Below are 48,229 nucleotides of genomic sequence, written 5' to 3' on the forward strand. Positions count from 1 at the left end.
TAGGTCGATCACGGTCATCGAGATCGAGCGTATTAATGAAATTACGAAAGATCGAGAGAGAGTCTTCGTTAAGTTCTGGCTCGTTTTCAGTGCTGGTTTCTTCGGTTACTGGTTCACCTGATGGTGGTGGAGATGTCGCCGTCTCACCAGCTTGTTCTTCTTCGTCAAACAGAACACCGGCCTGCTCCAAGACGTGGTCGGCAACAAAGATCGGAGCCTGTACGCGCTCAGCGAGCGCGATAGCGTCGCTTGGCCGCGCATCCAGTTCAATCGTTCGTCCAGCCTGATCGATCAGGATGCGTGCGAAGAAGGTATTATCGCGAATATCATTGATATAGATTTGACGGACAAATCCGTCAAGCTCACCGATGGCAGCCTTGAGCAGATCGTGGGTCATTGGTCGTTGTGGTTCGTGACCCTGAATAGCCATCGCAATGGCATCGGCTTCAAACTGGCCGATCCAGATTGGCAGATAGCGATTCCCTTCAGTTTCGCGGAGGACGACGACCCGGCTCTGCGTCAATAGGCTGACACGGATACTATCGACGACGACTCGTATCATTAGCCGGCCTTTCATAGAACGCCCAGCACCGGTGATACAAGAGAGATACCGGATTGGGCAACGGAAAATTCTGCTACTATATCTTAGCATGCAATGAAAGATGCCGTCAAGATTGACAAAGCACCATATTGCGTGTATCCTCTGTCCGAAAGGTGAGAGAAAAAATCATGTACGGTGTCTTTGATCGTTCTCCATGGATCGAGCAATGGTGGCGACGGCAGCGACGACTGGCGTCCGCGCAGGAGACAGTGCGCTGTCTGCGCGATGGTCGGTATCGCCGCCGGAACAGTTCTCTGATGGGTAACGTCCGACAGCGATGGTTCCACCGCCGCTTTCGTTTTTCACGACACATTGCTCATTTGCTCCTGATCGTCGGCGCTCTCTTCATTCTCTTTGTTGATCGTACTCTTCCGCTTCAATCATTCGTTGCTGCTTCGTCGTCTCCCTTACCGGTGGTAACTGCGTCAGTAGCGCCGGTTGGTCAGGCAATAGCGATTGCACCGGCAGTACGTCGCACTTCTGCACCTGTGCAGGTAGAACCGATTGCGCCTGCCCTTCAGGCGCCGGTGATGGTGACAACTGCCTTTCAGGCGACCCATATTCTGGCCGAGAATGAGACACTGGCCGAGATCGCAGCACGTTACCGGATACCATTAAGGACGCTGGTCTGGACGAATCAGCTTGATCGTGGTGATGCCTTGCGGGTTGGCCAACCGTTACGGATTGCACGTCTAGCAGGGGTGACGCACACAGTTACGGCAGGTGAGACGCTTATCGAGCTAGCAGAGCGCTACGGTGTAGCCCCAGAAGCCATTGCAACCTTTGCGCCAAATCGTTTGACCAATGGTCAGCTTGTTGTCGGTCGTGAGATATTCATTCCCGGTGGCCAACTACCGTGGACGAGTGAACAGGAAGCGGCCTTTGCGCAACGGAAAGCCGAGCCGGTCGGGATCGTGTTGAATGATGAAACAAATGTTCGGTCTGGCCCGAGTACGGATCATCCTCGACAGGCGCAGTTGTCAGCCGGTCGGCAGGTAGCGCTACGTGGTCGTTATCAAGATTGGGTGAAGATTGAAATTGGGGACATTTCTGGTTGGATTCGGGTTGATTTGCTATCAGTTGATGCTCGTCAAGTACAGTCCTTGCCAGAAGTACGCGATTTTCCACCACCTCCACCGCGCTGGGTCTGGCCAGCACAGGGGGTAGTGACGTCGGGTTTTGGGCCGCGGTGGGGAGGTTTTCACAATGGGATCGATATTGCCAATGCTGCATGGACACCAATTGTGGCTGCGAGCAGTGGTTGGGTTCGTGAAGCCGGTTGGTGTAGTGGGTACGGCTATTGTGTGAAGATCCGCCATCCTGATGGTATTGAAACGATCTATGGCCACCTTATTACGCAGCCAGTCGTGCGAGTCGGTCAGGAAGTAAGAGCCGGTCAGTTGATTGGCCATATGGGAAGCACGTATGATCGGACCGGTGGTGGTTATTCGACCGGTGTTCACTTACACTTTACGATTCTGGTTAATGGTCGTGCGGTGAACCCTCTGCGATACCTTCCCTGATGTATTCTTTTCCTCGCCTATGGTACAATAGCATTGAGAGTAGCTGCGCGATGCAGGTGTTTCACGTGAAACAGCAATCAACACAACCTCGCATTATGGCGATTGCCAACCAGAAAGGTGGGGTTGGTAAAACAACGACTGCTGTTAATGTTGCCGGTGAGCTTGCACGTCGTGGGCGACGGGTCCTGCTGGTAGATATCGATCCGCAGGGGAATGCCACCACCAGTCTTGGGATTGCAAAGGCTTCGTTGACCGTTACCAGCTACGATCTGCTGCTCGGTGGGGCGCCGCCAGAAACAATCCCGCAACCGAGTGGCCGGGATCGCCTTGACATCATTCCGGCCGATCAGGAACTGGCCGGTGCGTCGATTGAACTGGTTGATGTAGCGCGGCGTGAGTGGCGATTACGCGATGGGCTGGTGAACCTGTTGCCTCGATACGACTGGATCATTATCGATTGTCCACCCTCGCTAGGTCTACTCACCCTCAATGCTCTCTGTGCTGCTAACGCCGTTCTCATTCCGTTGCAGTGTGAATATCTCGCACTGGAAGGATTGGCACAGCTCAAACAGACATTAGAGCGGGTGCGGGAAAGCCTGAACCCGACCCTCCGTATTATCGGCGTTGTCATGACTATGTACGATGGGCGGACCAATCTGGCGCAACAGGTGGTTGATGAGGTTCAACGTTACTTTCCTCGCCTGATCTGCCGAACCCTGATCCCACGCAGTGTGCGATTGAGCGAAGCCCCTAGTCATGGCCGCATGGCTTATGAGTATGAACCAAACGGTCGGGGCACCCAAGCCTACGCCCTGTTGACTGAAGAACTGATCGGACGAGAGGAGCGCATCTTATGAGAAAACGGGGATTGGGAAGTGGTCTGGATGCACTGATTCCACCCGCTTCGGCTGAACAGCTACCGGTGCGCGAAGTGCCGGTTGCTGCTATCAGAGCCAATCGTGCCCAGCCCCGCACGTCGTTCGATGAGACGGCACTCGCTGAACTGGTGACTTCCATCCAGACCCATGGCATTCTCCAACCGTTGATCGTGAGTGAAGACCCGGAAGGGGGCTACGAGCTAATCGCCGGGGAACGGAGATTACGGGCCGCACGTATTGCTGGCTTAACCACCGTGCCAGCGATTGTCAAACATGCAACACCGCAACAGTTTCTTGAGCTGGCTTTGGTGGAAAATGTTCAACGTGCGGATCTCAATCCGATCGAAGAAGCGCAGGCCTACGAAACACTACGTCGTGAGTTTGGGCTGAGTGATGACGAAATTGCCCGCCGTGTGGGAAAGAGCCGGGTTGCAATTGTGAATAGCCGACGCCTCCTTCGCCTTATGCCACAAGTGCGGCAGGCGTTACTCGATGGCGCGATCAGCGCTGGCCACGGACGAGCATTGCTCCGCATCGAGGACCCTATTGACCAACAAGCCGCGTTAGAGCTGATTAAAGAGCACGAATTGAATGTACGGGAGGTCGAACGTCTCACTGAGATTGCTGCGCATCCCGGCTTGACTGCGCCTGTACGCCACGCTCTCTGCACTGGTCAGATTGATCCGACACGTGCGCTCGCCCTTCTGCAAATACCTGATCCTCATACCCAGGCTGCTGCCTGTGAGGCTGTAGTGAAACACCACCTCGATTCGTTGGCGACCGAACAAATGTGTACTGCACTCGTCGCCGGGGCCGATCTATCAACTGCCCTTGCTCGAGTGTTGTCCTCTACAGAGAAAACAGGAGCTGAATCAGCTATTTCACGCTCGGTTTCAGATCGAAAACAGAGCGGCGGGAATCGCTCCGCTGAAGATCAAATGGCGCAGCAGATGTTTGAAGAGTTGTTGCAAACACCGGTTCAGATTACACGCAGTGGTCGAACCATCAGAGTAACCATTACCCTTTATGATGAAGAACAGTTACAGGGATTGTATGATCGCTTGTCTGGAACGTATTGATTGGTGATCGCATGACAACAATTGTGGCTTTTGGAAATCCAGTATACGACGAGATCATTACGCCAGTGGTGCGTACCGATGGGCGTGTCCTCTCCGGCTGCTCAACCAACGCATGTCTTGCTCTTAGCCGGTTGGGTCGAACGACGGCTCTTGTTGGGCGGGTTGGGCCTGATTATGCAGACCGGTTTCAGTCTGATTTAGTTCGGTATGGTATTACCCCGTTTGTGACCCTCTCAGGACAAACCGGTGGGTTTAAGCTGGTTTACGACGCTAGGGGCGATCGCACTCTCGATGTCCTCGGTGTTGCCGAACCGATCCAGATCGTCCCTGATGTTGTCGAGACGGCTGCCGCAGTTATTGTTGGTCCCATTCTGCAAGAGACACCGCTGGACCTGATTCGCACGATCCGGGATCGCACCAGTGCTCCAATTTTCCTTGATCCCCAAGGACTCTTACGCCGCTTCGGTGCAGATGGACGCATCGAACATTTTTTGCCAGCGGAATTCGCGGCCATTGCTCCCCTCTGCCACGTTATTAAAGCGAACGAAGTTGAAACCAAAGTGATCACCGGCATCGATCCGCGGATCGATCCGGTTATGGCCGCACGACGCTTGCACGAGACCGGTTGCGCAATTGCGATTGTTACGATTGCCGAAGCTGGTTCTCATATTGATGATGGGAAACGATCAATCTCGGTACCAGCGTATGCAACTGAAGCGCGTGATCCGACCGGCGCCGGTGATACCTACATGGCCGGCTTTCTCCATGCGTATCTGACCGATCCAGACGACCTTTTCCGTGCCGGTTGCACCGGCGCAGCTACAGCCTCGATCTGGATCGAGTATACTGGTCCCGATGCACCGATTACCCTGCAAGAAGTTGAACGACGGGTGAAGGTCTTATTACAGCAATAAGATAACGTGATACTTCTGTCGCTCGTGTCAGTGCAATTACGAGAAGGATGAACGTCAATGATGCCATTGCTTGCTCGTTTTCGTCAGCTTTATGAACAGGCCTCACTTCCGCTCGGTCATGTTTGCTCGCGGCTGGGCATCCATCCTAACGCTTTGACCTACCTGAGCCTGTTTTTTAGCCTCTTAGCCGGTTACCTGTTGTCTCAACGGGCGTTTCTGTGGGGGGTTGTTTTTATCTTACTCATGGGTTTTGCTGATGTATTAGACGGCGCTACCGCACGTGCCAGTGGTACGGCCAGTGAATATGGTACTGTGCTTGACCACGTTACCGATCGGTATGCAGAAGCCTTCGTTATTGGCGGAGTGATGCTTTCGGGGGCAGTAGCACCGATCTGGTCACTCTTCGCCATCTTTGGGATGGTGATGGCAAGTTATGTTCGTGCCAGGGCCGAGGCCACCGGTAAACTGTCGTCTTGCAACGTTGGTTTCGCCGGCCGACAGGAGAAACTTGGCTTGCTGCTGATTGGTTTGTTGCTGATGCCGCTCCTGCCGGAATTGCCCATTCTCGAATGGGCTGTTATTGCCGTCGGCATTGCATCTCATGTTACCGCCGTACAGCGGCTTTTGTACACCCGCCAGATACTGATTGGTGCGACCCGCAGTTCAAAGTTTCGTAAGGGATCAGAAATTATTTAATCATTGACAGGAGCGATTCCCATGGCAATCTCAGAAGCTGAAGTTCGCCATGTTGCCCGTCTCGCCCGCCTCGCCCTCTCCGATGAGGAGATCGCGGTGATGCAGGCACAGCTTTCGGCAATCCTTGACTATATCGCTATGTTGCAGGAAGTTGATGTCAGTAATGTTCCGCCAACGGCTCAAGTGACCGGTTTAACGACGGTCTGGCGCCCCGATGTGGTGGGCGAAATGCTGACCCAGGAGCAAGCACTGGCCAATGCTCCTGATCAGCAGGATGGTATGTTCCGAGTACGTGCCGTATTTGATGAATGAGGGTGCAACTTTTATCGATACGTAAACGTCGTACCGATAGCGGAAATGGTTATGACAACTGCGAAAGGATACGACGATGTACGGGAACTACAACAATGGCTCGCGCCGCTCGTATGTACTGATTGGCGGTTACCCGGTTAAGCCAATATACCTGGTCATTGCCGGAGTGATCATTTTTGGATTACTGGTCTACTTGCTCCTGCGATTTTTTAGCATTGGTCTGACAATGCATTTTGGCGCTTTCGCCGGTATCCTGCTCTTGATCGCCAATCTGCGGGAACTGTTGGGCTATGGCTATACACAGCGTGGTAGCACTGCCCTGCTCAACACGCTCGTTGGTGCTGGGTTGGTCTGCGCCTGGCTGGCTCAGTTCTTCGTTCTCTTCTGGGTGCCGGCCTTGCTGGCAGTTGGAATTGCAACGCCCCTTGCTTTCAATCGGGCTGGTGTGTACGCCGCATATCTGACCACCGCCCAACGTGCAGCCGAACAAGTGCGGCGGATGGTCGTGCGGCAGTAATATCTAAACAAGTGCGGCGTGGGATAGCCCCACGCCGCAATCACTACTACCCCTATGGATATATCCGGTACAACTGACGTGGGAACGGAATCGTCTCGCGGATATGCCGCGTACCAGTGATCCAGGCCACTACCCGTTCAATTCCCATTCCGAAACCGCTGTGAGGAACAGTGCCATAACGACGAAGATCAAGGTACCATTCGTAGTCTTCGACCCGTAAGCCGTGCTCGCGGATCCGTTGCTCGAGCAAGACTGGATCATGAATCCGTTGTGAACCGCCGATGATCTCGCCGTATCCCTCAGGTGCTAACAAATCGGCACACAACGCTACTTCGGGGCGGTTGGGATCAGGCTGCATGTAGAAGGCTTTTACCGCTGATGGGAAGCGTTCAACGAACACCGGACGATCAAACTTCGAGGCAATTAACGTTTCGTGCGGTGCGCCAAAGTCCTCTCCCCATGGCAGTGGATCGGCCCCCTCGACCTCTCCCTGGTGAGCGGCGATGAGTTCGATGGCCTGATCGTAGGTGATGCGCGGGAACGGCGGGGTGACCCGTTCGAGCAGCGTTGTATCTCGTTCAAGCGTCTGTAAGTCGTCACGCCGACGTTCGAGCACGCGAGCGACAATCGCGCTGACAAATTGCTCTTGAAGTCGCATGTTGTCTTCATGATCGGCAAAGGCAACTTCTGGTTCGATCATCCAGAATTCGGTAAGGTGACGACGGGTTTTACTCTTCTCAGCTCGGAATGTTGGCCCAAAGCAATACACGCGCCCAAAGGCCATCATCCCGGCTTCAACATAGAGTTGTCCGGTTTGCGCAAGGTACGCCTTCCCTAGATCGAAATAATCGGTTGCGAACAGATTTGTTGTCCCTTCTGCCGCCGTTGCAGTCAGGATCGGCGTGTCGAACCGGACAAACCCCTGCGCATTAAGCCACTCCTGGGCAGCCGCTATCACCTCAGCCCGGATGCGCAAGATGGCGTGCTGTTTTGAGGATCGTACCCACAGGTGGCGATGGGCCATCAGAAATTCAATACCATGCTCTTTGGGCGTAATCGGATACTCGTGGCTAGGGCCAATGAGTTCGATCTCCTCGACATCGAGTTCGTAACCACCCGGTGCCCGCTCGTCAGCGCGCACGTTGCCCGTAATGCGACAAGAACTCTCTTGGGTAAGGGCCTGTGCTGTTGCAAAGGTTGCTTCGCTGACGTTCTTCTTGAACGTTACACACTGAATGATCCCGCTTCCATCACGCAAGAGAATGAAAATGAGTTTCCCTTTTTCCGTTTTGTGATATACCCAACCGGCCAGTGTAACACGCTGACCAACATGATGGGCAATGGTCGCAACAGTTGCAGTTGGCAACAGCGACATAAACGCTCCTTATTGCTATACACTTCTCTTTCTCAGGCGTCAGTATGCCACGACTTGATATGGCTGGCAAATGCTCTGACTGGCTTCGCCAATTGATAATGGGTCATTCCTTGCGGTTAATGGTCTTCCATGATAGACTTTTCGCTGAATAAAAATGTTGAACTACCGCTAGTTAGTCCTGTTCACAAACATGTGCCGCGGCGCGTAGTTAGGTAAATTTCTGTTTGCTCGTATCAATGTACGGGCTAGAGACTTGTACTCTGTGGCAATCGGGAGCGTGTTGTAGACACCCTCCATCGCATACAATTCACCAGACGCTATGCCGGCATTGGCGTCGGTTGCCACCAGACAGAAGGAACCGTCGATGAAAACTGTCGTTCAGCAATGGTATGCTCACCCCGCTGTGCGGGCTGCTCTGGCCGACCTTGCCGACTATCGACCAACCCTGGCTACGGCAATTGAAATTCAACAAGTACCGGCACCGACCTTTGCTGAACGGCCACGATCAGTATTAGTCAGTCAGCGAATGCAAGCGCTCGGTCTGCACGACGTCGAGATCGACGAATTAGGGAATGTCTACGGTCGGCGTCCTGGTATTACTGAACGTCCGGCGCTCCTCATTTCTGCCCATCTCGATACAGTTTTTCCGGCTGATACCGACCTTTCAATTCGTTATGAGGGAGAACGAGTGTACGGCCCCGGTATTGGCGACAATAGTGTGGGGGTTGCCGGTCTGCTGCGCCTGGCTGAAATATATCAACGCTGTGATCTCCCGACGCAGGGCGACATCTGGTTCGTTGCTAACGTGGGTGAAGAGGGTTTAGGCGATCTGCGAGGAATGCGGGCAGTTGTCGAACGTTTACGGACACGTATCGGCGGTGTTATTGTTATTGAAGGATGTGATTTTGGTTCTCTCCATCACCAGGCAATCGGTGTGCGTCGCTTCCGGATCGAAGCAAATGGCCCTGGTGGTCACTCTTGGGGGAACTTTGGGACACCGAGCGCTATTCACGTTCTGGTACGTCTGGCCGCTCGTTTAACCGAACTCCAGGTACCGGTGTCACCCCGCACGACCTTCAATATCGGTATGATTAGTGGTGGTACATCGGTGAACACCATTGCCCACCATGCCAGCATGCTCCTTGACTTGCGATCGGTGTCCTCGGCAGTGCTGAGCGATCTGGTAAGCGAAGTGTACCGACTGGTTGAAGAAGCGACTCTTGATCAACCAGAAGTACATGTGCAGATTATCAAGGTAGGAGATCGTCCGTCAGGAGCTATTCCACGTGAGCATCCACTCGTGCAGGCGGCGGTTGCAGCCTATCAGATGGTTGGTGCGCAGATCTCTTTTCAGCAAAGTAGTACTGATGCCAATATTCCACTGAGTCTGGGTATTCCGGCGATATGCGTTGGTCTGACCGACGGTGGCAATGCGCATCGTACTGATGAGTATATTTTGCCGATGAACCTTGGTCGCGGGATGCAAGCACTCCTATTACTCTCACTGGCTGCCAATACCCTTGATATACCGTGAAATGAGTTCGGATGCGGTCGATGATCGTAGACGATCCGAATCAAGGTTGGATGCGGCCAGATCGGAGCCAGGTATGGAGAGAGCAAATAACGCCAACGAGTTCACTACAGTGGGAAGTCAAACAGATAGTGCGTCACAAACAAATACCACGCATCTTAGAGCGAATAACGCCAATGAGTTCACTACAGTGGGAAGGGCGGTTACTGAACCGCCCTTCAATGCCTTATGTCTGTAGTTGCGCTTTCGTGCGCTGTGATCTTTCATCCTACATCTGGTATGCTATCTGTGAACGTCGAGAAACAAACGAGACGCTGGATACAGTCTATGATGCGCTACAATACAATCATGCGGCAGTTATTGGTCTTTTTGCTGGTGGTACTAGCCCTTTCACCGCTATCAGTGGCAGCTAACACGATTGCCGGAACGCCGATCCTTTTCCGCGAAACCGGTCATACGTTGGCGTATGTGTTTCGTGAATTTTATGACCGGCAAGGTGGCTTACCGATTTTCGGCTATCCGTTGACTGAGGTATTCATCGAGGATGGCCGTCCGGTTCAGTACTTCGAGCGTGCTCGTTTTGAATGGCATGCGGAGTTGGCGTTAGTGCAGGTAGGTCATCTTGGCCGATGGGCGGCCACTGCCTGGGCCGACCATCCGGCGTTTGCACCGCTCGCTGCTCCGCCCGCCGATGCTGACTTTTTCCCTGAAACCGGCCATAGTCTGAGTAGTGCCTTTCGATCATTCTGGTGGGCGAACGGCGGTTTGCCAACCTTTGGTTTTCCACTCTCTGAACCGTTTGAATTTACCGACGAAAGCGGCCAGCAGCGTCTAGTTCAATTCTTTGAACGTGCCCGTTTTGAATGGCATCCACAAAATCCGCCGCGCTATCAGGTCTTACTCGGTCATTTGGGGCGCATCTGGCTGGCTGCTCATCCGGTACCTGAGTGGGCACTGCAAGCGGTGAACACACCTGACGCTGCGTGGGCCAGAATCCGCCCAACCCGCGTGCGGGTACCTCGCATCGGAGTTGATACCGAAGTCGTTAGTGCCGGATTTTCATTTGGCGCCTGGGATGTTCCGCGCTATACTGCGGTTCATTACTGGCCTATCAGTGGCTATCCCGGTACTGCTGGCAATATCGTCATTGCCGGTCATGTTGGCTACCGTGGTATTATCTTCAATCGGTTACCGGCAATTGCCGTTGGGGATGAGGTCTTAGTCACGGTCAACGGGGTTGATCGGCGCTATGAGGTTCGCGAAGTCCTCACCGTTCTCCCTGATGAAACCTGGGTGTTAGCACCAACCAGTCGTGAGACACTGACCTTGATAACGTGTGTTCCCATCGGTGTTTACTCTCATCGCCTGATTGTGCGTGCAGCGCCGGTTACCGGTTCGTGAGAAAGGGGAAGCTATGGAAGAGCGTCGTCGTGGTTCGGGCTGGGTAGGCTGGCTCGTATTTATGCTTTTCGTCCTCGCCCCATCTATTCTACCACCGCTGGCGCGTTGGTTGAGTCTGCAGATTGGAAGACCGATTGGCACCGCAGAATTGCTGATTGCCATTATCGTGCTTATCGTCGTTATTTCAATTGGTAGTAGTCTGTTTGGGGCGCTCCGGCGTTTTGGCGAGGCTCGTGACACATTGTCGGTGCCTAAGCCAGACGACCTGTCGCGTATACCGACGTTGACGCCAGAAGATGTCTTTCGGGTACCGCCGCCACCACCTGAGCCGCCCCGCATACCGCTGTCAAAGACGCAACTGCCCGGTGCTCCTCGCTTCGAGCCGATCATCGATCCACGCATCCTACTCGTTGGTATTCTGGGTTTGATACTGATGTTGTTTACCTTCGGTGTACTCTTCTTACTGTTGAACCCGTGAAGACTGTATCATTTTTGGCGCGATGCTCGTCTCTAATCTGGGATTGATGTTCGTTACCTTGTTCAGATCTTATTCAGCGTGCTATTCCACCGGTCGCTCGGCGTGAAATGGCCTACGCGAATGGTGAATTCCTGCGGCTGATGTACAGTCGCATGGGTCTGTGCGACACGTCTGTGATACACTTCAGGCTGAAGCTCATGCATCTCTATGATCCGTTTGCTCGCTACTACGATGCCGACTTTCGACATTTTCACGATGACATACCCTTCTACCGTGAATGGGCGCGCCGTACCGGTGATCCAATCCTGGAATTGATGTGTGGTACCGGTCGAGTCTTGCTCCCATTGGCCAGCGCCGGCCATCGTATAACCGGTGTCGATCTCTCGCCAGCAATGCTGGCCCTGGCTCGTGAACGGTTGGTTGCTGAGAATGTTATCGAACGGGTAACGCTAATTGAAGCTGATGTGCGCAGTGTCTCGTTGCCCGAAAATCACTTTGCCCTGGCGTTTGTGGCCGTTAATTCGTTTATGCACTTAACAACGGTCGAAGACCAACTGGCTACCCTGGCGGTTGTGCGACGGACGTTGACGCGACGGGGAATGCTGATTATCGACCTTTTCAACCCTGATCCGCTAGCAATCACCCGTGAAGATGGCCGTATGCAGCTCGAGCGTAGCTACGAACTCGATGGCCGCTATGTGCAAAAATTTGTGGTAATCGAGAGTGACGCTGCCGAGCAAATAAGCCACGTTACCTTCATCTATGACGAAACAAGCGCCGACGGTGTCCTTACCCGCCGGACTATGCAATTTACGATGCGTTGGTTCTACCGCTTCGAGGTAGAGCATCTACTGGCGCGGGCCGGATTTACCCTACGCGCCGTTTACGGGAATTACGATCTCGAGCCGTATACGTCTTCTAGTCCGCGCTTGATTGTAGTAGCCTCACCAAGACGCTGAGTTACAAACGAGGAGCATCTATGTTGTCGATCCAGGAAATAATGGCCCTCATTCCACATCGTTACCCATTTCTGCTCGTTGATCGGATTGTCGAACTGGAGCCTGGTGTGCGTGCTGTAGGCGAAAAACTGGTTTCGGCCAACGAGCCGTATTTTCAAGGGCATTTTCCCGGTAATCCAATCATGCCTGGTGTGTTGATGCTCGAAGCGCTGGCGCAAACCGGTGCAGTTGCTGCGCTGAGTCTGCCTGAGCATGCCGGTAAGCTGGTTCTTTTTGCCGGTATTGATGGCGTGCGTTTTAAGCGGGTGGTGCGCCCCGGCGATACGCTGCGCCTCGAGGTACAACTTGAAAAGATGCGGCGAGGAATTGGTAAAGGTCAGGCTCGTGCCACAGTCGCCGATCAACTGGCTTGTGAGGCAGAATTGCTCTTTGCCCTCACCGATCCAGGACACTAGTGTCTGTGAACACAGATTGAGAGGGGTAGATGCCCAATCGCCTTACGCTCCCAACCGGGGGATAAAGCACGATGGGGAAAGCGGGGAAGCAATCCGCTTCCCCAAATGACCGTGTGAGGCGGGGCATATTGCTTGTCTGGATGACGTTCCTTGTTTCTACGAGTGCATCCTGATGGACGGACGCAGCAGCGCTGTACTCAGGCGGTATCCTGCTTTGCTGTAAAGGTGGTTCGCGAACGAACCTATCGGTCCTCCCCGGCAACAGGGTATTTCGGATAGGTTCTAAACAATGAAAACACTGAACATCCCTGCCTTGAACTCCCCTGAACGACATCACTCTACCAAACCACCCTCCTGGAGCTGCGCTTCAAATGCAACATCTGGCGGCAAATCCGGTTGTTGTGCTGCCGCAGTAGCCAATTCGTGGCAACGTTCGTTATCCGGCACGCCACTGTGACCGGGAACCCATACAAACTCGACCTGGTGACGTTCACAGAGCATCAACAGTTCTGCCCAGAGATCGACATTTTTTGCCGGCTCGGTTGTGCTGCGCATCCAGTTGTTGGCCTGCCAACGCTTCACCCAGCCATTGCGGATGGTGTCGACAACATACTTTGCATCGCTGTAGAGTTTTACCTGCATTGGACGTTTTAACGCCTGTAGGCCAACAATGCAGGCCATAAGTTCCATACGGTTGTTCGTGGTCAGGCGAAACCCACCGGAAAGCTCTTTGTAATGGTGGTTGTAGCGTAACACAACCCCGTATCCACCAGGCCCTGGATTCCCAATCGCACTACCGTCAGTGTACATTATGACGATGTTGGCCGGTGTTTGTGAATGGTCAGGACGGGCTACCATGTCTGACGTTGCCAGGATTTGTTGCGCCAGCGCCTGGTCCCCTGGCGTGAGTGAACGAATCCATTCATCCGCAGCTTCAAGCGTCGCGAAGCCTTTGTATAGTGCATTGGGAAAGCCTTCAACCTGGGCTGCTGCCCCTTCTGCGCCATGCCATTGTTTGTAGAGAGCAGGCTTGCGCCCACGCACGACGAGGTAGTATGTTTTTTTCGGTGCCATTGTTGTGCCGTGTCTATACTAGTTAACCTGACGATACTATACCACCTTCGCGTCCGTTACAAAAACGCACTACGGATCACACTGAGCAAGATGATTCCAGGTAGAACTCTCCGTGATCTCTATGTACTCTGGTTAGGATCGCCTTTTTTGCCCTTGACTTTGGCGAAAATCTCAGGTATAGTGCTTATGTCAGTATTTGCACATTGAACAGCCGATCAGGCATGAAGGAGGTGATGCCCATGGGTAGTAGTAAGCATACGGGCGTCACCGCTGGTGAGGCTCGCTAGACTTCACCGAACCGGTGACCCCTTCCTCCGCGAGAGACGTTGCACAACAACGTCTCTTTTTTTGTGTAGCGGGTCTCCAATTCACACCAGTGCGGCATCGTTGATGGCACAGCAGCACTATCCCCTACCTGTTATGGTGTCGGTTGGGGAAGGTATATCCGACTGTGACGGGTGCGGCATTGCCTACCCGTCATCGTGCGGTACGGAAAAACGTGATCATGTCAAGCATTCCGTAAAGACTGGCGCTCTTGAAGGTGATACTTGTACCGGCTGTATGTTGTAGCGCGACAGCTTCCCATCGTAGCATTTCATTTTGCGCTGCTTCGGCCAGCGCTGCATTCGCGAAATAGCCCAACGTAATGTGAGGCATATATGGTTCGTATGCTGCAATGCCAAACCGATTACGAAACATTGCATTCCAGGTGCTTCGTAATTGGATCAACGTCATAAACGAGTCAGTGGTGTCAGGGGTTGGGGTTAACAAAGCCACTAACGCAGACTGATGAACAATGACCAACTTTTGAACGGTAAAGCTGACTGTCCACCCTTTCCGTCGGATAAGCGGTGAACCGGCAATTGTCCCGCTAATCAGGTTTCCGTGGCTGAGCGCACCGGGAATATCGATCAAGAGATCGTCCATCCGTTGTCGCATGTGCGGTAATGCCTGCCCCACATTCCCATCGTTTGGCCCATCCCATAACGTGACATGGTACGTCGATGGAGGAAGAGCACAAAACAGATACTTTTGCAACAGCAGATCGGGATTTAACTGACACATCGTGGCGCGCAGACCGCGATAAAGCGTATATTCAGGAATGGCATCTAGCGCGCAATCGAGCCGCAACCATGGTCCGTCACGGCGTAAACCAATATTATCAAAAAGAATGGTTAAACCGCGATATGAGGCCCAGCGTGGTGCGAAACCGGCAATTTTAGGATTGGTGATGGTCAACATGACGACCAGACGATTCGATAGTTCGTAGATGCCTATTAGCGTTAGGTCATTGGGTACAAGGCGTCATATATGTACGTTGTTCAGGTCTTCTCCCTCAGAATAAGTGTTCCAAACCCGCCCTACCGTTGTCGAAATATTCCATCTTTGAGTGCACTGCAAAAACTCTCTACGGAGCACACAGCGTACACAGAGCGTGTAAAGTTTATGAATAAAAGGATAATTTTTGGCCATTAGGCGCATGGAAGAAAAATGTTCACAACCCTATGTTCAATGAAAGATAACATTATCTTTCGTCTCTGCGATCTCCGTGGTCTCTGTGGTGGAAAGATCACCTTTTTGCAGTGAAGTCATCTTTTTGGCTAAGATCGGTGTATACGTTATAGCATCTCACACTCGTTTTGCTGCCAAATATCCTGAAGATGGTCTTTAGCGAAGTGTGAATTCACCAATAAACAAGTGGTTCTGGTGAGGGCGAACAGTATCGAAGTCGGTTTGTTCGCCCCACCCAAAATTTTAGACGATGGCTTTACACATGCCAGTACCTGCGCTTAACCTTCAACCGCCTTCAGGTCTTGAAGTATCGGTTGTGCCGCCTTCGTTAGTTCATTATTCACATCGGCAAACACTGAGCTTGGTGCTTCGCCATTGACGATAATCCGCTCCAGACCTTTGCCGATGATCTGGTCGCCGTTACGCACAAAGACGCGGGCTGCATCCTGGGCACGGGTTTTCGGCAATTGATCGACGGCGGTCTTGAAATTCGGATTCTGCTTGAAGAACTCGATCATTTCTGGGGTTTGCTTGGTGCTGATCCGGACTGGCATGTAGCCGGTACTGCGCGCCCAGACTCCTGCACTGGTCGGATTGGTAGCAAAGGCGATGTACTTCATTGCTGCCAGTTGCTTCTCGGCGGGTGCCCGACTGACAATCGCCAGGCCAGCGCCGCCGGTCGGACAACCGAAGTTGGTCTCACGGGGGAGGAAACCAACGCCAACCGGGAAGGTTGCGTTCGCCTGGATGCCGGCCAGTGCACCGGTTGATGCCATCATCGAGGCAATCGCGCCACCAATGAAATCTTGATTCAGATTTGGTGACAAGACAGCCCATTTCTCTTTGAGAACCGTATCCTGATAGAACTGGGCTGCACGAAGCGTGTTGGGATCGGTCATTGTCATAGTAAAGTCGGGGAGAGAGTATTGACCGCCGAATTGCCAGACCACACCCTGAAAGAGCCAGGCAATGTAGCTGGCGCCGTTGGGATGACCGAATGCTGCCCGACTGCCGTCGCTCTTTACCAGTTTTGGTGCCCACTCAGAAAACTCGGCCCATGTTTCTGGCGCACGGTCGGGCAAGCCCGCTTCAGCCCAGATGCTCTTGTTATAGTAGAAGAGGGGAGTACTGCGGGCGAACGGTATCCAGTAATGGACGCCTTTTCGCACCCCTTCATTGAGCAGAACCGGTTCGTAGTCGTTGAAATCGAGGTTAACCTGACGGGCCAGATCGTCAAGTGCTGTGATCGCGCCGGCAAGGTAGAAGCCGAACCACCATACATCTGAGAGCAAGATGACATCAGGGGTAGTATTGGCCTGCAATGCTGCCGTGAACTTCTGTGCCGTCTCTTCGTAGTTACCCTGGAACTGATACTCAACTTCGACCTCATTCTGAGATTCGTTGAACGCCTTGACCATCGCCTGCTCGGCTTCTCCCAGATTACCGCTAAATGAACCCCAGTAGGTAATCTTTACCTTCGAGCCGGGCTGGCTTACGACTGCTGGTGCAGTAGTTTGCTGGCTCGTTGATTGTCCACTCTGCCCACCACAAGCTGCCAAAACCGCTGCACCGCCGCCTACCATCATCAGACGCAGTAATTCGCGTCGGGTGAATGTCCGCTTCATGTTTGCTCCTTCTTTCACAGAACTTGGACCGAAGGGGAAAAGACCATCTATTTGCATACGGAGTGGATACCGCTATGCACCAAATGTTTTGCGAATTACCTGTATTACGAGAGCGATATGCCCTGGCACGAGAGAGACTCCACCGTCGTCCTAACCCTTCACCGCACCGGCAGTCATTCCTTCGACGATGGCGCGCTGGGCGAAGAGGAAGGTGATCAAGACTGGTATGATCAGAAATAGTGAACCGGCCATCACAACTCCCCAATTGGTTAGACCCTCGCTGTTGCGTAGCCAGAAGACACCAATCGGTAGTGTGCGCATATCGGTGGTGTTCGTGACAATGAGCGGCCAGAGGAATTCATTCCACTTGCTCACTATTGATAGCAATGCCATCGTGACGATAGCCGGTTGCGTTATCGGTGCTACGACACTGAACAAGATGCGCAAATGTCCGGCTCCATCAACATGCGCCGCTTCCAGTATTTCGTGGGGAACGGCCATAAATGCCTGGCGTAGCAAAAAGGTACCGTAAGCAATAGCCGCGCCTGGGATAATGATGCCCTGGTAGGTATTAATCCATCCGAGTCGAGCAACAGTCAGATAATTGGGCACAATGGTAATCTCAGTCGGTACCATCAGGGCTGCCAGCAATAGCAGGAAGACAAGGTCTTTGCGCGGAAAACGCAGATAGGCTAACGCATAAGCAGAAAACAGCGCCAAAATCACTTCAATCCCTGCACCAAAGAATGTGGTGATAAAGCTATTCAGGTAATATCGTCCGAAGGGGGCCGCTTCCCATGCTGCCGAAAAGTTGTTGAACGTAGGTTTGGCCGGCCACCACGTTACCGGTAGCGAGTAGATTTCCCGCGTCTCTTTAAAGGACGCCATCACCGTCCAATAAACTGGGAGACCAATGATAAGCACAGCAACAATCAGGGTAAGATAACCGGCAATACGCCATCCCAACAACGAAAGCGGGATGTGTCGACGGCGTACAACGACTGGTTTAATCGCCTGCTCAAGTTCGTTAATCGTTGCCATATCTATCCACGTTTCAACACAAACTGCTCTGTTATCACAAATGCCTGTGCCTTATCCGTAAGTTACTTGTCGCTCGATATACCGGATTTGCACAATCGTCAAGAAGAGCATGATCAGGAATAGGACAATCGCAACCACGCCAGCCTTGCCGGCATCGTAAGAGACAAATCCCAGCTCATAAAGGTGAAAGATGAGCGTAGTCGTTGCGTCAGCCGGGCCACCATTGGTTAGCACACGAATAATGTCAAAGGCTTGAAAGCAGGTCAGGACACTGGTCACTGAGAGGAAGAAGGCAACTGGCGAGAGGCCGGGGAGCGTGACATTCCAGAACCGCTCCCATGTGCCGGCGCCGTCTACCCGTGCCGCATCGTACAACTCTCGTGGAATATTCTGCAGACCGGCAAGATAGATAACAACAGCGTAGCCGAGATTTTTCCATACGTAGACAATGATCACCGCCGGCATCGCCCAAAATGGATCGGCCAGCCAGTTGGGCGAGTCCAGACCGATAAAGCCAAGCAATTGGTCGATAAGCCCGTAACGTGGATCGAAAATATAACTCCAGACTACTGCTATAACCGCGCCTGACATCACTACCGGTGAAAAGACGATGGCACGCGCAGTGTTTCGGTAGCGTAGCGGTTGATTGAGCAGCAGGGCCAGGAGTAATCCTAAAATGAGGGTCAATCCAACCGAACATATCGTGAACGTAGCGGTTTGCCAAATAATGTTCCAAAACCGCCGGTCGCTAAACGCATCGATGTAGTTTTGTAGACCGACAAACGTCATTGTTGGGCGGAGAAAATCCCAACGCACCATGCTAAGGTAGATGTTGTAGAGCAGCGGCCAATAGGTAAATACTGCGAAGAGGAGCAGATTGGGACCGATGAAAAGTGCAAACAATAACGATTCACGATGTTCGCGTCGTAACGTATTCGGATGTCGCTCTTGTCTGGGTGTATACGTGGCCATACACATCCACTGTCTTGGTCTTCGGTCAGCGTGATGTCATAGTAGTATACCGAGATTAATCAATCATCATTGAACTATTAAGTAATGGTTAAGTAATACAGATATTTAGATTAAGTTAAACTTTTCACAATTTGCCGACACAATAATAACTTCTTTTCTGTAACGATAGCTGTATTGATTGCGTATCAGTAGATGAATTCATCAAATTAGCAATGCACTGGTATTGATGAGGTGCTACCATGGAAATGGTCTTAATGTATTCTTGGTAATGTGGCCAACGAGCTACAATGAACAGGTTTACCGGCTTCGTCAGGTTTTTCTACTGCTGATCTTGTCGAATAAGGAAGACTGCTATCTACCGGTTTCACGGTATCGTCTATCGAGGTTGGGTGAAGATACAACCATTGAACTGCCGCAGTAGTCGAGCGAGGAGTGCATGCTCAGAATCTCCCGTGTCATTGCTAGTATCTACCTCTTAGCCACTATTCTGATGGCCACGACAACGGTGATTTTTGGCCCGATTGGATGGTCTCCATTTCCGCTCGCCGCTGCCGCGCCACCAATTCGGGTCGAACTGGCTGTCAGTTCCGAGAAAGAAGCCTGGATTCGGAGTGCCCTTGAACGGTTTGCTCAGACGAACCCAAACATCAACGGTCGCCGGATTGAAGTTCGCTTCCGGGTAGCCGGTTCGCGTGGCTTGATAGAGGCCATTGAACGCGAAGGGTATCAACCGACAGCCATCAGCCCGGCCAGTATGATTCAAATTGATGAACTGCGCCAGATACGACCCGATCTCTTGCGTGATTCGGTCTCACCCCTGGTCTTCTCGCCAATCGTGGCTATCATGCGCGAGGCTGAATCAACTGCCGGAATCACAAATCCGTGGCTATTATGGCAGCGTGAACTCCCCGAACGGGCCAAAGCAGTGAAGGTCGGGATTTCTTCACCTGTCTCGAGTAATGGGGGAATTCAGACATTAATCATTTTGGCCGCGCAGTATCATCAGACTACCCAATTGAATGTTAGTCAGGTACGTGACTCCGGGTTTCATGATTGGTTGCGACAACTGGAGGTACAGGCTTGGTCAGATAGTACTGGTACGTTGACAACCGATTTCGTTATTCGGCCCGGCGTGTATGACATCATTACGACCTACGAAAGTCTCGCGCTGCAGGTGTTTCGTCAGGCCGAAGGACGTTCCCTTCGCGTGCGTGTTTACTATCCTGAAGCAACGCTGCTCAGTGATCATCCCTTTACCATTCTGACGGCGCCGTGGGTTGATGATGCCGAACGAGCGGCGGCGCTTCGCTTACGTGATTTTTTACTCAGCCCATCAGAGCAGACGATTGCAATGCGTGAATACGGTTTTCGTCCGGTCATCCCTCAAGTGACTATAAATCTCGATGACCAGGACTCGCTCTTTGGTCGTTACCGTGATCTCGGTTTACAACTCGATCTAAAGACACAACTCGAGAACCCTTCGCAAGCGGTTGTAGAGGCGCTCATTTCAACCTGGCAGGATGTGTTCAATCAGTAACAAAATATGTGTTGGTGGAATGACAGCGGCAGATGTGCAGATATACCGGTTCTGACAGACAATCATCAGGCTAGAACCGCTACGTACCGGGAAAGAATGTATGAATGCCTTACGTATAGCAGCCTTACGACCTCTCTACCTGCTCGTGCTGGTAGCGGCAATATTCGGCGGCTTAACTATCACCATCTGGTGGCTTCCGCTCGGCTTGATAGTTTACGGTGTTGCAGTGTGGATGGCCGCCCAAGACCCACTTCTGACGTTGCCCCCGCCTCGGCCACGCCCACGTATTACCAGCCCAACGCTGCGTACGCTTATCCGCGAGATTGAACGCTCTCAAAAGGAGATTGAACAGGCGGTCGCGGGCGTTCAAGGGCCATTAACCGGTATTCTCAATAATGTTGTATCACAGACTCGTGATTTGCTCGAAGAAGCGTACTACCTGGCTGATAAGGGACAGATTATTGAACGCTACTTCAAAGACAATAATTACCAGAAACTTGAACAACAACTGACGCAACTAAACTGGCAGATAAGTGCAACCATCGATCCTTTTACCCGTCAACAACTTGAAGAGCGTCGGCAAGCTCTTCTGACCCAGCAAAAACATTTTCAGGATTTGCGGGTTTATTTCGATCGTATTCAGGCACAACTGGCAAATATTGATGCCAGCCTCGATACTATTTTGGCCGAAACGATCCGTTTGCGTACTGCTGATGCAGTAGCGATGTCATCAGCCAGTGGTGCTGTTCAACAACGGCTAGACGATTTGCGTAGCGATATGGAGGTGTTCCGTAAAGTGCTTGACACGGCAATGACGGGTATCTAGGCTATTTTGGTTTTGTCGGTCTGGAACTTCAAGCGCACCGCCACTCTGTACAGAGACGTTCATACTGACCTTTAGCCTCCCATTCACACGGTACTGGCGTAGCGCTGACCCTCAGCATACGCCCGACATACCCTGTCGCCCTGGGAGCGCGGGCCGCTGGCCCGCATCCTGCGGTGTCCGCGTTGGAAGCGCACCTGTCTGGTGAACGAACAACGCGCCACGAGTGATAAGCGGCTTCCAGCCCCTCAGCATACGCCCGACACACCCTGTCGCCCTGGGAGCGCGGGCCGCTGGCCCGCATCCTGCGGTGTCAGCAGTGGAACCCGCACTCGTCTGAGGAGCACACCTCCAATGTACTGATAAACACAGTCGATGCGAGAACAGATCCCTGACGAAGACCACTGTTGGCACGGAAAGCAGTTCTGCACGCGCTGCGGATAGATTTTGAAAAGCCCTAGGAGAAGGTGAGGGGATTGCTGTACCGTAAATCGACCGGTACGAGCGCAGTCGGACAACAGCTTCGACAAGATTTCACTCGAACAAAAAAGAACGCGGGCCTCTGGTACGCGCTCCCAAGGTATAGGAGTATGACCGTCGGAGCGAGGCGCTGCTTTGCCCTAGCGAACGGAGGTAATTCGTTTTCCGGCGAGCGTCGTTGTTCCCGTAGGTATGTACATTCTGACATAGTATAATCAAATTGTACATTCGTTCATCAAAAGGATGTTGCCGTATGATTTCTCGATGGTTCAGGCTCTGTATCACCCTGATGCTACTCCTCACGCTCCTCAGCGGTTGTGGGGAACGCTTACCTTTTGGTCTAAGCAACGCGGATGCGCTCAAGATTACTATTGCCTACAGTCCAGAAAAAGATAAATGGCTTACCGAACAAATTGCCCGCTTCAACGAGCAACGAATCACGGTCAACGATCGGCGCGTCGTGGTAGAAGGGATCAACAAGTCGTCGGGGGCTGCCCGTACCGAGATTAAGAACGGTACGCTGAACGTCACCGTCTGGAGTCCATCGGCCAGCACCTGGCTCGAAGTACTTAAGCAAGAGACCGGCAACCAGAATGTCGCTGTTTCAAATAAGCCTCTCGTGCTGACACCGGTCGTTATCGCAATGTGGAAACCGATGGCAGAAGCGATGGGCTGGCCCAATCGACCCATTGGCTGGAAAGATATGCTCGAACTGACCAACGATCCGCAAGGCTGGGGGCGCTTCGGGCATCCTGAGTGGGGGCGTTTTTCGTGGGGGCACACCGACCCTGAAATTAGTACTACCGCCCTCAGCACCTTAATCGCCGAGTTCTATGCCGCCACCGGTAAGCGCGATGGGTTGACCGTCGCCGATGTGCAGAGCGAACAGGCGACCGCCTTTATCCGTCAGCTCGGACAGAGTATTAAGCACTACGGTTACAATACGTTAGTCTTCAGTGAGAACATGAAGAAGTTTGGTATGAGCTACATCTCGGCTTTCCCGATGGAGGAGATTACGCTCATCGACTTCAATAAATTCAATCCACCACCGACGCCGTTAGTGGCGATCTATCCAGCAGAGGGTACCTTCTGGCACGATAACCCATTCATCATAATGGCGAGCGCCAGCGCCGATGAACGGGCGGCCGCCGAACGGCTCTACGAATTTCTGCTCAGCGAAGAGAGCCAACGGGCGGCGATGTCCTATGGCTTTCGTCCGGCCAACCCCAATGTTCCACTCACCGACCCGATCAGTCCGGCCTTTGGCGTTGATCCGCAAGGGATTCAGACGGTGTTGGCGGTACCTCCGGCTGAGGTAATCGTTGCCGTTAAAGACTCGTGGAAACTAAACCGCAAGCGTGCAGATATTCTGCTGGTGGTCGATACCTCTGGCTCGATGGAAGGTGACAAGCTGACGATGGTGAAAGCAGGTATCGAGACCTTCTTGCTGCGCATTTTGCCGGAAGACCGACTTGGGCTGATCACCTTTGACTCAAAGGCGCGGCTGGTCGTACCGATGGCGCCGTTAAGTGAAAACCGGATTGCGCTGCAAACGGCAGTACAGGAGATGCGGGCTGCAGGACGCACGGCACTGTTCGATGCTCTCGACCTGGCCCGGCAAACGTTAGAGGAACTTCCGCCAGCGGAGGATGACCGAATCCGGGCGATTGTGTTGCTATCTGATGGTGCGGATAACGCGAGCCAGATGTCCTTGGCTCAACTCCGTAATGCGTTCGATGAGAGTGGCATTTCGATTTTCCCGGTTGCCTATGGGAGTGATGCGGATCGGCAGGTGCTTGATGCTATTGCCGAGTTTAGCCGTACTATTGTCGTAGTGGGTGATACTGGCGACATTGCACAAATCTTTGAGAATCTCAGTCGTTATTTTTAGAGGGTTTATGTCTGCAGGATTGCTGGCGACCTCTGTCTTTCCTCCACTGCCCATCACGCAAGCGGGGGACGTAGCTACTGGAAACGGTATCATCCCATTTCAGAGATCTTATGGTATCATGAAGGCTCCTGATCGGCGAACAAACGGAGTACTGCAAGCGATAAACGTCATCGGAATACCCGACTCGCGCAGTCGTCTAGAAGCGCGGGCCATAGGCCCGCATCCTGCAATGGCAGCGGTGGAACAGCGTCCGTTTCAGAAGCACGCTACAGGGGCGGGTTCCAAACCCGCCCCTACCATACGCTCACAGGAATTACCAGCGCACGACCAGAGGCCTAATTATAGACTACTGTCGGCGCGGAACGCAGCGCGCCGTCGCCCACGCTACGGACATTCCGCTCACTCCTCGCGACTCTTCCCTCTCTTCTCACCACTGCCGGGCAAGATGAAAACTTTGAAAACTCCTACCTAACAAATCTGAACATCGTGTGCATTTTTCATAATCTTTCAATCTCCGCAACCACAGGCTACCTTCTCAAAATGCAATGATTGCCATATAATAGACGAACAAAACAGAGTTTCCAGAAGGATAAGGACAAATGGTTGCGCGCTCAATCCACCCTTCCCGCACGCCGGTGGCAACTCCCGATGAGGGGCTAGTCGCTGATCTCCTTCCTCCAATGTTGGTCTTGTTGGCTACGTTGGCAGCGGCTGTCATTGGTCTCTTGCTCCTTAACCGGTGGGATGGTAATTTCTGGCCTTACGCGATCATTCTGTTGCTGATGGGCTTTCTGGCAGTGAGTGATCGCTTTCGGCGAAGAGGCGATTACGACAAGGCCAGTATGGTTCTTGTAACCGCTCTAACAATCTTGCCGGTACTGAGCTGTGCTGCTTTTGGTTTTGTTAACAACATCTTCCTGTATCTTTCAGTCCTTGGTGTCTTTGCCGCTGGAATTATGGTGTCTTCGCGGGCACCGTTTCGGGCTGCGCAGGCAGCTATTCTGCTCTATCTGATCCTGATTCTCGCAGCCGACCTGATCGGTCAGCCTCGACCAACTTGGTTTGAGGTTATCGGTCAGCTTCTCTTCCAGATCGCACTTTTACTGGGTGCAGCAACGCTCAGTTGGGCGGCGGCTTACGTAGTGCGGGGTACGATACGCTGGGCTATTGATACGGCTCAGAAATCAGAACGGCGTGAGCAGTTGTTGCGCGAGACACAAGCAAACCTGGAGCGAGCGTTGTTAGAACGTGATTTCTTGAATGAACAACTCTACCGCACAACCCTGGCCCTCGAAGAGGCGCGGGCGATGGCTGAGGCAGCCTATCGCTCGAAGTCGAACTTTATGGCGACAATGTCGCACGAGCTTCGTACTCCGCTCAATATTATTATCGGTTTTAGTACGGCAATTCTGGAACATCCTGAAATGTACGGCGATGTCAAGCTCGACGAGCAGATCTTGCAAGACATTGCTGAAATTCGGCGTAGTGGTCAGCATCTGCTCGGCCTGATCAACGATATTCTCGATCTGGCGAAAGTTGAGGCCGGTAAACTTGAGCTTAATAAGACAAATCTGCAATTACTGCCCTTACTTGAAGAGACCATACGTACCGCACAGGCATTGATCAACGACCGTCCCATTCAACTGCGCCGTGAATACTGTGAACCCCTACCGACCGTGTTTGCTGATGAAGTGCGGGTGCGGCAAGTCCTGCTCAATTTGGTCTCGAATGCCTGTAAGTTTACGCATTCGGGTGAAATTGCGGTTGGTGCCCGCGCCGATAGTAATGAGGTGATTGTGTGGGTGCGTGATACCGGAATCGGGATTGCACCAGAGGATCAGGAACGCATTTTCCAACAGTTTGAGCAGATCGAACATGCGGATACCCGCCAGCACGCCGGTACTGGGCTTGGTCTCGCGATCTGTCGCTGGTTGGTCGAATTGCATGGCGGGCGGATGTGGCTAGAGAGTGAGTTGGGGAAGGGTAGTATCTTTTTCTTCTCATTGCCGCGCACACGGGCAGGTGGGGAATCGCCGTTGTAGCGTGCTGGAAAGCCGTCAATGAAGTTGGCTCATTGTCATTGATGATGGTGTCTAGCGAAGGAGCAGGGAACGATGGCCAGAATTCTACTTGTCGATGATGTATACACGGCCCGTTCGATGTTTGAACGTGTGCTCCGTCATGTCGGCCGACATGAGGTGCTTGCGGTGGGGAGTGGTGCTGAGGCGCTGGCGAAGGTACGGGAATTTGCCCCTGATGTCATCATTCTCGATATTAGTATGGCCGACCGCGATGGTCTAATGGTATTGCGTGATCTACGGGCAATGGGTGTCACGTGTCCGATAATTGCCCACACCGCCCGTACCGAAAGGACACCGGGTGAGTTTGTGGCACAGGGTTTTGATGCCTACGTGCCGAAGACGGGTAATCTCACCAATTTGCTGAGCACCGTGCGCGATCTGGTTGGGCGCTGAACAAGCAGGATCGTTCGTGATGAAAATGAGGTCACGCAGCGTCTACGGCAGGTGAATTGCATGAGAGAACTGTGGATGCTATCGCACGTCTCTGCCGGTATGTGCAGGTTTGTATTAGAAGTTCTTCGTGTAGTTAATGTGGAAAACTTGTGGAAAATCTGTGGATGCAAAACTGATGGCATTCCTCAATTGTGAATAGTAAGGGATTTCTACGTGTTCAGTGTCTATACGGCGGGCCTGGCACAGGAAACCCTGACCACGCAGTCGCTTGGAAGCGTGGTTTTCCGGCTCGCATGTTGCAGTGGACAGTGCAGGGAGTAAGCGGTTAAAAGCTCTCATCCTTCCCCAACTTCTGTTCTCTCCTGGACGAGGGTAAGGACGGGGATGGTCGAAGATGGTTGCGAACCCATCCCTCTCGCCATTGCTCACTTCTCTCCTCTCTCCTCTGTCAACATTGCCTGAAAAACTTTGCAAGGCTCTCTTGACCAGTGGGGGTCACGCAAGGTTCCGCTGGTTCGTTCAACACGAATACCATGCCTTCGGTTACAATTGAGAGGGAGGGTAGTGATCGGGTATGGGAGGTGTTGTGACCGTTGATCTTGTGCGCGGCATGCGTGATGTGTTACCGGCAGAATACACGCTGAGCCGACGTATTCAGACGATATTAGAACGGACGATGTCCGCTTACGGTTTTCAGATGCTCGATACACCGATTATTGAGCATCGAGAACTCTATCTCCGTAAATTGGGTGAAGATTTGGTTGGTAAGGTCTACGAGTTTAGCTTTGGTGGGCGCGATCTGGCGTTGCGACCGGAGTGGACGGCGTCGGTGCTGCGGGCATATGTGGCTGGGATGCAGGATCAGCCGTTACCCTTGCGTCTAAGCTACGCTGGGCCGGTGTTTCGCTATGAACGTCCACAACGCCACACCTATCGTCAGTTCACGCAGGTAGGTGGCGAGATTATTGGTGGGCTGCCACCACGTGCCGATGCCGAGGTGATCGCACTGGCTTGCGCAGGACTGGCTGCGGTAGGCGTAACCGATTACACAGTGCGGATCGGTCACATCGGTCTGGCACGTGAGTTGCTGAGCCGTTTCAATCTGCCTGAACGTACCCGTGGATTATTGATTTGGAGTCTCGAACGGTTGCGCGCTGAAGGAATAACACCGGTGCGCGAACGGGTGCTGGCGAACCTTGGGACACCGCCAGAGGGTCTTGAGTTACCGGTTGGGATCAATGACGAAGAGGCAGTCATCTGGCTTGAGCGAGTGCTGGCAGCAATGCAGATCGATCTCCGTACTGGTACCAGAAGCCCCTCAGAGGTCATACAACGCTTGCTCCGCACATTACGACGTGCTGATGAGCAACCACTGGTTGACGCGGCCCTCGATCAATTAGTACGCCTGGCGGCAATCGGCGGTGCACCCGCCCAGGCAATGCCGCAATTAGCCGATCTGCTCGGTGTCGAGTCGGTGGCGTTTCGTGAGTTACAGGCCATTCTTGAACTGTTAGAATCGCATGCGGTACCTTCCGCTTGTATTACCATCGATGGTGCGCTTGGCCGTGGTCTCCACTACTATACCGGCTTGATATTTGAGATTTATGATCGAGAAGGGAGTCAGCTCTGTGGCGGAGGGCGATACGACGATCTAGTAGGAGCGCTGGGTGGGCGGCAGCCAACTCCGGCGGTTGGTTTTGCCTACGGGCTAGAACGAGTAATGGCAGCCGCCGCTATTGAAGCCGATGAGGTGCCCCAGACCGTATTGGTCGCAGCCGTCCATGACGATGATTATCCGTATGCGTTGCGGGTTGCCAGACGGCTTCGCGCTAGAGGCTATACGGTGGTGCTCGACGTACGGGGACGTAGCGTGAAAGATAATCTACGCGATGCCACACGCCGTCATTTTACGGCCGCTGTTATCGTAGGGGCCGACGAACGGGCGGGGGAGTACATCGTCTGGCGCGATCTGGCGACGCGAACCGAACAGCGGATTCCCTTTGCCGCGTTAGGAGGAGACCTATGAGTTCTCTACCGTGCTGGGGGCGCGCTACAGAGTTGTTATTCGCGCAACAACAACAGATCGTTACTCGTACTCCGGTCTGTTGGCTGCCATGGGCGACCTATACGACGTATGGGAATCACTTGCCCTTTGGCACGCCTGGGTTTATCACGACAGCGATTGTTGAACGGGCTGCTCAGCGCGTGGGTGGGGTGGTGTATCCTGTCTTGTGGCGTGATCTCGATCTTGACATAAACCTGTTTCGCCAGATGCTCACGGCACGGTTGACCACGGTTGCCGGTCAAGCGTTTCAGATTGCCGTCGTTGTGGGTCGCTCGGAAAATACCACCGACGACCTGTCCATCATAGAAGTTGCAGAGTCAGCTCAACATCAGCATCGTATCCTCGTGCTGGCTGTTTCCCCGTTCGAGCTGGTTGACGAGCAGATGCAGGATCACGGTGCACTCTGGGAAACGTCGTTGATGCTGGCAATTCGCCCCGATTTAGTCGATGTGAACCAAATCGCAGACCACGATGGGCAAGATGTCCGTCATGTCGCCAGCCCATCGCTTGGCCAACAGGCATTGCATCTGGCCGGTGAACGGCTTGCTGTTGCGGTACGTGATCTTTTGGAACGTCGTGATACGTCAGTCATTGCTGCGCTCTATCAGCAGCGTCGTGTGCGCTATACTTCACAACTGCTATGACACTTCGTTTTGCAATCCCTTCAAAAGGCTCTGGTTACGATGCAACAATTGCCTTGCTTGAGAGCTGTGGTTTGCGAGTGACACGGGCCAATCCACGCCAGTATACGGCGGTGTTACGCGGGCTTCCTGATACCGAGGTCTTGCTGCATCGGCCGGCGGACATTGTATTGAAGGTGGCCGAGGGGGCAATCGATCTCGGTGTAACCGGTCACGACCTCTTACATGAACTCCGTGGTGACGATGATGATGTGTTGATCGTGATTGACGATCTCGGTTTCTGGCGGGTAGAACTGGTCTTTGCCGTCCCGCAGAGCTGGATTGATGTAACCTCGTGGGCCGATCTGGCCGATCTGGCGGTAGAGTTTCAGTCACGCGGTCGCCGATTACGGATTGCTACCAAATATCCCAACACAGTACGACGTTTTTGCTATGCGCATGGTATCAATGTCTTTGAGCTGGTTGAATCGCAAGGGGCGACCGAAGCTGCGCCTGGCCTTGGCTATGCCGATATTATTGCCGACATTACTGAAACAGGTACTGCCATTCGCGAGAATCAATTGAAGATCGTCGGTGGGCCGTTGCTCCGTTCGCAGGCGGTACTCATCGGTTCCCGGCGTACACTGCGCGGGAACCCTTCCCGGCTCGAGCTGGTGCGTCAACTTTGTGAATTGATCGAAGCGCGCCGACGTGGGCGTCTCTTCTACTCGCTGACTGCCAATCTCCCCGGTACCTCGGTCGAAGAGGTCGGGCGTAAGGTCACGGCTCGTCATGAACTGGCCGGTTTGCAGGGGCCAACGATTGCACCGGTCTGGAGTAAGTTTGCCAGTGATAGCGGCTGGTACGCTGTGAACGTCGTAGTGCCGCAAGAGGAGTTACTACCGGCTATCGATTATCTGCGGAGCATCGGGGCGAGCAGTGTGACAACAGTGCAGGTACAACACGTCTTTCGGGCACAGAGTGAGGCGTTTGCGCGACTCTGCGCACGTCTCGGTGAGGAGTAGGTATGAGCCAGTATAGTGCAGCTGGCGTTGATATTGCCGCCGCAACACGAGCTAAAGAGTTAATGGCAGCCGCAGTGCGTAGTACGCATGGGCCAGCAGTATTAGCCGGAATGGGTGCGTTTGGTGGTTGTTTTGATGCGGCTCTGGCGCTGGCCGGAATACAAGCGCCGGTGTTGGTGAGTAGTACCGATGGTGTTGGCACCAAGACCCTGGTGGCTGCCGCCGTAGGTCGCTATGATACAGTGGGGCAAGATCTGGTTCATCACGCGGTGAACGATATTCTGGTGCAGGGTGCACGTCCGCTTTTCTTCCTCGACTATATCGCCGTTGCAAAACTCGATCCGGTACAGGTGGCGGCAATTGTAGCCGGTGTTGCTGAGGGGTGCCGGGCTACCGGCTGTGCGTTGATCGGTGGCGAAACAGCCGAAATGCCCGATGTCTATGCACCGGGCGCCTTCGATCTGGCCGGTACGATTGTTGGCGTGGTCGAGCGGTCGGCAATGTTACCGCGTACCGATATTATCGCTGGTGATGCCATCGTAGCCCTTCCGAGTACCGGTTTGCACACTAATGGCTATTCGCTTGCGCGACGGCTCGTGAAGCACCATTTTGCGACCGAAGGTTATGCGGCGCGTCCGGCTATTCTCGGTGGGCAAACAATCGGTGAAGCGTTGTTAGCTGTTCATCGTTGTTACCTGTCTGAAGTGAATGCATTGCGCGCCGTGGTGCCGGTAAAGGCGCTGTGCCACATTACCGGTGGTGGCATTTACGATAATCTGCCACGGGTACTCCCTGACGGGCTGGGGGCCGAGATTGTGCGGGGAAGCTGGTCTATTCCGCCAATTTGCCAGTTGCTGGTTGAACTTGGGCGCCTTGACGAACAGGAAGCGTTTCATGCCCTCAATATGGGGCTAGGCATGCTGGTGATTGTACCTGCCGAGTCGGCGAGCCAGGCACTGGCGACTATCCCGGAAGCACGCCTGGTTGGCCGGGTAGCGACAGAACCGGCTGTCCGGCTGGTCGATGTGTAAAGGAGACGATTATGGAACTGGGCGCTGTAATCGCTGAAGGTAAGACCAAAATCGTGTATGCGCATCCATCCGACCCCGATCTGGCAATTTTATACCATAAAGATGGCATCACTGCTGGCGATGGTGCGCGTCGGAGCATCATTGAAGGAAAGGGAGCATTGGCCGGACAAACAACAGCTAATGTGTTTCGATTGCTTAACCGGGCCGGAATTGCGACACACTTTGTCGATGCGCCTGAACCGACATTGACCATCGTTCGTCGGTGTACAATGATCCCCCTTGAAGTGGTGATGCGGCGCTTACCGGCAGGTTCGTATTTGCGTCGTCATCCTGAAGCTGCCGGCCAACGCTTCGATCCACCATTGATCGAGTTCTTCTTGAAAGATGATGCCCGCCACGATCCCCAAATCTCACCCCAAGAGATCACGTCACAGGGCATTGCTTCGCCTGCTGAAGTAGAGCAGATGATTCATACCGGGCGTGAAGTCTTCTTGACGCTGGAAGCGGCATGGCAACGGCTTGACGTCACCCTGGTCGATCTCAAAATTGAATTTGGGCGGACTACCCAGGGGAGTCTGGTGGTGGCTGATGTGATTGATAACGACTCATGGCGTATCTGGCCTGGTGGCGACCCTGAACGCATGCTCGATAAGCAGGTCTACCGTAATGCGCAGATTGTGGATGATGCGCTCCTTGCCGATGTGCGTGCGCGTTATGCGTTGGTGACCGAGCTAACCGGTCGTTGGTGAGCCGTAACTGATCACAGTTTAGAGGGTATTGCCGGTTAGGAGTGAGTGGGACGATCGCGGTTCAATTCTGTCGCACGCTCCCCCTTCCTCACGAAGGGGGAGCGTCGCATTTGGGACGCTGAGAGCGAGGTTCAACCCTGTTACACGCCTGTCTTTCCACTCCACCGGCGGGTGAGAGTCGTTCACCGATATGGATCGTTCTTTCGCGTCACTTCGTCGTATCTCCCCTTCCTCTTCCACAATGGAAGATGAGAAGGGGGCTAGGGGGAAGGTGAGGGCGCTAGACGTGCCGGATGAGACGTGTGCTGGCTCCTACGCAAGTGCCTGGGTACGCGGTTGGAACCCATCGGTTAGCGCTTCCATACCCTATCGCGGGCGGGTTGGGCACAATCTCTGCACACAGCAACTGCTACGGTATCGCGGTCGGCATGAGCGTCGGCACCGGAATCCGTATCGGATCGAGCAAGAGTGGTGGTGTCGGGGTAACGACGGGGGTCGGTACTACCGTGCTACCAGGGAGGCTGATAACCTGGCTTACCAATACGATCAACACCAGTGAGGCAATAATGAGCGCAATGAGCTGAGGACGAAGACGGAATTGACGGCTTAGCTCCTGAATCCGGCGCGTCGGTACACCGGCATTCGTAGCGATTGGTGCAAAGCGCGGCCGACGTTGCTGTGGTATCGTCGTGCGAATAGTTCGCACTGCTTCAGGAGGTGCTGGCGCCACCGGTGGTTCGCCGAGGCGAAAGAGTTGTTCGCCACCCGGCGCCAGATAAAGCTGGGGTGCTCCCCAGGCTTCCTGTGCACCGGCTAGCGCCGCTCGCCCGAGGGTAACAGCAAGATCAACCGGTTCGCCACTCGCCAGGGCCTGATAACAGGCCACACTCCAGCGTGCCTGCGCCGCAGCGCCGAGTTCGGGAAGCACGACTACAGCACGACCGTCGTGCTCGTGCAATCCGCTGGCGAAACTGGTACAAACTGAAAACGGACTACCAGCAACCGTTAGCAAACGCAAATCTTCGATCCCAACCAGCAATTCAGCAAGCTCACCAGCGGTCACTGCTCGTCCTAAACGCATACGTGCTGACTGACGGGGTGGTTGTTCAAACTCACCGATCAGATAGAGAATATGGCGCGGCTCGGCAGCCAGTTCGGCAACAATCTCATCGGCAGTTGCTTCACGCAATCGGTCAACAATGAACCGACCAGAACGCACCGGCTCAACCAGCGCCTCGCCCAAGGCGTCGGCAACCGCCTCGTAGCCACGCGCTACAGCAATCAACAGACGCAGCGGCCCTGCCACCCGACGCGGAGGTAATGGACGCGGCGAACGTGCGCTAACACGCACCAGCGTGTAATCATCACGAATTGCAGGCTGCCAATGCTGATCACCTCTACTCAGTGAAAGCCACTCCCACGGCAAAACTACCAGCTCAGGTGCCTCAATTTCGAGTCGTAGTTGCATCCGGGCTTTGTGATCGATAGCTTCACGGGCGGTTTCGATCAATAACTGCCGTAGGGGAGGCGGCAACAACAATTCTCCCAATTCACTGCCGGCTATTGCCGGTGTTTCCGACACCACTGGCGGGGGCATCACTGCTTCAGCCCTACGACCACCGCAGGTTGCCCGAAGTGGATAGCCCTGCGGAGTGCGTGTTGCAATCTGAATATGAAATGGTATGACAATCTCTTGCATGCCAATATGCAGATATAGACGCTTTGTCTCTGAATATAACACGCCTGACCGCGACTGTCTACCGCATATTGTCGTGTCGTTCAGGGATTTTCGGCGTTTTCCTTCTACCCAACAATAGTGTAGGGGCGGGTTCCCACCTCACGTAATGGGGTATGGAATCGCCAACCGCGCAAAACGCGAACAATGTAACCTTTACTAAATTTCTTATGGTATGATTACGGTCAGATCAAGGTGTTTCGTTTGGGGAGTTACCGGCACGGAACCCGTTTGAGGCATGGCAAGGGCGAGATATGCCCTTAGAAAGGACATCGCGATGACCGTGCCACTTGATGCAGCCTATGCCGATCAACTCGATGCTGCTGATGATTTAGCGGGGTTTCGGCAGGCGTTTGTGCATAAAGAGCCAGAACTGATCTATCTCGATGGCAACTCCCTGGGTCGCTTACCGAGAGCTGCTATCGATATGGTCACCGATCTAGTACAGCGGCAGTGGGGGGAACGGCTAATCCGTGGTTGGAACGAGGGTTGGTTTGATTTACCCGAACGGATCGGGGCCAAAATCGCACGTCTGATCGGTGCTGCTCCCGATGAGGTGATCGTTGCCGATAGTACCTCGGTGAATCTGTTTAAGCTGGTAGTAGCTGCACTCCGCGCCCGTCCTGGTCGAGTGCGCATCGTGAGTGACGACCTCAATTTTCCCTCCGATCTTTACATCTTGCAAGGAGTGGCCGATCTGTTAAATGCAGGGCACGAAATTGCGCTGGCTTATTCAGCCGATGGCATTCATGGCCCGGTTGAGGCGATACTCGGTCTACTCGATCATAGCACGGCTTTGCTGACGCTATCGCACGTAACCTTCAAGAGTGGCTTTCTCTACGATATGAAGGCGCTTACTGCTGCTGCGCACGCTGTTGGCGCCCTGACCTTGTGGGATCTCAGCCATTCCGTAGGTGTGGTGCCGATTGATCTCAACGGCAGCGCTGTCGATCTGGCAGTTGGCTGTTGCTATAAATATCTGAATGGCGGACCGGGCGCACCGGCCTTCTTGTATATCCGGCGTGATTTGCAAGATCGGTTGGTGAACTCTATTGCCGGCTGGATGGGTCAGCAGAATATGTTTGATTTTGACCTTACCTATACCCCTGCATCCGGCTTACGCCGTTTTTTGACCGGTACACCGCCAGTGGTGTCGCTAGCGTTGATTGAGCCAGGGGTTGATCTGGTATTGGCGGCTGGGATTGAACGCTTACGTGCCAAATCGATAGCGCAAACAGAATATCTGATCGGCTTGTGGCAACAGCGGCTGGCACCGCTAGGGTATACGCTAAACTCGCCACGAGACCCGGCACGCCGTGGTTCACATATTTCACTCGGTCATCCGGCGGGGTTGGGTATTGATCTGGCGCTCATTAATGAACTGAATGTTCTGCCTGATTTTCGTGCTCCCGACAACATCCGGCTCGGTATTGCACCACTTTATACCAGCTTTCGTGATCTGCACACCGCCGTTGAACGATTGGCGCAAGCAGTCATTGAAAAGCGTTATCTGAAGTATCAGGCTAACCGTCCGACTGTTACGTGATTATTGTGCCTGTGCACGTTGCTGCAACCGTTCACGATCACGTATAACGATCTGTCCTCGGCCACTCCTGATCAAGCCATCGTCACTGAAATCGGCCAGAATACGACTGACCACCTCGCGGGATGTCCCCAGTTCGGCAGCAATGTGTTGATGAGTGGCGTAGAGAACAGGAGGTTCGCCGGCAGCATGTTGTAACAGAAATTCGGCCAGCCGTACATCGACCCGCCGAAAGGCGATTTCGTCAACGATAGCCATCACGGTCGCTAACCGCTGTGAGAGTAATTGAAAGACGTAATCGCGCCATTCACCATAGCGGTTGATCCAGTCGCGAAATGTGAACTGGTCGATCACGAAAGCGGTGGTGTCTTTTTCCACGACGGCAATGGCCGGAAACTGTCGTGCACTTAAGACACAGCTCGTGGTTAGAATGCAGCTCTCGCCGCGACCGAAGCGGTAGAGCGTGATTTCTCGCCCCGTTTCACCGATTTTGAACACACGCACAGTACCGCTGCTGAGCACAGCAAATACACTACACTCATCGCCTTCTGAAAAAATAGTCGTACCGGCTGGGAGATGAAGAAGCGTCGCTTGGGTGGCAAAATCGCGCCCAATCGGTGTTGTCGGATCGTTGAGAAAGGGCAGTATTTCACCGGCGATACGCAGCTCTTGCGGTTTGAGCATACCCTACCCCGTCTCACAATGGCTGTGTCTGTAAAACGCAGGATGTAGTTGCGAATTCATATCACTCCTTCTGTTCGAGCAGCATCGCAATCCGTTCGGCCAGCAACCGTAGGCGCACTGGCTTGGCGAGATAATCGTCAGCACCGGCTGCCAGACACCGCTCGCGATCACCCGGCATCACCAGGGCAGTCAAGACAAGGATCGGGATACGACGAGTGGTCGGTTGAGCACGTAAATGTCGCATAACCTCGATCCCGTCCATTGTGCGCAGGCGAACATCGAGCAGCACCAGACACGGAAGTTCACCCTGTACGTAGGCCAGCGCCTCTTCACCTGATTCGACATGGACAACCTGATAGCCGCAGCGATTCAGGTATTGGGCAAAGAGGGTTGCACTCGCTCGATCATCTTCGACTAGCAAAATAGGACGATCACCAGCCAACGGCGAGGCTGTTGGCACCTCTGTCGCATACGCTTCCTCAGCTTCGCGCTGACTGGTGAGTTGCTCGAGAAAGGATTGCTGCTCTTGTGGTTCCCACGGCAACGTCACGTGGAAGCGGCTGCCAATACCTGGCTCACTTTCGAGACCGACACTCCCGCCGTGAAGCCGGGTTAGTTTGGCAACGAGTGCCAGACCAAGCCCACTGCCGGTTACTTCTTTTTGCCGTTCGCTCTCGATTTGTTGGAATGGCTCAAATAGACGAGCAGCATCTTCTGCTGAAATACCAATACCTGTGTCCCAGACTGTAAATCGCACTGCACCAACTTCAGGTTCACCGCGTACTTCCAGTCCTACCTGCCCTCCAGCAGGCGTGAACTTGATCGCATTTGAGAGCAGATTGATCAGAATCTGACGCAAACGACGGGCATCGGCCAGAATAACCTTTACACTCGGATCAATGTCGTAAACGAGCTTTAGCTTAGCCCGATGTGCCATATCGGCCACCATGGATCGTAAGGACTGACAAACATCTTGCACCGAGACCGGTCCTAGGTCTAGCTCAAGACGCCCAGCTTCAATCTTGGCAATATCGAGATAATCATTGATCAACGAGAGCAGGTGTTGTCCGCCTTGTTTGATGCCATTGATGGCGCTCATTTGCTGATCGCTGAGCGGTCCGACTAGTTGAGCTTGTAAAACATCAATCAAGCCAAGAATGGCAGTGAGCGGTGTCCGAATTTCGTGGCTCATACTGGCCAGAAATTCATCTTTGATCTTTGTTGCCTTGAGTAAGCCAGCATTCACACGGGCCAATTCAACATTCTGTCGTTGGAGACGATCTTTCAAGAGTTGCAATTCATTTCGCTGCTGCGATCGTAGTTGTTCGACGATACTGCGTTGCGTAGTATCGGTAATGATCTGGATCAGGCCGGTAATTGTCCCTCGATCATCAGTGAGTGGGATGGTCAAAAGGTCGAGGTAAAGTAGAGAACCATCGGGTAACTGACGGTTGATCAGCGGTAACTGAAGGCGATCACGCTCACCTTTGAGGATTTCAGCCAATGCGGTTTCATTGCCAAACAGTTCTGGTAGCAGATCGGTGAGCATAACGCCAATCGGCGGTATACCGCCTACCAAGGCCAGCATCCCACCCGCGCCCTGGATGCGCAGGTCGGGATCGACGATCAGATACGCACTGCGGGTCTCGCACAAAACCTGTTGTTCAACCGATAACGACATTGTCAAAGCTCCTCGCTTAGGGTTGGGGGAATGGCGTGACAATGGCTGGCGGGATTGGCCGTACCAAACCAACCCACTGCGATGGTACCCAGCCGATAAGTTGTACCGCCTGTTGATCGATTCGCACATCAACGCGCACTTGATACCAGTCTCCATATTGAGCGAGCACGATGACCGGTGCATTACGCGGCGCAACGATGAAGCTCCGCTCACTCCTTTCGTCAGGTGCGCTATACAGAAACACATTTCCCGTCATGACACCGTCGTATGGTATTGGCGTTGCCGTTGGTGTTGGTGTAATCGTTGGTGTCGGTGTACTTGTCGGAGTTGGTGTTCGGGTAGGCGTTGCCGTTGGCGTTGGGGTAGCAGTTGGTGTCGCGGTCGGGGTGGCCGTGGCCGTTGCGGTTGGTGTCGCGGTCGGGGTGGCTGTAGCCGTTGCGGTTGGTGTCGCGGTCGGCGCAAACAGTACTGCCATGCGCGCTTCGACACTCATCACCCACCAGCCGCACATAAAAAGTGGCGACAGGGCAATCAGAAATAGGATCACCAGAATTGCGCGTTGCAGAAAGGTATTAGTCGGTCGAGAACGTTTGTCCTGTCCAGAAGATAACGAAATTCGTTGCCGTATCAGCGCTTCAGCTTCACGAATCAATGTTTCGTCGTCGCCTGCAAAGTTGCGCAGCCGTTCGTAGCGCCCTTCATGAATCGCCACCAGCGTTTGCCGTAACTGTTCGCGAAACCCGGCTGGCTCAACGCCACTAATAACGGTGGCGAGGTACGCTGCACTGCCGCTAGCAATCACGATCTGGCGTGACTCATAACTGATCGCTCCCAGTTCATCACCTTCGCCAAGCGCATCACGGGCAAAATCCCGAATCGCGGTCAGCATCCCACTGACCAGATCGCGGTCAGCGGCGGGGATGCCAGGTGCAGCAAGATGGCAGATCAGAATACCAGAGTCGCGTTGAATCAGGAAGACCTCTTGCACCGAGAAGGGCAGTTGACGGCGAAGCGCATACTCACCCGCAGAAATTCCCTGGGCTCGCGCTTTCCAATATCCTGGATCAAGCATCAGGAGGGGACCACTGCGAATGCGCGAGTCAATCTGTGAAGCCAAATCGCGGATTGCTTCGGTAGCAGCGCGGGCGATCATAGCGCCGATCACCGGATAAAGCGCGTCGATTATATCTTCACGCGCCTGGTACACCTGCTGACGAATCGCTTCACCGATGGCTGGCGCAAGAGCACGGGCGATCTCATCTTTAGACGTGTGAATCTGCTCGGCCAGAATGTCAGCAATGACCGGACTGATCTTATCGACCAGCGCTTCTGGTTTTAAAAGCACACGTCGTAGCTCTTCAATCGCCTGACTCGACGGCGGTTCAGTGGTCATAGTCTGCTATGAATCATCTTTCGTTGCAGAAAGGCCATCGAGCAAACCGGCAACCGTGCTTCCAGTCTCGAGTCGGGTAGCAATTTCGATCAGCATACTGGCCAATGCCTTGCGGTCAGTCTTCTGATTATCGAGACGATCAGCTATCCGGCGCAACTCGGTACGCAGGGCATCTTCAGTATTACGCAGCTCGCGACGGAGCGACTGCGTTCGTTGTTCAAGCAGATCACGTGTCTCGGCCAGTCCGGCACGCCCGGAGCGAATTTCCAGGTCATGATGGTTTTGTACTCGTCGCAATTCACTGACCCCTTCACCAAGACTGTTGATTGCTGCTTCATGTTGCCGACTTTGGGATGCGATCTGTTGCAAAAGAGCCTCACGAGCGCGTTGACGTTCAATCTCGCGGCGTAGGTCGTCGTTCAGGCGGCGTGTCTCAACATCAAGTGCATCGAAGCGACGCTGCATCGTCTTTTCAACTTCACCCAGGCGGTCTTGCAACTGGCGCACGTCTTCAGTTAGATGTTCGATCTGGCGCCGGAGATCGCTAAACGTCCGTGCATATTCCTCCATCTGCGGGCCAAAGAGTATCTCGCGCAGGCGATCAACTTCCGCCTGGCGTGGTTGGCGAGCACTCGATCCGAGAATAATCTGCCGTACTCGCTCAAGCTCTTCAGCTTCCTGTGGGCTGTTAATGCCGTTCGCTTCGTTGGTCATACACGCCCCCTTTGCTGTCTGATCTGCTGTCCTAAGCTCTGGAAAGCCTCGCTCACTCCTTGACCGGTACGGGCGCTGGTAGCGTGCCAGGCAGCTTTCAGTGTAGCGGCAAAACTGGCAATCTCTTCGTCGTCGATCCGTCGTTGGTTGGTGAGATCGATTTTGTTGGCGGCAATAACCAGTGGAGTATCAGGACTGGCTTGGTGAAAGGCGGTAGCGTATTCGCGTAATGCAGGCAATGTGTCAGGGCGCGTGACATCACAGACCAGGAGTGCACCAGCCGCACCGCGATAATAATTCTGGACGATCTGATCGAGTTTCTCGCCCCCGGCGGTGTCCCAGATGATCAGATCGATGTCAGTCTGATCGATCTGTAACGTGTGGCGACTGATCTTTACGCCAAGCGTACTGAGATACCGCTCATCGAAGATACCTTCAACAAAGCGGCGGACGAGACTGGTCTTGCCGACGGAGAACTCGCCGAGCAGGCAAATTTTGGCAACAAGTCGAGACACGGCAATGAACTGATGTGTATGCCATCTTTGCAGGGCAATATCTTCACTCTTGCGCTTAGTATACCATAAGTTGTGCGACCAAATTGTATTTAGTATACCATAAGTTGCCCGACCGAATAGCAGTTTGTTTTGCGGTAACGCAGATGGTTCACAATCTTTTCTAATCCTTGACTGTCCGATAAAAGGTCTTCTTTTCAACAGTGATCACAGGAAACGTAACGAGTTTTGATTTTTGCGAAATAAAAGGGGACATTTCACTAAGTAAAAATTGATCATTCAAAACAACTACAGCATGGAAACGGAAAAAGCTTATGTTCAACTCCGAACGCATTCGTATTCGCGGTGATAATACCTGCATTTTAGTCATTTCCCGATGCTTTCTAGCGTTGTAGCGCAATAATCGTCTCGATATGCGGTGTTTGCGGAAAGAGATCAATAGGTTGCACGAGTGTTATCTGGTAACCAGCCGTAAGTAATGGCATCAAGTCACGCCCGATCAGGCCTGGATGGCACGAAATGTAAATGATTCTTGCTGGAGCATGCGCAATGATCGCCGAAATAAGGGCTGGATGGCACCCACGACGGGGTGGATCGAGAATTGCAGCCTGAAACGGGCCTGGTAGATTGGCAACCGTCCGCTCGGCAACACCGGCGATGAAGTGAACGTTCTGAATCTGGTTGTCTCGTGCACTCTGACGACCATCATGCACAGCCGGTTCATGCGCTTCAACCGCGATCACTTCATCGTAGAATCTGGCCAGAGGCAGTGCAAAACTGCCAACACCGCTGTAGGCATCGAGTAAACGACCGCCGTGAGGCGCCAGCGCGGTTTGTACTATAGCCACCATCCGTTCAGCCTGCGCGTGATTGACCTGAAAAAAGCTGTTGAGGCTTAGCCGAAAGACAACATCACCAAGTTCATCGTAAATGTGCGCCGTTCCCAGCAGTGGCTCGTCATTGAGCGTGATGCCGGCCAGGCCAGGAGTTGATGCCATCCAGCTTGTAGCCAATCGCACCAGCGCCGGGTAGTCGGCAGGCAACGTAGGTGATAGGCGAGCCGCAGCATAACCGTAAGCGGCGCTCGCTCGCAGTGTGACTTCGTTGATCAAACCGGCAAACGATAACTGGCGCAGGCCCGCCAGTGCTTCTCTCAGTACCGGCAGCAGCAAGGGGTCGTCTGCCAGATCAACCACCGTCTTTGTGCCCGTAGCGTGATAGCCAAGCGCAGAACCGTCAACGTGGAGACGAGCACTGTTGCGGTAGCCCCAGGGTTGCGGTGCGGCAATGACCGGTTGGACCGGAACTGCAATATTCGGTAGAAACTTACGTATCTGTTCGGCAACAATTGCGCCCTTCAAACGTACCTGGGCCGGATAGTCAATATGTTGCCATGGCACATGATCGCCAGGGCTGACCCGAGGCGCTATCCGTTCGGGTGCTGCACGCAGGATTTCGCTGACAGTAGCGCGCAGGAAGCGGGTATGACGTTCGTAAACATTGGCTCGTACCCGTTCTCCCGGTATGGCTCCGCTTACGAAGACAACTAGCTCCTCTAACCGCCCAACGCCGTCGCCGCCCTGAGCGATCCCCTCAATCTCAAGTTCGATAGTCTCGGTCATACAAATCTCTGTCGCGTAAGATGTCGGCATTTCCATTCCGAATCCACGATAGCTCCTATGTGGTAGTTTTGGGAAATTATAACTGCCTCTACACTGGTGAAGATAGGCGAGGGAAAAAACCTTGAAAAGGTCGAATCCGCTCGCACTGATAATACCAAATGTCATACGAAGCATGCTTGTCAGGTTTGTTATATCTGTCGGAAATAAAATTCATAGATCTGTACATCTCGATACAAAGTTCCGGCAAGAGGTTATGGTATACTACTCTCTAAACAAATGCACAACGTGATGCGATTGGGCCATGCTGCCGAGACTTTACTCATGTTGGGAAGTGTTGTAAAACATCATGGCTGTTACAGACAGCCTTCCCGGTATCCGCTACTCATCACTGGTATGTAACCTGATGGGAGGATTGTAAAGGTGAACGATTCCATCGCGATTGAACTCCGTAATGTTGTCAAACGGTTTGGCGACGTGGTTGCAGTCGATCACGTGAATTTACAAATTCGTGACGGCGAGTTTTTTTCGTTGTTAGGACCGAGCGGTTGTGGTAAGACATCAACGTTGCGCATGATCGCCGGTTTTGAGTTACCAACCGCAGGAAGTATCCTCATTCATGGGCGAGAGATGGGGATCACGCCACCACATTTGCGGCCGGTTAACACTGTCTTTCAGTCGTATGCCCTCTTTCCCCACATGACAGTAGCGCAAAATATTGCGTTTGGCTTGGAGATGAAAAAAACGCCGAAGGCTGAAATTGCCCAACGAGTGAAAGAGGCCCTTGATCTAGTACGGTTAAGTGGGCTGGAAGAACGCCGTCCCCGTCAGCTCTCCGGCGGTCAACAACAGCGGGTCGCCCTGGCCCGTGCACTCGTAAACCATCCTGAAGTGTTGTTGCTCGATGAGCCACTGGGTGCGCTCGACCAGAAATTACGCAAAGAGATGCAGCTCGAACTGAAGAGCCTACAGGCGCGGGTGGGGATCACCTTCGTATTCGTAACCCACGATCAGGAAGAGGCATTGACGATGTCGGATCGGATTGCGGTTATGAATAAGGGGAAGGTCTTACAGGTTGGAACGCCAACGGAAATCTACGAGCGTCCCAACTGTCGCTTCGTTGCCGATTTTATCGGCGAGACCAATTTCATCGATGGGCTGGTGATTGGGCGCGACGGGAACTATACCGTCATAGAGACGCCGGATGGGTTGCGTTTTCGTGGGCTGGCTACTCGGCCGTTGAGTGATGGCACAGCAGTAACCTATTCAATCCGCCCGGAAAAGGTGCGCTTGCTGGCAGCCAATGGTGAGGTGCCGATCGATGGCTTAGCCGGTACGGTGCTGACCGTTAACTATATTGGGAGTGACACGCGCATTACCGTTCGGATCAATGACCGTCGTACTATTGATGTGTGGGAACAGAATACCCGTTCGACACTTGACCGTGATGAGTACTGGCAACCGGGTGAACCGGCCGTCGTTGTCTGCCCGCCTGACAATGCGCTGGTACTGAGTGAATAGGGAGGGAGCGATGGCAATGCTTCAACAGCAGCAGCAACGTCGTGATCGCATACGGCTGATGTTGTTACTGACGCCTGGTTTGCTCTGGCTGGTGCTCTTTTTCGCCTTGCCGTTGGTGATTATTGTTATCTACAGCTTTATGACGAACGACGCTTTAGGTCGTGTAGTCTACCAGCCAACGCTCGATAACTATATTACGATCTTTACTCAGAGCCTGTACATCAATGCCTACTGGCGGTCGATCTGGACGAGTGTCTTGACTACAGTGATCTGCTTGTTGCTCGGCTACCCGCTCGCACTCTTCATCGCTCGTAGTCCGCAGCAATGGCGCATGCCACTGCTTATGCTCATACTAATTCCATTCTGGACAAATTTTCTGGTGCGGATTTACGCCTGGCAGATCATTCTGGCAAATAACGGTCTGCTTAACGGTCTGTTAGAGTTTATTGGTATCGGTCGTTTGTCGTTGATTAATAACGAGGGAGCAACACTGATCGGCCTGATCTACGGCGAGTTACCGTTTATGGTCTTGCCGCTCTACGCGGCTATTGACCGTTTTGATTTTACCCTGATGGAGGCAGCAGCCGATCTGGGCGCCAGCAGGGTGCAGGCTTTTCTGCGGATTATGCTCCCGATGACAATGCCAGGAGTTGTTGCTGGCTCGGTGTTGGTCTTTATTCCTACGCTCGGTCAGTTTGTGGTCTCAGAACTGCTGGGTGGGGCAAAGGTTGACTATCTTGGGAATCTGATTCAGCGCCTCTTCCTGCGTGCCAATCCGATCAACTGGCCACTTGGATCGGCAATGGCTGTATTAATGATGATCGTCTTGCTGGTGTTGATTATGTTGTACTTCCGCGCCACCACGGAGGAAGAACGATGATTAAGACGGCATCTGCTTCAACAACACTGGCCCGCGCACGAGGGGCGTTTGCTGAAGGTCGGTTGACCTGGAGTGGGTTGGCGCTAACGGTCTTCTCGATCCTGATCTATCTGTTTCTGTATGCGCCAATCGTCATTCTGGTGATTTTTTCGTTCACCCGCGATGAATTTGGTGTTCGTTGGACAGGCTTTACCTTGGATTGGTACATTCGCCTGTTTAACAACCCCCGTATGATGGGCGCCGCCTGGAATACACTGGTTGTTGCCAGTGTGTCAACAGTAGTCTCAACAATTATCGGAACCCTGCTAGCTATGGCGATGGAGCGGTACCGTTTTCGCGGGCGTGGTGCGATGGAAGGGTTGATCTATTTACCAATCGTAGTCCCCGAGATCGTCATGGCTGTTGCGCTGCTGGCATTCTCGGCGATTGCGTTCGATGTGATCAAGCTGGTCACCGGTGAAACACTGCGCCGTAATCTTGCAACCGTCACTATCGGCCACATTGCATTTAGCATCTCTTTCGTCGTGGTGGTTGTTCGCACCAGTCTTAAGAACTTTGATCGGCGGTTGGAAGAAGCTGCTGCCGATCTCGGCGCCGATAGCTGGAATATCTTCTGGCGAATTACGTTTCCATTGATTTTACCAGGTATCATTGGTGGCGCCTTGTTAGCCTTTACACTTTCTCTGGATGATTTCATTATTTCGTTGTTTCTCTCTGGGCCAGGTACATCACTGTTACCGGTAGAAGTGTACAATCGGGTGCGACGTGCGGTAACGCCGGAAATTAACGCGATCTCAACCCTGATGCTGCTCTTGTCGATGGTGCTGGTCGCACTGTCACAACTATTGCAGCGACGTCGATAGTCAGGAATCGCAGTAGCGAGGGAGGTCAAAATGCAGATGCTCCGAAGCGTGTTGCTGGTAATGCTGCTGGTACTAACCGCGTGTGGCGGCGGTGGTGCTGCAACCAGCCCAGGGAACGAGTACGGTACTGGCGGGAGCGACAGTGGAGCAACCACGACCGATGGGGTTGATCGCAGTAAGCTCGCGAGTAAGCTCTACTTCTACAATTGGTCGGATTACATCGACCCTGCTATTCTCGAACAATTCAAAGCTGAATACGGGGTCGAAGTGGTCGTTGATACTTACGATAGTAACGAGGATATGCTGGCGAAGATACGTGCTGGCAATTCAGGATACGATATTGTCGTACCTTCTGACTATGCGGTGCAGATTATGATCGCCGAAGGGCTGGCTGTACCAATTGATAAGTCACTCCTCTCGAATATAGTCCATCTCGATCCGAATCTGCTCGATCAATACTTCGATAAAGGCAATGTCTATTCAGTTCCGTATATGTACGGTATCACCGGTATTGCCTACAACACGAAGTTCTTCCCGAATGGGATTGATAGCTGGGCGGCTATTTTTGAACCCGACCAGATCGCCCAATTTGCCGGAAAGTTTAGTATGCTCGATGACGCTCGGGAAACGCCGGGCGCTGCTCTGCGCTATATCGGTCAATCCCTCAACTCAACTGATCCGGCAGCATTGGCACGGGTGAAAGAGATTCTGTTGGCGCAGAAGCCATACCTTGCCGCTTACAACAGTTCTGACGTCAATCGCAAGCTAGCCAGTGAAGAGTATGTGATGGCTCATGCCTGGAGCGGTACGGCAATGCAGGCGCGCAATGGGCTAGGCGATGAGTTCAGTGGTAATCCGAACATTGCCTTCGTGATTCCGAAAGAGGGTGGTATGATCTGGATGGATAATCTTGTTATCCTGAAAGACTCTCCCAATGCCTATACTGCTCATGTCTTTCTCAACTTTCTGATGCGCCCAGCGGTCTCTGCTCAGAATACTGAATACATCGGTTATCTGACTCCTAACAAAGATGCACTTGAATTAATCTCGCCGGAAGTGCGTGAGCTATACGCGCAGGGATTTGCACCCGACGAAGCGATGTATCAGCGTCTCGAATGGGCAGTGCGCAATGAGGGCACAACGGCCTTCGATGATCTGTGGACGGAGATCAAGAGCAGGTAGCGACGACACCCGTGAGTACTATGTCGGAGCGCATCCGTGCGCTCCGACAATCCCCATATTAGATCATCACGTCTGGGGATCAGGGTGCGTCCTGTTCATCCAGTTGCCTGCCGCCGTTTCAATTCGTAGCGAATCAGACCGGCTACACTCATTTGGGTCCAGCTTCGCGCAACGACTCCGGCTGGTCCGTCTTCCGGGTAGGAAACCCAACGAGCCGCCAGTGCTGCTACATCAGGATCGCCATCCGCCAATGCCCGATTGACCAGTTCAACCAGCTCCTCAAGACGTTCAGCGGCCCGATCAAGCTGATAGGTCACGTCATCGTGAGGCCCGTAGTGCGTAAGATAAATCCGGGGGAGATCGAGAGCGCGTAACCTGGCAATGGTCGTGCGATGCGCTTCAAGATCATAGGTGGGTACCGGTGTAACCGGGAAAGCTAGGCCCCAGCGATCCATTGCCAATCCGGCGGCATCACCGATGAACAAACCGCCGCTCTTGTGGTCGAGGTAGGAAAGGTGATCGGGCGAATGGCCGGGCGTTGCAATAGCCGTCAGGACAACATCACGCCCTAAATCCAGGTAAAGCTGTTCGGCAGGTCGGATACGTTCAGCGGGAATAGGGAGTAGTTCACCGTGTAGCGGCCAGGCTTCCTCTCCAACTGCTCGCCGCACGCTGGCCATCAGTTTAGTCGGATTCACCAGATGTTCGGCTACACTGCTGTTGATGTAGACAAACGCATTTGGCAATGCCGCTGCCAGATGTCCTGAACCACCTGCGTGATCCATGTGGATGTGGGTACAGAGAATGTGTCGAACGGCGGCGCGGTCGATGCCCAGCGCGTCCAACCCGGCCAGTGTTTGCGGTACGGTCAGTGCCGTACCAGTTTCGATCAGAGCGATCTCCTCACCAGTTACGACGTAGGTCACACCGACGCCGGGTAGCCCTAGCAATTCATGGTCAATGGCCCAAATGTGACTATCGACTGCAAAAATCTCCATCCTTCTCCCTCGCTGGCTGAAATGAAGACAATCCGAGACGATTTCCTACTTCACGACAGGTAAAGCAGAGTCGCCAGGTTGTCAGAGCGTCACCTAATTTCGCCGACGTCGCCGACGCCTGACATCATTGCCAGCTTTCGCGGACGAATCCGGTGGTGCAGTTTTCGCTGGCGGGGTCGGCGTGGTGGCCCTCGGTGGCTGAGACGGTGCTGGTTTGGCCGCCTTATTGACGGTAGTCGCTGTTTCTTTGTCTTGCTGATCACCCTGGCGACGGCCACGCGGCTTTGGTGTTGTCTTCGGCTCTGAAACCCGCTTTGATTCTACAGCGGGCGGTAACACAGGAGTAGGTAACACATGAGGAGATGGTGGTAGCTGAGGTAAATCATCGTCTTCCAGCAGACTCAGATCATCATTCCAATCAAAAGTATCAATCTCATCACGGAGCAGGCGCTGCTCACCACGTTCGGGCTTCAAGGTCGAAGCGGGTGTAATCCCTTCAGCAGCACGGGCACGGGCCAACGCAACCACCTGCTCGGTGGCAATCGTGATTTGCGGGATGTCGTAGGTTTCAATCATTCCACTGCTAGCCAGTTGTACCAACACCTGCTGTTTCAGCACATGTTGACCAATGACCTCACCCGGCCCATCTGGGGTCATGACCCATGTCCCGCGCTTGGGTAACTGGGCGCGCATTTCGATATACTGCTCATGCTCGTAGGAAAGGCAACAAAGCAGGCGTCCACAGACACCGCTAATCTTGCTCGGATTGAGTGGCAGGTCTTGATCTTTCGCCATCTTGATTGTGACCCGTGCGTAATCGGGTAAGAAAGCGGTGCAGCAGAGAATACGACCGCATGGTCCGATGCCACCAAGCATTTTGGCTTCATCACGTGGCCCGATCTGGCGTAATTCAATACGGGTCTTGAACATGCGTGCCAGATCACGCACTAATTGGCGAAAATCGACGCGCTGATCGGCGGTAAAGTAGAAGGTCAGGCGTGAGCCGTCAAACGAGTATTCGGCCTTTACCAGCTTCATTGGCAAGCCGTGCTCTTTCACCTTTTCGGCGCAGCGGGCCAGGGCCTCAGCGTGATACTGTTGCAGTTCGGCCATCCGTGCCAGATCGCTTAGCTCGGCTCGCCGCACTACTGGCTTCAGTTCACCGATGATTTCTTCATTACTGACTTCGCGGCGCTCAAAAGCTACTTTAGCCAGTTCCTGTCCTCGTACTGTTTCGACTATCACTTGATCGCCGACGTGTAGATC

At 53.4% G+C, this 48,229-nt stretch carries 43 protein-coding genes; 27 read left to right on the forward strand and 16 right to left on the reverse strand.

From position 1 onward, the window contains the following. Nucleotides 1–562 (reverse strand): bifunctional nuclease family protein (locus JE47_RS0106040; RefSeq protein ID WP_031458894.1); only part of this gene is annotated, 562 nt, incomplete at its 3' end. Nucleotides 563–729: 167 nt separating this feature from the next. Here JE47_RS0106040 and JE47_RS0106045 point away from each other — a divergent pair. The 7 genes from JE47_RS0106045 to JE47_RS0106075 all read left to right on the forward strand — a co-directional run bounded on the left by JE47_RS0106045 (nt 730) and on the right by JE47_RS0106075 (nt 6,520). Further along, the gene (locus JE47_RS0106045; protein WP_031458895.1) at nt 730–2,124 is read left to right on the forward strand and encodes a peptidoglycan DD-metalloendopeptidase family protein; all 1,395 of its coding nucleotides are present in this window, start codon (nt 730–732) and stop codon (nt 2,122–2,124) included. Nucleotides 2,125–2,174: 50 nt separating this feature from the next. Next, nucleotides 2,175–2,981 (forward strand): ParA family protein, encoded by an 807-nt coding sequence (locus JE47_RS0106050; RefSeq protein WP_031458896.1) that lies wholly within the window; start codon nt 2,175–2,177, stop codon nt 2,979–2,981. Continuing rightward, nucleotides 2,978–4,081 (forward strand): ParB/RepB/Spo0J family partition protein, encoded by a 1,104-nt coding sequence (locus JE47_RS0106055; RefSeq protein WP_031458897.1) that lies wholly within the window; start codon nt 2,978–2,980, stop codon nt 4,079–4,081. Before JE47_RS0106050 ends, JE47_RS0106055 begins: the two co-directional genes overlap by 4 nt. Nucleotides 4,082–4,092: 11 nt before the next feature. Then, entirely contained in the window at nt 4,093–4,995 is a 903-nt protein-coding gene (locus tag JE47_RS0106060) for a PfkB family carbohydrate kinase (protein WP_031458898.1), read from the forward strand. Between the two features lie 57 nt (nt 4,996–5,052). After that, entirely contained in the window at nt 5,053–5,691 is a 639-nt protein-coding gene (locus tag JE47_RS0106065; RefSeq protein WP_031458899.1) for a CDP-alcohol phosphatidyltransferase family protein, read from the forward strand. A gap of 21 nt (nt 5,692–5,712) precedes the next feature. Continuing rightward, nucleotides 5,713–6,003 (forward strand): Asp-tRNA(Asn)/Glu-tRNA(Gln) amidotransferase subunit GatC, encoded by a 291-nt coding sequence (gatC, locus tag JE47_RS0106070; RefSeq protein WP_028458223.1) that lies wholly within the window; start codon nt 5,713–5,715, stop codon nt 6,001–6,003. 76 nt (nt 6,004–6,079) lie between these two features. Further along, nucleotides 6,080–6,520: a hypothetical protein gene (locus JE47_RS0106075; protein ID WP_031458900.1), complete on the forward strand. Its 441-nt coding sequence runs from the start codon at nt 6,080–6,082 to the stop codon at nt 6,518–6,520. Between the two features lie 52 nt (nt 6,521–6,572). Here the strand turns inward: JE47_RS0106075 and asnS are convergent, their stop codons facing one another. Further along, on the reverse strand, nt 6,573–7,895 hold the full coding sequence (gene asnS / locus JE47_RS0106080; protein ID WP_031458901.1) for an asparagine--tRNA ligase: 1,323 nt from the start codon (nt 7,893–7,895) through the stop codon (nt 6,573–6,575). A gap of 364 nt (nt 7,896–8,259) precedes the next feature. Between asnS and JE47_RS0106085 the strand changes: the two genes are divergently transcribed. From JE47_RS0106085 to fabZ, 5 genes are all read left to right on the forward strand, one after another. Further along, nucleotides 8,260–9,429 (forward strand): M20/M25/M40 family metallo-hydrolase, encoded by a 1,170-nt coding sequence (locus tag JE47_RS0106085; RefSeq protein WP_031458902.1) that lies wholly within the window; start codon nt 8,260–8,262, stop codon nt 9,427–9,429. 324 nt (nt 9,430–9,753) lie between these two features. Beyond that, nucleotides 9,754–10,827 (forward strand): sortase, encoded by a 1,074-nt coding sequence (locus JE47_RS0106090; RefSeq protein ID WP_236631147.1) that lies wholly within the window; start codon nt 9,754–9,756, stop codon nt 10,825–10,827. Between the two features lie 13 nt (nt 10,828–10,840). Continuing rightward, a complete protein-coding gene (locus JE47_RS0106095) occupies nt 10,841–11,305 on the forward strand; it encodes a hypothetical protein (RefSeq protein WP_031458904.1) in 465 nt (154 codons plus the stop codon). Nucleotides 11,306–11,502: 197 nt separating this feature from the next. Further along, nucleotides 11,503–12,264, forward strand: a complete 762-nt coding sequence (locus JE47_RS0106100; protein WP_031458905.1) for a class I SAM-dependent methyltransferase — start codon at nt 11,503–11,505, stop codon at nt 12,262–12,264. Nucleotides 12,265–12,284: 20 nt separating this feature from the next. Further along, the gene (fabZ, locus tag JE47_RS0106105; protein WP_031458906.1) at nt 12,285–12,719 is read left to right on the forward strand and encodes a 3-hydroxyacyl-ACP dehydratase FabZ; all 435 of its coding nucleotides are present in this window, start codon (nt 12,285–12,287) and stop codon (nt 12,717–12,719) included. 333 nt (nt 12,720–13,052) lie between these two features. Here fabZ and rnhA read toward each other — a convergent pair whose 3' ends face one another. From rnhA to JE47_RS0106130, 5 genes are all read right to left on the reverse strand, one after another. After that, a complete protein-coding gene (gene rnhA / locus JE47_RS20385) occupies nt 13,053–13,793 on the reverse strand; it encodes a ribonuclease HI (RefSeq protein WP_035419089.1) in 741 nt (246 codons plus the stop codon). A 477-nt stretch (nt 13,794–14,270) separates the two neighbouring features. After that, nucleotides 14,271–15,035 carry a hypothetical protein gene (locus JE47_RS0106115; protein ID WP_031458908.1) on the reverse strand — a complete coding sequence of 255 codons (765 nt, stop codon included), beginning with the start codon at nt 15,033–15,035 and terminating at the stop codon, nt 14,271–14,273. Nucleotides 15,036–15,583: 548 nt separating this feature from the next. Beyond that, nucleotides 15,584–16,930 (reverse strand): ABC transporter substrate-binding protein, encoded by a 1,347-nt coding sequence (locus JE47_RS0106120; protein ID WP_031458909.1) that lies wholly within the window; start codon nt 16,928–16,930, stop codon nt 15,584–15,586. A 150-nt stretch (nt 16,931–17,080) separates the two neighbouring features. After that, complete coding sequence (locus tag JE47_RS0106125; protein WP_031458910.1) at nt 17,081–17,971, reverse strand: carbohydrate ABC transporter permease; 891 nt, start codon at nt 17,969–17,971, stop codon at nt 17,081–17,083. A 51-nt stretch (nt 17,972–18,022) separates the two neighbouring features. Next, the gene (locus JE47_RS0106130) at nt 18,023–18,943 is read right to left on the reverse strand and encodes a carbohydrate ABC transporter permease (RefSeq protein ID WP_031458911.1); all 921 of its coding nucleotides are present in this window, start codon (nt 18,941–18,943) and stop codon (nt 18,023–18,025) included. A gap of 436 nt (nt 18,944–19,379) precedes the next feature. Here JE47_RS0106130 and JE47_RS0106140 point away from each other — a divergent pair, with 436 nt between their 5' ends. From JE47_RS0106140 to JE47_RS0106185, 10 genes are all read left to right on the forward strand, one after another. Further along, a complete protein-coding gene (locus JE47_RS0106140; protein WP_031458912.1) occupies nt 19,380–20,480 on the forward strand; it encodes a substrate-binding domain-containing protein in 1,101 nt (366 codons plus the stop codon). Nucleotides 20,481–20,580: 100 nt separating this feature from the next. Then, nucleotides 20,581–21,306, forward strand: a complete 726-nt coding sequence (locus tag JE47_RS0106145) for a hypothetical protein (protein ID WP_031458913.1) — start codon at nt 20,581–20,583, stop codon at nt 21,304–21,306. A 730-nt stretch (nt 21,307–22,036) separates the two neighbouring features. After that, nucleotides 22,037–23,674 carry a VWA domain-containing protein gene (locus tag JE47_RS0106150; RefSeq protein ID WP_031458914.1) on the forward strand — a complete coding sequence of 546 codons (1,638 nt, stop codon included), beginning with the start codon at nt 22,037–22,039 and terminating at the stop codon, nt 23,672–23,674. A 599-nt stretch (nt 23,675–24,273) separates the two neighbouring features. Further along, nucleotides 24,274–25,716, forward strand: coding sequence for a sensor histidine kinase (locus tag JE47_RS0106155; RefSeq protein WP_031458915.1), 1,443 nt, complete (start codon nt 24,274–24,276; stop codon nt 25,714–25,716). 72 nt (nt 25,717–25,788) lie between these two features. Continuing rightward, nucleotides 25,789–26,148: a response regulator gene (locus tag JE47_RS0106160; protein WP_031458916.1), complete on the forward strand. Its 360-nt coding sequence runs from the start codon at nt 25,789–25,791 to the stop codon at nt 26,146–26,148. Between the two features lie 586 nt (nt 26,149–26,734). Further along, complete coding sequence (gene hisZ / locus JE47_RS0106165; protein ID WP_330216970.1) at nt 26,735–28,174, forward strand: ATP phosphoribosyltransferase regulatory subunit; 1,440 nt, start codon at nt 26,735–26,737, stop codon at nt 28,172–28,174. Beyond that, complete coding sequence (locus tag JE47_RS0106170; protein ID WP_031458918.1) at nt 28,171–28,857, forward strand: creatininase family protein; 687 nt, start codon at nt 28,171–28,173, stop codon at nt 28,855–28,857. Before hisZ ends, JE47_RS0106170 begins: the two co-directional genes overlap by 4 nt. Continuing rightward, nucleotides 28,854–29,858 carry an ATP phosphoribosyltransferase gene (gene hisG / locus JE47_RS0106175; protein ID WP_031458919.1) on the forward strand — a complete coding sequence of 335 codons (1,005 nt, stop codon included), beginning with the start codon at nt 28,854–28,856 and terminating at the stop codon, nt 29,856–29,858. The genes JE47_RS0106170 and hisG overlap by 4 nt, the downstream gene beginning before the upstream one ends. 2 nt (nt 29,859–29,860) lie before the next feature. Continuing rightward, the gene (gene purM / locus JE47_RS0106180) at nt 29,861–30,889 is read left to right on the forward strand and encodes a phosphoribosylformylglycinamidine cyclo-ligase (RefSeq protein WP_031458920.1); all 1,029 of its coding nucleotides are present in this window, start codon (nt 29,861–29,863) and stop codon (nt 30,887–30,889) included. 11 nt (nt 30,890–30,900) lie between these two features. Then, entirely contained in the window at nt 30,901–31,638 is a 738-nt protein-coding gene (locus tag JE47_RS0106185; RefSeq protein WP_031458921.1) for a phosphoribosylaminoimidazolesuccinocarboxamide synthase, read from the forward strand. Nucleotides 31,639–32,047: 409 nt separating this feature from the next. Here JE47_RS0106185 and JE47_RS0106190 read toward each other — a convergent pair whose 3' ends face one another. Further along, nucleotides 32,048–33,337 carry a hypothetical protein gene (locus JE47_RS0106190; RefSeq protein WP_031458922.1) on the reverse strand — a complete coding sequence of 430 codons (1,290 nt, stop codon included), beginning with the start codon at nt 33,335–33,337 and terminating at the stop codon, nt 32,048–32,050. A 313-nt stretch (nt 33,338–33,650) separates the two neighbouring features. Here JE47_RS0106190 and kynU point away from each other — a divergent pair, with 313 nt between their 5' ends. Then, nucleotides 33,651–34,919 carry a kynureninase gene (gene kynU / locus JE47_RS0106195; protein WP_031458923.1) on the forward strand — a complete coding sequence of 423 codons (1,269 nt, stop codon included), beginning with the start codon at nt 33,651–33,653 and terminating at the stop codon, nt 34,917–34,919. Here kynU and JE47_RS0106200 read toward each other — a convergent pair whose 3' ends face one another. From JE47_RS0106200 to rlmD, 6 genes are all read right to left on the reverse strand, one after another. Beyond that, a complete protein-coding gene (locus tag JE47_RS0106200; RefSeq protein ID WP_031458924.1) occupies nt 34,920–35,600 on the reverse strand; it encodes a Crp/Fnr family transcriptional regulator in 681 nt (226 codons plus the stop codon). A gap of 61 nt (nt 35,601–35,661) precedes the next feature. Continuing rightward, a complete protein-coding gene (locus tag JE47_RS0106205; RefSeq protein WP_031458925.1) occupies nt 35,662–37,281 on the reverse strand; it encodes an ATP-binding response regulator in 1,620 nt (539 codons plus the stop codon). Nucleotides 37,282–37,297: 16 nt separating this feature from the next. Beyond that, nucleotides 37,298–38,674 carry an SH3 domain-containing protein gene (locus tag JE47_RS0106210; RefSeq protein ID WP_031458926.1) on the reverse strand — a complete coding sequence of 459 codons (1,377 nt, stop codon included), beginning with the start codon at nt 38,672–38,674 and terminating at the stop codon, nt 37,298–37,300. Nucleotides 38,675–38,680: 6 nt separating this feature from the next. Then, nucleotides 38,681–39,388, reverse strand: coding sequence for a hypothetical protein (locus JE47_RS0106215; RefSeq protein WP_031458927.1), 708 nt, complete (start codon nt 39,386–39,388; stop codon nt 38,681–38,683). Then, nucleotides 39,385–39,903 carry a Rab family GTPase gene (locus JE47_RS0106220; protein ID WP_031458928.1) on the reverse strand — a complete coding sequence of 173 codons (519 nt, stop codon included), beginning with the start codon at nt 39,901–39,903 and terminating at the stop codon, nt 39,385–39,387. The genes JE47_RS0106215 and JE47_RS0106220 overlap by 4 nt, the downstream gene beginning before the upstream one ends. Before the next feature lie 380 nt (nt 39,904–40,283). Further along, a complete protein-coding gene (gene rlmD / locus JE47_RS0106225; protein WP_031458929.1) occupies nt 40,284–41,522 on the reverse strand; it encodes a 23S rRNA (uracil(1939)-C(5))-methyltransferase RlmD in 1,239 nt (412 codons plus the stop codon). 420 nt (nt 41,523–41,942) lie between these two features. Between rlmD and JE47_RS0106230 the strand changes: the two genes are divergently transcribed. The 4 genes from JE47_RS0106230 to JE47_RS0106245 are packed head-to-tail and all read left to right on the forward strand — an operon-like array spanning nt 41,943 to nt 45,965. Next, the gene (locus JE47_RS0106230; protein ID WP_031458930.1) at nt 41,943–43,040 is read left to right on the forward strand and encodes an ABC transporter ATP-binding protein; all 1,098 of its coding nucleotides are present in this window, start codon (nt 41,943–41,945) and stop codon (nt 43,038–43,040) included. Between the two features lie 10 nt (nt 43,041–43,050). Next, the gene (locus tag JE47_RS0106235) at nt 43,051–43,920 is read left to right on the forward strand and encodes an ABC transporter permease (protein ID WP_031458931.1); all 870 of its coding nucleotides are present in this window, start codon (nt 43,051–43,053) and stop codon (nt 43,918–43,920) included. Further along, nucleotides 43,917–44,783, forward strand: coding sequence for an ABC transporter permease (locus tag JE47_RS0106240; protein ID WP_031458932.1), 867 nt, complete (start codon nt 43,917–43,919; stop codon nt 44,781–44,783). The genes JE47_RS0106235 and JE47_RS0106240 overlap by 4 nt, the downstream gene beginning before the upstream one ends. A gap of 30 nt (nt 44,784–44,813) precedes the next feature. Then, nucleotides 44,814–45,965 carry a polyamine ABC transporter substrate-binding protein gene (locus tag JE47_RS0106245; RefSeq protein WP_031458933.1) on the forward strand — a complete coding sequence of 384 codons (1,152 nt, stop codon included), beginning with the start codon at nt 44,814–44,816 and terminating at the stop codon, nt 45,963–45,965. A 95-nt stretch (nt 45,966–46,060) separates the two neighbouring features. Here JE47_RS0106245 and JE47_RS0106250 read toward each other — a convergent pair whose 3' ends face one another. Both JE47_RS0106250 and ricT read right to left on the reverse strand, forming a co-directional pair. Continuing rightward, on the reverse strand, nt 46,061–46,963 hold the full coding sequence (locus JE47_RS0106250) for an MBL fold metallo-hydrolase (protein ID WP_031458934.1): 903 nt from the start codon (nt 46,961–46,963) through the stop codon (nt 46,061–46,063). 93 nt (nt 46,964–47,056) lie between these two features. After that, a partial coding sequence (gene ricT, locus JE47_RS20390) for a PSP1 domain-containing protein (RefSeq protein WP_035419092.1) occupies nt 47,057–48,229 on the reverse strand: 1,173 nt, incomplete at its 5' end.

The sequence above is a fragment of the Chloroflexus sp. MS-G genome, from assembly GCF_000735195.1.
GTDB lineage: Bacteria > Chloroflexota > Chloroflexia > Chloroflexales > Chloroflexaceae > Chloroflexus.

What these genes read in the sequence shown, in the direction of transcription:
- JE47_RS0106045 (WP_031458895.1), top strand. Translation starts at nt 730, where the DNA reads ATGTACGGTGTCTTTGATCGTTCTCCATGGATCGAGCAATGGTGGCGA.
- JE47_RS0106050 (WP_031458896.1), top strand. Translation starts at nt 2,175, where the DNA reads ATGCAGGTGTTTCACGTGAAACAGCAATCAACACAACCTCGCATTATG.
- JE47_RS0106055 (WP_031458897.1), top strand. Translation starts at nt 2,978, where the DNA reads ATGAGAAAACGGGGATTGGGAAGTGGTCTGGATGCACTGATTCCACCC.
- JE47_RS0106060 (WP_031458898.1), top strand. Translation starts at nt 4,093, where the DNA reads ATGACAACAATTGTGGCTTTTGGAAATCCAGTATACGACGAGATCATT.
- JE47_RS0106065 (WP_031458899.1), top strand. Translation starts at nt 5,053, where the DNA reads ATGATGCCATTGCTTGCTCGTTTTCGTCAGCTTTATGAACAGGCCTCA.
- gatC (WP_028458223.1), top strand. Translation starts at nt 5,713, where the DNA reads ATGGCAATCTCAGAAGCTGAAGTTCGCCATGTTGCCCGTCTCGCCCGC.
- JE47_RS0106075 (WP_031458900.1), top strand. Translation starts at nt 6,080, where the DNA reads ATGTACGGGAACTACAACAATGGCTCGCGCCGCTCGTATGTACTGATT.
- asnS (WP_031458901.1), bottom strand. Translation starts at nt 7,895, where the DNA reads ATGTCGCTGTTGCCAACTGCAACTGTTGCGACCATTGCCCATCATGTT.
- JE47_RS0106085 (WP_031458902.1), top strand. Translation starts at nt 8,260, where the DNA reads ATGAAAACTGTCGTTCAGCAATGGTATGCTCACCCCGCTGTGCGGGCT.
- JE47_RS0106090 (WP_236631147.1), top strand. Translation starts at nt 9,754, where the DNA reads ATGATGCGCTACAATACAATCATGCGGCAGTTATTGGTCTTTTTGCTG.
- JE47_RS0106095 (WP_031458904.1), top strand. Translation starts at nt 10,841, where the DNA reads ATGGAAGAGCGTCGTCGTGGTTCGGGCTGGGTAGGCTGGCTCGTATTT.
- JE47_RS0106100 (WP_031458905.1), top strand. Translation starts at nt 11,503, where the DNA reads ATGCATCTCTATGATCCGTTTGCTCGCTACTACGATGCCGACTTTCGA.
- fabZ (WP_031458906.1), top strand. Translation starts at nt 12,285, where the DNA reads ATGTTGTCGATCCAGGAAATAATGGCCCTCATTCCACATCGTTACCCA.
- rnhA (WP_035419089.1), bottom strand. Translation starts at nt 13,793, where the DNA reads ATGGCACCGAAAAAAACATACTACCTCGTCGTGCGTGGGCGCAAGCCT.
- JE47_RS0106115 (WP_031458908.1), bottom strand. Translation starts at nt 15,035, where the DNA reads ATGTTGACCATCACCAATCCTAAAATTGCCGGTTTCGCACCACGCTGG.
- JE47_RS0106120 (WP_031458909.1), bottom strand. Translation starts at nt 16,930, where the DNA reads ATGAAGCGGACATTCACCCGACGCGAATTACTGCGTCTGATGATGGTA.
- JE47_RS0106125 (WP_031458910.1), bottom strand. Translation starts at nt 17,971, where the DNA reads ATGGCAACGATTAACGAACTTGAGCAGGCGATTAAACCAGTCGTTGTA.
- JE47_RS0106130 (WP_031458911.1), bottom strand. Translation starts at nt 18,943, where the DNA reads ATGGCCACGTATACACCCAGACAAGAGCGACATCCGAATACGTTACGA.
- JE47_RS0106140 (WP_031458912.1), top strand. Translation starts at nt 19,380, where the DNA reads ATGCTCAGAATCTCCCGTGTCATTGCTAGTATCTACCTCTTAGCCACT.
- JE47_RS0106145 (WP_031458913.1), top strand. Translation starts at nt 20,581, where the DNA reads ATGAATGCCTTACGTATAGCAGCCTTACGACCTCTCTACCTGCTCGTG.
- JE47_RS0106150 (WP_031458914.1), top strand. Translation starts at nt 22,037, where the DNA reads ATGATTTCTCGATGGTTCAGGCTCTGTATCACCCTGATGCTACTCCTC.
- JE47_RS0106155 (WP_031458915.1), top strand. Translation starts at nt 24,274, where the DNA reads ATGGTTGCGCGCTCAATCCACCCTTCCCGCACGCCGGTGGCAACTCCC.
- JE47_RS0106160 (WP_031458916.1), top strand. Translation starts at nt 25,789, where the DNA reads ATGGCCAGAATTCTACTTGTCGATGATGTATACACGGCCCGTTCGATG.
- JE47_RS0106170 (WP_031458918.1), top strand. Translation starts at nt 28,171, where the DNA reads ATGAGTTCTCTACCGTGCTGGGGGCGCGCTACAGAGTTGTTATTCGCG.
- hisG (WP_031458919.1), top strand. Translation starts at nt 28,854, where the DNA reads ATGACACTTCGTTTTGCAATCCCTTCAAAAGGCTCTGGTTACGATGCA.
- purM (WP_031458920.1), top strand. Translation starts at nt 29,861, where the DNA reads ATGAGCCAGTATAGTGCAGCTGGCGTTGATATTGCCGCCGCAACACGA.
- JE47_RS0106185 (WP_031458921.1), top strand. Translation starts at nt 30,901, where the DNA reads ATGGAACTGGGCGCTGTAATCGCTGAAGGTAAGACCAAAATCGTGTAT.
- JE47_RS0106190 (WP_031458922.1), bottom strand. Translation starts at nt 33,337, where the DNA reads ATGCAAGAGATTGTCATACCATTTCATATTCAGATTGCAACACGCACT.
- kynU (WP_031458923.1), top strand. Translation starts at nt 33,651, where the DNA reads ATGACCGTGCCACTTGATGCAGCCTATGCCGATCAACTCGATGCTGCT.
- JE47_RS0106200 (WP_031458924.1), bottom strand. Translation starts at nt 35,600, where the DNA reads ATGCTCAAACCGCAAGAGCTGCGTATCGCCGGTGAAATACTGCCCTTT.
- JE47_RS0106205 (WP_031458925.1), bottom strand. Translation starts at nt 37,281, where the DNA reads ATGTCGTTATCGGTTGAACAACAGGTTTTGTGCGAGACCCGCAGTGCG.
- JE47_RS0106210 (WP_031458926.1), bottom strand. Translation starts at nt 38,674, where the DNA reads ATGACCACTGAACCGCCGTCGAGTCAGGCGATTGAAGAGCTACGACGT.
- JE47_RS0106215 (WP_031458927.1), bottom strand. Translation starts at nt 39,388, where the DNA reads ATGACCAACGAAGCGAACGGCATTAACAGCCCACAGGAAGCTGAAGAG.
- rlmD (WP_031458929.1), bottom strand. Translation starts at nt 41,522, where the DNA reads ATGACCGAGACTATCGAACTTGAGATTGAGGGGATCGCTCAGGGCGGC.
- JE47_RS0106235 (WP_031458931.1), top strand. Translation starts at nt 43,051, where the DNA reads ATGGCAATGCTTCAACAGCAGCAGCAACGTCGTGATCGCATACGGCTG.
- JE47_RS0106240 (WP_031458932.1), top strand. Translation starts at nt 43,917, where the DNA reads ATGATTAAGACGGCATCTGCTTCAACAACACTGGCCCGCGCACGAGGG.
- JE47_RS0106245 (WP_031458933.1), top strand. Translation starts at nt 44,814, where the DNA reads ATGCAGATGCTCCGAAGCGTGTTGCTGGTAATGCTGCTGGTACTAACC.
- JE47_RS0106250 (WP_031458934.1), bottom strand. Translation starts at nt 46,963, where the DNA reads ATGGAGATTTTTGCAGTCGATAGTCACATTTGGGCCATTGACCATGAA.